Source organism: Salimicrobium halophilum (genome assembly GCF_900100295.1).
GTDB lineage: Bacteria > Bacillota > Bacilli > Bacillales > Halobacillaceae > Salimicrobium > Salimicrobium halophilum.
This window is the reverse complement of sequence record NZ_FNEV01000009.1, coordinates 1-57,671: the sequence shown is the minus strand read 5'-3', so window position 1 is coordinate 57,671 and position 57,671 is coordinate 1. Positions and strand designations below refer to the sequence as shown.

General features: G+C 46.7%; 58 protein-coding genes, 2 tRNA genes and 3 other annotated features (1 of these 63 running past the window's edge). Of the genes, 56 read left to right on the top strand and 4 right to left on the bottom strand.

What is annotated here, in order from left to right; translation table 11 throughout:
* The 26 genes from accD to BLQ44_RS13215 form a co-directional block, all read left to right on the top strand.
* Window positions 1–701, top strand: the 3' portion of a protein-coding gene (gene accD / locus BLQ44_RS13340) for an acetyl-CoA carboxylase, carboxyltransferase subunit beta (RefSeq protein WP_093194406.1). Its footprint begins 172 nt before the window's first position; the window shows 701 of its 873 coding nt (coding positions 173–873); its start codon lies beyond the left edge, outside the window; it ends in the stop codon at window positions 699–701.
* Window positions 685–1,647 carry an acetyl-CoA carboxylase carboxyl transferase subunit alpha gene (gene accA, locus BLQ44_RS13335; protein ID WP_093194405.1) on the top strand — a complete coding sequence of 321 codons (963 nt, stop codon included), beginning with the start codon at window positions 685–687 and terminating at the stop codon, window positions 1,645–1,647. Before accD ends, accA begins: the two co-directional genes overlap by 17 nt.
* Window positions 1,648–1,854: 207 nt before the next feature.
* Window positions 1,855–2,814, top strand: a complete 960-nt coding sequence (gene pfkA, locus BLQ44_RS13330) for a 6-phosphofructokinase (RefSeq protein ID WP_093194404.1) — start codon at window positions 1,855–1,857, stop codon at window positions 2,812–2,814.
* Window positions 2,815–2,850: 36 nt separating this feature from the next.
* Complete coding sequence (gene pyk / locus BLQ44_RS13325; protein ID WP_093194403.1) at window positions 2,851–4,614, top strand: pyruvate kinase; 1,764 nt, start codon at window positions 2,851–2,853, stop codon at window positions 4,612–4,614.
* Window positions 4,615–4,715: 101 nt separating this feature from the next.
* Window positions 4,716–5,108: an FxsA family protein gene (locus BLQ44_RS13320; protein ID WP_093194402.1), complete on the top strand. Its 393-nt coding sequence runs from the start codon at window positions 4,716–4,718 to the stop codon at window positions 5,106–5,108.
* A gap of 198 nt (window positions 5,109–5,306) precedes the next feature.
* On the top strand, window positions 5,307–6,425 hold the full coding sequence (citZ, locus tag BLQ44_RS13315; protein WP_093194401.1) for a citrate synthase: 1,119 nt from the start codon (window positions 5,307–5,309) through the stop codon (window positions 6,423–6,425).
* A gap of 70 nt (window positions 6,426–6,495) precedes the next feature.
* Complete coding sequence (icd, locus tag BLQ44_RS13310; protein WP_093194400.1) at window positions 6,496–7,770, top strand: NADP-dependent isocitrate dehydrogenase; 1,275 nt, start codon at window positions 6,496–6,498, stop codon at window positions 7,768–7,770.
* A gap of 21 nt (window positions 7,771–7,791) precedes the next feature.
* Window positions 7,792–8,730 (top strand): malate dehydrogenase, encoded by a 939-nt coding sequence (gene mdh, locus BLQ44_RS13305; protein WP_093194399.1) that lies wholly within the window; start codon window positions 7,792–7,794, stop codon window positions 8,728–8,730.
* Window positions 8,731–8,784: 54 nt separating this feature from the next.
* Window positions 8,785–9,261: a MaoC family dehydratase gene (locus tag BLQ44_RS13300; protein ID WP_093194398.1), complete on the top strand. Its 477-nt coding sequence runs from the start codon at window positions 8,785–8,787 to the stop codon at window positions 9,259–9,261.
* An 87-nt stretch (window positions 9,262–9,348) separates the two neighbouring features.
* Window positions 9,349–10,059, top strand: coding sequence for a response regulator transcription factor (locus BLQ44_RS13295; RefSeq protein WP_093194397.1), 711 nt, complete (start codon window positions 9,349–9,351; stop codon window positions 10,057–10,059).
* Complete coding sequence (pnpS, locus tag BLQ44_RS13290) at window positions 10,046–11,479, top strand: two-component system histidine kinase PnpS (RefSeq protein WP_093194396.1); 1,434 nt, start codon at window positions 10,046–10,048, stop codon at window positions 11,477–11,479. The genes BLQ44_RS13295 and pnpS overlap by 14 nt, the downstream gene beginning before the upstream one ends.
* A 186-nt stretch (window positions 11,480–11,665) precedes the next feature.
* Window positions 11,666–14,296: a DNA polymerase I gene (polA, locus tag BLQ44_RS13285; RefSeq protein ID WP_093194395.1), complete on the top strand. Its 2,631-nt coding sequence runs from the start codon at window positions 11,666–11,668 to the stop codon at window positions 14,294–14,296.
* 25 nt (window positions 14,297–14,321) lie between these two features.
* Window positions 14,322–15,146, top strand: a complete 825-nt coding sequence (mutM, locus tag BLQ44_RS13280; RefSeq protein WP_093194394.1) for a DNA-formamidopyrimidine glycosylase — start codon at window positions 14,322–14,324, stop codon at window positions 15,144–15,146.
* Window positions 15,125–15,742 carry a manganese efflux pump gene (locus BLQ44_RS13275; RefSeq protein WP_143004721.1) on the top strand — a complete coding sequence of 206 codons (618 nt, stop codon included), beginning with the start codon at window positions 15,125–15,127 and terminating at the stop codon, window positions 15,740–15,742. The genes mutM and BLQ44_RS13275 overlap by 22 nt, the downstream gene beginning before the upstream one ends.
* Window positions 15,743–15,753: 11 nt before the next feature.
* Complete coding sequence (gene coaE, locus BLQ44_RS13270; protein ID WP_093194392.1) at window positions 15,754–16,362, top strand: dephospho-CoA kinase; 609 nt, start codon at window positions 15,754–15,756, stop codon at window positions 16,360–16,362.
* A gap of 94 nt (window positions 16,363–16,456) precedes the next feature.
* Entirely contained in the window at window positions 16,457–17,491 is a 1,035-nt protein-coding gene (locus tag BLQ44_RS13265; RefSeq protein ID WP_093194391.1) for a glyceraldehyde-3-phosphate dehydrogenase, read from the top strand.
* An 85-nt stretch (window positions 17,492–17,576) separates the two neighbouring features.
* Window positions 17,577–17,945: an adenosylmethionine decarboxylase gene (speD, locus tag BLQ44_RS13260; RefSeq protein ID WP_093194390.1), complete on the top strand. Its 369-nt coding sequence runs from the start codon at window positions 17,577–17,579 to the stop codon at window positions 17,943–17,945.
* Between the two features lie 67 nt (window positions 17,946–18,012).
* Entirely contained in the window at window positions 18,013–18,387 is a 375-nt protein-coding gene (locus BLQ44_RS13255; protein WP_245688172.1) for a cytosolic protein, read from the top strand.
* Between the two features lie 37 nt (window positions 18,388–18,424).
* Window positions 18,425–18,889, top strand: a complete 465-nt coding sequence (nrdR, locus tag BLQ44_RS13250) for a transcriptional regulator NrdR (RefSeq protein WP_093194478.1) — start codon at window positions 18,425–18,427, stop codon at window positions 18,887–18,889.
* Between the two features lie 51 nt (window positions 18,890–18,940).
* Window positions 18,941–20,284, top strand: a complete 1,344-nt coding sequence (locus tag BLQ44_RS13245) for a replication initiation and membrane attachment family protein (RefSeq protein ID WP_093194388.1) — start codon at window positions 18,941–18,943, stop codon at window positions 20,282–20,284.
* Between the two features lie 5 nt (window positions 20,285–20,289).
* Window positions 20,290–21,228 carry a primosomal protein DnaI gene (gene dnaI / locus BLQ44_RS13240; protein WP_093194387.1) on the top strand — a complete coding sequence of 313 codons (939 nt, stop codon included), beginning with the start codon at window positions 20,290–20,292 and terminating at the stop codon, window positions 21,226–21,228.
* Window positions 21,229–21,280: 52 nt separating this feature from the next.
* Window positions 21,281–21,502, top strand: a binding site (T-box leader).
* A gap of 71 nt (window positions 21,503–21,573) precedes the next feature.
* Complete coding sequence (gene thrS, locus BLQ44_RS13235) at window positions 21,574–23,523, top strand: threonine--tRNA ligase (RefSeq protein ID WP_093194386.1); 1,950 nt, start codon at window positions 21,574–21,576, stop codon at window positions 23,521–23,523.
* A gap of 98 nt (window positions 23,524–23,621) precedes the next feature.
* Window positions 23,622–23,746: a sequence feature (ribosomal protein L20 leader region), on the top strand.
* Window positions 23,747–23,810: 64 nt separating this feature from the next.
* Complete coding sequence (gene infC / locus BLQ44_RS13230; RefSeq protein ID WP_093194385.1) at window positions 23,811–24,335, top strand: translation initiation factor IF-3; 525 nt, start codon at window positions 23,811–23,813, stop codon at window positions 24,333–24,335.
* 29 nt (window positions 24,336–24,364) lie between these two features.
* Window positions 24,365–24,562: a 50S ribosomal protein L35 gene (gene rpmI / locus BLQ44_RS13225; RefSeq protein WP_093194384.1), complete on the top strand. Its 198-nt coding sequence runs from the start codon at window positions 24,365–24,367 to the stop codon at window positions 24,560–24,562.
* Window positions 24,563–24,590: 28 nt separating this feature from the next.
* Window positions 24,591–24,947: a 50S ribosomal protein L20 gene (gene rplT / locus BLQ44_RS13220; protein WP_093194383.1), complete on the top strand. Its 357-nt coding sequence runs from the start codon at window positions 24,591–24,593 to the stop codon at window positions 24,945–24,947.
* Window positions 24,948–25,009: 62 nt separating this feature from the next.
* Entirely contained in the window at window positions 25,010–25,270 is a 261-nt protein-coding gene (locus BLQ44_RS13215) for a DUF1294 domain-containing protein (RefSeq protein WP_093194382.1), read from the top strand.
* Here the strand turns inward: BLQ44_RS13215 and BLQ44_RS13210 are convergent.
* Complete coding sequence (locus BLQ44_RS13210; RefSeq protein ID WP_093194381.1) at window positions 25,244–25,642, bottom strand: sigma-w pathway protein ysdB; 399 nt, start codon at window positions 25,640–25,642, stop codon at window positions 25,244–25,246. The genes BLQ44_RS13215 and BLQ44_RS13210 overlap by 27 nt on opposite strands.
* Window positions 25,643–25,754: 112 nt before the next feature.
* Between BLQ44_RS13210 and BLQ44_RS13205 the strand changes: the two genes are divergently transcribed.
* Entirely contained in the window at window positions 25,755–26,237 is a 483-nt protein-coding gene (locus BLQ44_RS13205) for a dUTP diphosphatase (RefSeq protein ID WP_093194380.1), read from the top strand.
* 67 nt (window positions 26,238–26,304) lie between these two features.
* Window positions 26,305–27,390: a M42 family metallopeptidase gene (locus BLQ44_RS13200; RefSeq protein ID WP_093194379.1), complete on the top strand. Its 1,086-nt coding sequence runs from the start codon at window positions 26,305–26,307 to the stop codon at window positions 27,388–27,390.
* Window positions 27,391–27,443: 53 nt separating this feature from the next.
* Here the strand turns inward: BLQ44_RS13200 and sspI are convergent, their stop codons facing one another.
* Window positions 27,444–27,656, bottom strand: a complete 213-nt coding sequence (gene sspI, locus BLQ44_RS13195; RefSeq protein ID WP_093194378.1) for a small acid-soluble spore protein SspI — start codon at window positions 27,654–27,656, stop codon at window positions 27,444–27,446.
* A gap of 92 nt (window positions 27,657–27,748) precedes the next feature.
* On the opposite strand from sspI, the gene BLQ44_RS13190 reads away from it, so the two are divergent.
* The 3 genes from BLQ44_RS13190 (at window position 27,749) to pheT (ending at window position 32,260) form a co-directional block, all read left to right on the top strand.
* Complete coding sequence (locus BLQ44_RS13190) at window positions 27,749–28,486, top strand: TrmH family RNA methyltransferase (RefSeq protein ID WP_093194477.1); 738 nt, start codon at window positions 27,749–27,751, stop codon at window positions 28,484–28,486.
* A gap of 47 nt (window positions 28,487–28,533) precedes the next feature.
* Window positions 28,534–28,745 (top strand) — a binding site (T-box leader).
* Between the two features lie 41 nt (window positions 28,746–28,786).
* The gene (gene pheS, locus BLQ44_RS13185; protein WP_093194377.1) at window positions 28,787–29,821 is read left to right on the top strand and encodes a phenylalanine--tRNA ligase subunit alpha; all 1,035 of its coding nucleotides are present in this window, start codon (window positions 28,787–28,789) and stop codon (window positions 29,819–29,821) included.
* A 12-nt stretch (window positions 29,822–29,833) separates the two neighbouring features.
* Complete coding sequence (pheT, locus tag BLQ44_RS13180) at window positions 29,834–32,260, top strand: phenylalanine--tRNA ligase subunit beta (RefSeq protein WP_093194376.1); 2,427 nt, start codon at window positions 29,834–29,836, stop codon at window positions 32,258–32,260.
* Between the two features lie 54 nt (window positions 32,261–32,314).
* Here the strand turns inward: pheT and rnhC are convergent, their stop codons facing one another.
* Window positions 32,315–33,247: a ribonuclease HIII gene (gene rnhC, locus BLQ44_RS13175; protein ID WP_093194375.1), complete on the bottom strand. Its 933-nt coding sequence runs from the start codon at window positions 33,245–33,247 to the stop codon at window positions 32,315–32,317.
* A gap of 131 nt (window positions 33,248–33,378) precedes the next feature.
* Here rnhC and zapA point away from each other — a divergent pair, with 131 nt between their 5' ends.
* The 12 genes from zapA (at window position 33,379) to uvrC (ending at window position 46,806) form a co-directional block, all read left to right on the top strand.
* Window positions 33,379–33,672, top strand: a complete 294-nt coding sequence (gene zapA / locus BLQ44_RS13170) for a cell division protein ZapA (RefSeq protein ID WP_093194374.1) — start codon at window positions 33,379–33,381, stop codon at window positions 33,670–33,672.
* Entirely contained in the window at window positions 33,665–34,216 is a 552-nt protein-coding gene (locus BLQ44_RS13165) for a CvpA family protein (protein WP_093194373.1), read from the top strand. Before zapA ends, BLQ44_RS13165 begins: the two co-directional genes overlap by 8 nt.
* A gap of 69 nt (window positions 34,217–34,285) precedes the next feature.
* Entirely contained in the window at window positions 34,286–36,010 is a 1,725-nt protein-coding gene (gene polX / locus BLQ44_RS13160) for a DNA polymerase/3'-5' exonuclease PolX (protein WP_093194372.1), read from the top strand.
* A 14-nt stretch (window positions 36,011–36,024) separates the two neighbouring features.
* Window positions 36,025–38,373: an endonuclease MutS2 gene (locus BLQ44_RS13155; RefSeq protein ID WP_093194371.1), complete on the top strand. Its 2,349-nt coding sequence runs from the start codon at window positions 36,025–36,027 to the stop codon at window positions 38,371–38,373.
* 22 nt (window positions 38,374–38,395) lie between these two features.
* Complete coding sequence (locus tag BLQ44_RS13150) at window positions 38,396–38,803, top strand: DUF350 domain-containing protein (protein ID WP_093194370.1); 408 nt, start codon at window positions 38,396–38,398, stop codon at window positions 38,801–38,803.
* Between the two features lie 486 nt (window positions 38,804–39,289).
* Window positions 39,290–40,984 carry a long-chain-fatty-acid--CoA ligase gene (locus BLQ44_RS13145; RefSeq protein ID WP_093194369.1) on the top strand — a complete coding sequence of 565 codons (1,695 nt, stop codon included), beginning with the start codon at window positions 39,290–39,292 and terminating at the stop codon, window positions 40,982–40,984.
* Window positions 40,985–41,059: 75 nt separating this feature from the next.
* Window positions 41,060–41,647, top strand: coding sequence for a TetR/AcrR family transcriptional regulator (locus tag BLQ44_RS13140; RefSeq protein WP_093194368.1), 588 nt, complete (start codon window positions 41,060–41,062; stop codon window positions 41,645–41,647).
* A 15-nt stretch (window positions 41,648–41,662) separates the two neighbouring features.
* Complete coding sequence (locus tag BLQ44_RS13135; protein ID WP_093194367.1) at window positions 41,663–42,430, top strand: enoyl-CoA hydratase; 768 nt, start codon at window positions 41,663–41,665, stop codon at window positions 42,428–42,430.
* Between the two features lie 19 nt (window positions 42,431–42,449).
* The gene (locus tag BLQ44_RS13130) at window positions 42,450–43,223 is read left to right on the top strand and encodes an electron transfer flavoprotein subunit beta/FixA family protein (protein ID WP_093194366.1); all 774 of its coding nucleotides are present in this window, start codon (window positions 42,450–42,452) and stop codon (window positions 43,221–43,223) included.
* A gap of 27 nt (window positions 43,224–43,250) precedes the next feature.
* Window positions 43,251–44,231 carry an electron transfer flavoprotein subunit alpha/FixB family protein gene (locus BLQ44_RS13125; protein ID WP_093194365.1) on the top strand — a complete coding sequence of 327 codons (981 nt, stop codon included), beginning with the start codon at window positions 43,251–43,253 and terminating at the stop codon, window positions 44,229–44,231.
* A 316-nt stretch (window positions 44,232–44,547) separates the two neighbouring features.
* Entirely contained in the window at window positions 44,548–44,862 is a 315-nt protein-coding gene (gene trxA, locus BLQ44_RS13120) for a thioredoxin (RefSeq protein WP_093194364.1), read from the top strand.
* A gap of 147 nt (window positions 44,863–45,009) precedes the next feature.
* Window positions 45,010–46,806, top strand: coding sequence for an excinuclease ABC subunit UvrC (uvrC, locus tag BLQ44_RS13115; RefSeq protein ID WP_093194363.1), 1,797 nt, complete (start codon window positions 45,010–45,012; stop codon window positions 46,804–46,806).
* Between the two features lie 30 nt (window positions 46,807–46,836).
* Here uvrC and BLQ44_RS13110 read toward each other — a convergent pair whose 3' ends face one another.
* A complete protein-coding gene (locus BLQ44_RS13110; protein ID WP_093194362.1) occupies window positions 46,837–47,271 on the bottom strand; it encodes a DUF2507 domain-containing protein in 435 nt (144 codons plus the stop codon).
* Between the two features lie 265 nt (window positions 47,272–47,536).
* On the opposite strand from BLQ44_RS13110, the gene BLQ44_RS13105 reads away from it, so the two are divergent.
* From BLQ44_RS13105 to BLQ44_RS13045, 13 genes are all read left to right on the top strand, one after another.
* The gene (locus tag BLQ44_RS13105) at window positions 47,537–48,157 is read left to right on the top strand and encodes a succinate dehydrogenase cytochrome b558 subunit (RefSeq protein ID WP_093194361.1); all 621 of its coding nucleotides are present in this window, start codon (window positions 47,537–47,539) and stop codon (window positions 48,155–48,157) included.
* Between the two features lie 40 nt (window positions 48,158–48,197).
* The gene (gene sdhA, locus BLQ44_RS13100) at window positions 48,198–49,949 is read left to right on the top strand and encodes a succinate dehydrogenase flavoprotein subunit (protein WP_093194360.1); all 1,752 of its coding nucleotides are present in this window, start codon (window positions 48,198–48,200) and stop codon (window positions 49,947–49,949) included.
* A 14-nt stretch (window positions 49,950–49,963) separates the two neighbouring features.
* Entirely contained in the window at window positions 49,964–50,722 is a 759-nt protein-coding gene (sdhB, locus tag BLQ44_RS13095) for a succinate dehydrogenase iron-sulfur subunit (RefSeq protein ID WP_093194359.1), read from the top strand.
* A gap of 80 nt (window positions 50,723–50,802) precedes the next feature.
* The gene (locus BLQ44_RS13090) at window positions 50,803–52,968 is read left to right on the top strand and encodes a sensor histidine kinase (protein WP_093194358.1); all 2,166 of its coding nucleotides are present in this window, start codon (window positions 50,803–50,805) and stop codon (window positions 52,966–52,968) included.
* On the top strand, window positions 52,943–53,599 hold the full coding sequence (locus BLQ44_RS13085; RefSeq protein WP_093194357.1) for a response regulator transcription factor: 657 nt from the start codon (window positions 52,943–52,945) through the stop codon (window positions 53,597–53,599). Before BLQ44_RS13090 ends, BLQ44_RS13085 begins: the two co-directional genes overlap by 26 nt.
* A gap of 90 nt (window positions 53,600–53,689) precedes the next feature.
* Complete coding sequence (locus BLQ44_RS13080; protein WP_093194356.1) at window positions 53,690–53,914, top strand: helix-turn-helix domain-containing protein; 225 nt, start codon at window positions 53,690–53,692, stop codon at window positions 53,912–53,914.
* 195 nt (window positions 53,915–54,109) lie between these two features.
* Complete coding sequence (locus BLQ44_RS13075; protein ID WP_245688171.1) at window positions 54,110–54,547, top strand: MarR family winged helix-turn-helix transcriptional regulator; 438 nt, start codon at window positions 54,110–54,112, stop codon at window positions 54,545–54,547.
* Between the two features lie 26 nt (window positions 54,548–54,573).
* On the top strand, window positions 54,574–55,389 hold the full coding sequence (gene racE / locus BLQ44_RS13070; protein WP_093194355.1) for a glutamate racemase: 816 nt from the start codon (window positions 54,574–54,576) through the stop codon (window positions 55,387–55,389).
* 108 nt (window positions 55,390–55,497) lie between these two features.
* A complete protein-coding gene (gene rph, locus BLQ44_RS13065; RefSeq protein ID WP_093194354.1) occupies window positions 55,498–56,262 on the top strand; it encodes a ribonuclease PH in 765 nt (254 codons plus the stop codon).
* Window positions 56,262–56,858, top strand: a complete 597-nt coding sequence (locus BLQ44_RS13060; protein WP_093194353.1) for an XTP/dITP diphosphatase — start codon at window positions 56,262–56,264, stop codon at window positions 56,856–56,858. Before rph ends, BLQ44_RS13060 begins: the two co-directional genes overlap by 1 nt.
* 3 nt (window positions 56,859–56,861) lie before the next feature.
* Window positions 56,862–57,392, top strand: coding sequence for a metallophosphoesterase (locus BLQ44_RS13055; protein ID WP_093194352.1), 531 nt, complete (start codon window positions 56,862–56,864; stop codon window positions 57,390–57,392).
* 83 nt (window positions 57,393–57,475) lie between these two features.
* Window positions 57,476–57,549: transfer RNA gene (locus BLQ44_RS13050), tRNA-Gly, on the top strand.
* A 2-nt stretch (window positions 57,550–57,551) separates the two neighbouring features.
* Window positions 57,552–57,625: transfer RNA gene (locus tag BLQ44_RS13045), tRNA-Arg, on the top strand.
* Window positions 57,626–57,671 lie beyond the last annotated feature (46 nt).

Sequence of the window (57,671 nt, the reverse complement as noted above, 5' to 3'; positions counted from 1 at the left end):
TCAATATCACTGCTTATGAACGTGTGGACCAATTAGCTGACAGTGATTCGTTTGAAGAGTGGGACCAGAATATAGAAACGACAAATATTCTTGATTTCCCCCATTATCAGGAAAAAGTCGAGAAAGATAAGGAAAAAACGAATTTGAAGGAAGCGATCATCACCGGAAAGGTCAGGATAGATGGTGAAGAAACAGCGATTGCCGTCATGGATTCGAGGTTTCGTATGGGAAGCATGGGGGCAGTCGTCGGCGAAAAAATAGCCAGGGCTGTAGAGGAAGCTAGGAAGCAGTCTCTTCCCTTCATCATTTTCACTGCATCCGGAGGAGCCAGGATGCAGGAGGGAGTAGTAAGCCTGATGCAGATGGGGAAAACATCGATTGCGCTTGAGCGTCACAACCGGGCGGGTCTCTTGTTCATCTCCGTCATGACACACCCTACAACCGGTGGGGTTTCGGCCAGCTTCGCTTCTCTTGGAGATTATAACTTCGCTGAACCGCGCGCACTGATCGGGTTTGCAGGAAGAAGGATCATTGAACAGACGATCAGGGAGAAGCTGCCGAAAGATTTTCAGACTTCAGAATTTCTTTTGGAACACGGACAGTTGGATCAGGTGATTCACCGACATGATCTGAGGAATGTCCTCGGCGCTGTACTGGATATTCATAGCACAGGAGGGGAAAGCGATGAAGCACGTACTTGATTTTGAGAGACCCGTTATCGACCTCCGTGAGAAGATAGCGGAATTGAAGAAGCTGACCGAAGAGAAAGATATAGATCTCTCTGAAGAAATACGTACATTGGAAGAACGACTCGAAAATCTGGAGCATGACGTATATACGAATCTGAAGCCATGGGACCGTGTGCAGATGGCTCGTCACCCTGAGCGTCCGACTACATTTGATTATATTAAATACATGTTTGAAGGCTTCATGGAGATGCATGGTGATAGGCTTTACGGAGATGACCCGGCAATCATCGGAGGGATAGCTAAGTTTGAAGGTCTTCCTGTCACAGTTATCGGACATCAGCGTGGGAAAGACACGAAAGATAACATATTCAGGAATTTCGGTATGCCTCATCCGGAAGGGTACAGGAAGGCACTTCGATTGATGAAACAGGCCGAGAAGTTCGGCAGACCAGTTATCACTTTCATCGATACGAAAGGGGCTTATCCGGGTAAAGCGGCGGAAGAACGTGGTCAGAGCGAAGCGATCGCAAGGAATCTCATGGAAATGGCCGGACTTGAAGTACCGATCATTTGCGTCGTTATAGGTGAAGGTGGAAGTGGAGGCGCGCTTGGTATCGGGATCGGTGATAAAATACTGATGCTCGAGAATGCCACCTATTCTGTCATTTCGCCGGAAGGGGCCGCCTCTATCCTTTGGAAAGATGCTGCTTATGCACAACAGGCAGCTGAATCGATGAAGATCACTTCCTATGATCTTCAGGAATTGAATATCATCGATGAACTCGTTCCGGAAATTATGGGGGGAGCACACAAAGATTTCTCACGCCAGGCCGAACTGTTGAAACCGTTTATTCGTGCCGAACTTGAAACGCTCCGCTCCCTGGATGTGGAAACGCGTTTGGAAAAACGGTATGAGAAATACAAAAATATTGGCGAATATGCAACAAGTGATATATAATGAAACCAGTTAAATCAGGAGTATATACTTCGTAAGTCGCACTTCAGATGTGCGACTTTTCCCATCTTTAGGGAATGGTAACGTTCTCATCGGCTTTATATATAGTGGTAAGGAGAAGCTTGTCCTTCTCCTTATTTGAATGGGACGTTGTTTTAAAATCCTGATGGAAGGATAAAGATATAGAAGTAATTAAATGAGGTGAGGGTTATGAAACGAATAGGAGTATTGACCAGCGGAGGAGACGCTCCGGGAATGAATGCAGCCATACGTGCTGTAGTGCGTAAAGCCATTTTTCATGATATGGAAGTCTATGGTGTGAACTATGGATTCCAGGGATTGATCAACGGAGATATCAAAAAAATGGAGCTTGGCTCTGTAGGGGATATCATACAGCGCGGAGGTACGATGCTTTATTCTGCCCGTTGTGAAGAATTCAAAACAGAAGAAGGACAGCAAAAAGGCATCGAATCTTTGAAGAAATTCGGGATAGAAGGTCTGGTTGTCATCGGTGGAGACGGTTCTTTCATGGGTGCCAAGAAATTGACAGAGAAAGGTTACCCTTGCATCGGAGTGCCTGGTACCATCGATAACGATATTCCTGGTACGGACTTCACTATCGGGTTCGATACGGCGCTTAACACAATCTCTGAAGCTATCGATAAAATCCGTGATACGGCTACTTCCCATGAGCGGACATACATTATCGAAGTGATGGGAAGAGATGCTGGAGACCTTGCTCTCTGGGCTGGTCTTGCCGACGGTGCGGAAAGTGTTCTCATTCCGGAAGCTGAAGATACAATCGAGGATGTTGTCGATCGTCTCAGACGAGGGCATGAGCGTGGAAAGCGTCATAGTATCATCATCGTTGCCGAGGGCGTCGGGAGCGGTGTCGATTTTGCTCGAGAAGTCGAAAAGAGAGCGGATCTTGAGACACGAGTAACTGTGCTCGGGCATACACAACGCGGAGGTTCACCATCTGCTTCTGACCGCGTACTGGGTAGTCGTCTCGGTGCTTCGGCGGTTGACTTATTGCTGAGCGGTTCAGCGGGAAGAATGGTAGGGATCGAGAAGAATGAAATCGTCAACCACGATATTCTTGAAGTGCTCGAACAGAAACATACCATTGACCTTGATATGTATCGCCTATCCAAAGAATTATCAATATAATAAGAAAAGCAGGTTTTCTTAGAGGAGGAATAGCAAATGCTCAGAAAAACGAAGATTGTCAGTACAATCGGTCCATCATCCGAAAACCCGGAAGTACTGAAAAAGTTGATTGATTCGGGTATGAACGTAGCTCGTCTTAACTTTTCACACGGGGATTTCGAAGAACATGGTGCCCGTATCCAGAATATCCGGAAAGCATCGGCAGAAGCGGATAAAACGGTAGCGATTCTGCTTGATACGAAAGGTCCGGAGATCCGTACTGGTGATATGAAAGAAAAAGAAGTTCACCTGGAGAAAGGATCCACTCTTTATGTATCTATGGACCCTGTAGAAGGCGATGAAACCCGTCTTTCCGTTACGTATCCCGGTCTGATCGACGACGTTCATCAGGGATCCAAGATTCTTCTCGATGACGGACTCATCGAACTGCTGGTAGAAGAAATAGACAAAGAGAACAACGAAATTAAAACAACGGTTCTCAACAGCGGACCTATCAAAAGTAAAAAAGGCGTCAATGTACCGAACGTAAGTGTGAATCTTCCAGGCATGACAGAAAAAGATGCAAAAGATATCGAGTTCGGCATAGAGCAGGGTGTCGATTTCATCGCTGCTTCTTTCGTGCGTCGTGCTTCCGACGTATTGGAAATCAAAGAATTGCTCGAGAAGAATAATGCTTCTGACATTCACATCATTCCAAAGATCGAAAACCAGGAAGGTGTGGACAACATCGACGCGATCCTTAAAGTGAGTGACGGTCTAATGGTCGCACGTGGAGATCTCGGTGTGGAAATACCTCCGGAGGATGTACCTCTCGTACAGAAGCAGCTTATCCGGAAGTGTAACCAGGCAGGAAAACCGGTTATCACTGCAACACAGATGCTGGATTCTATGCAGCATAATCCTCGTCCGACACGTGCGGAAGCATCGGATGTGGCGAATGCCATTTTTGATGGTACGGACGCGATCATGCTGTCCGGAGAAACGGCAGCCGGAGACTATCCTGTAGAGTCCGTCCAGACGATGGCGAACATCGCCAGCAAAACGGAAACAGGGCTCGATTATGCGTCGATTCTGAGTGAGCGTACGAAGCATACGGATATGACGATCACCGACGCTATCAGTCAATCCGTGACGCATACGGCTATCAATCTGGATGTAGATGCTATCTTCACACCTACGGAAAGTGGACACACGGCAAGAATGGTTTCTAAATACCGTTCGCAGTCCCCGATCCTTGCTGTAACTTCCAATGAGAAAGTGAATCGCAAGTTATCTCTCGTATGGGGTGTGCATGCAATTATGGGAGAACGCGCGACGTCCACGGATGAAATGCTCGAATCTGCAGTGGAACAAGGTCTTGAAGCCGGTCTTGTAGAGCACGGTGACCGTGTCATCATCACTGCCGGTGTCCCTGTCGGGGAGAGCGGAACGACAAACCTTATGAAAGTTCACGTTATCGGTAATGTTATGACTACCGGTCAGGGCATCGGTCAATCGAGTGCTTCCGGACGTGCCATCGTGGCCAAGAACACGGAAGATGCCATCAATCGTGTAGAAAATGGGGACATCCTCGTAACATTCGGCACGGAAAAAGAAATGATGCCCGCGATTGAAAAAGCGAAAGGGCTCGTTACTGTCGAAGGCGGACTTACTTCGCATGCTGCTGTCGTAGGATTGAGCCTTGGGATTCCTGTAATCGTCGGTACAGAGGAAGCGCTGGACAAAATCGAAGACGAATCCGTCATTACTATCGACGGTGCTCAAGGAAAGATTTACAAAGGTCATACAGGAATTTTATAAACGAAGAACGGGGGATCCCCCGTTCTTTTTGTTATTCAAAAAGGAGTAGGGGTGATAAAATATAAGGAGAAACGTAAGGTTTCCGGAAAGGATCGATATCGATGTTCAAATGGCTATTCTTGTTTATTCTGGTAGTGCCTGCCCTTGAAATCGGCCTTCTGATATGGAGCGGGAATCTGATCGGTCCGTTATGGGTCATTCTGCTGATTATCGCTACCGGGGCTCTCGGAGCCTGGCTTGCAAAGCGGCAGGGGCTTGAAACGATCAGGGACTTCCAGGATTCCCTTCAGATGGGACGACCTCCCCAGCATACGCTGCTTGACGGAGCTTGTATATTAGTCGGAGGCGCGGTTCTGTTAACACCAGGATTCATCACCGATGCTATAGGATTTCTTCTTTTGATACCGGCTACCAGAAGCCCTATCAAAAAAGGAGTTATGAAAGCGATAGAAAAGGGTATGGAAAAAGGTACCATCACTATTCATAGAAGATGACCCCTGCTAACCGGGGTTTTTTTCTGTGAAGCATAGATATATTTGACAAGAAATTAACCGGTTTCAATTCACATTCTTTTCGAAATAATTTATAATTGTTGATGGGGCAAAATCCAAAGTGAATTCAGACAAGATTTTGTAAAGCGTTTTCCAGACGAAATGAGCCAGATTTTTAATCTTCTAAAGGGGGAAAGTTCTATGACATCCACTAAAGGACTTGAAGGAATTACAGCTACAGAGTCATCAATCAGCTCTATCATTGATGATCGACTAACATATGCAGGGTATGATATCGATGATTTAGCCACAAACTCGAGCTTTGAAGAAGTGATCTATCTGCTTTGGAATCAGAAACTTCCGAATAAAGAGCAGCTGGATGAACTGAAAAAAGCTTTGGCAGAAGAAATGGAGATCCCTGATGAAGTCATCGAGCATTTGAAATCTTATGATTTGAAAACGGTTCATCCCATGGCAGCTCTTCGTTCCGCTGTTTCCATGCTAGGTCTGTTCGACGAAGAAGCAGATGAAATGGAAGAGGAAGCGAATAAGCGTAAAGCTGTTAAGATCCAGGCGAAAATCCCTACAGTTGTGACAGCATTCGGTCGCATCCGTAAAGGACAGGAGCCGGTGAAGCCTAAGAAGGATCTGAGTTTCGCTGCCAATTTCCTATACATGCTGAACGGTAAGGATCCTGAAGATCTTGAAGTGGAAGCATTCAATAAGGCACTTGTTCTTCACGCTGATCATGAACTGAACGCTTCTACGTTCACTGCACGTGTATGTGTGGCGACACTGAGTGATATCTACTCCGGTGTTACAGCAGCTATCAGCGCACTGAAAGGTCCACTCCATGGAGGGGCGAATGAACGAGTGATGGCTATGCTTACAGAAATCGGGGATGTAGATAATGCAATCCCTCATATTGAGAAGAAACTCGAAAACAAAGAAAAGATTATGGGAATGGGTCACCGTGTATATCAAAAGGGAGATCCCCGTGCGAAGCACCTGAAGGAGATGTCCCGAGAGCTCACAGGGTTGACTGGTCATTCCAAATATTATGATATGTCCGTGAAAATCGAAGAATACATCAAAGAGAATAAAGGACTTCCTGCGAACGTGGACTTCTATTCTGCGTCTGTCTACCACAGTCTCGGAATCGACCACGATCTCTTTACACCGATTTTCGCAGTGAGCCGTACATCCGGCTGGTTGGCTCATATTTTAGAGCAGTACAGCAATAACCGTCTGATCAGACCACGCGCTGAATATGTAGGACCTACCAATCAGACATATAAGCCGGTAGAAGAGCGTTCGTAATAGTAAAACTTTTTCTTTTATGCATTTTCACGTATGATTAGAAGTGAATTCTTTAACTGGAGGGAACATCATGTCAGAAGCGAAAAAAATCACAGTAGAACAAAACGGGGAATTGAATGTACCTAACCATGCAATCATCCCTTATATCGAAGGTGACGGAACAGGGCCTGATATCTGGGCATCTGCAAGCCGTGTAATCGAAGCTGCCGTAGAGAAAGCTTATAATGGTGAGAAAGCTATTGAGTGGAAAGAAGTGTATGCCGGCCAGAAATCCTACGACAGAACAGAAGAATGGCTGCCGGACGAAACGCTCGACACCATCCGTGACTATAAGATTGCAATCAAAGGACCTTTGACGACTCCGATCGGTGGCGGAATCCGTTCCCTGAACGTCGCACTTCGTCAGGAGCTTGATCTTTTCACATGTCTACGTCCGGTCCGTTACTTCACAGGAGTACCTTCTCCGGTCAAGCGTCCTGAAGACACAGACATGGTCATTTTCCGTGAGAATACGGAAGATATCTATGCGGGAATCGAATGGCAGAAAGGAACGCCGGAAGTGAAGAAAGTCATTGATTTCCTACAGAATGAAATGGGTGTACATAACATCCGCTTCCCGGAAACATCCGGAATCGGTGTGAAGCCAGTATCTGAAGAAGGTACGAAGCGTCTTGTACGTTCTGCGATCGATTACGCGTTCAATGAAGGACGTCGTAACGTTACGCTTGTACACAAAGGGAACATTATGAAGTTCACAGAAGGTTCCTTCAAAGCATGGGGCTATGAAGTTGCTGAAGAAGAGTACGGAGATAAGGTCTTCACTTGGGCGGAGTACGACCGTATTGTTGAGAAAGAAGGCAAAGAAGCTGCGAACAAAGCTGAAGAAGAAGCTGTAAAAGCAGGAAAAATGATTGTGAAAGACGCAATCGCGGACATTTTCCTTCAGCAGATTCTGACACGTCCTGCTGAATTCGATGTCGTAGCTACTATGAACCTGAACGGTGACTATATTTCTGACGCCCTTGCTGCGCAGGTAGGTGGAATCGGAATCGCTCCGGGAGCGAACATCAACTATGACACAGGTCATGCTATCTTTGAAGCGACTCATGGTACTGCTCCGAAGTATGCAGGCATGGACAAAGTGAACCCGTCTTCTGTGATTCTTTCCGGAGTTCTTATGCTTGAACACCTTGGCTGGAGAGAAGCTGCTGAGCTTATTTCCAAGTCTATGGACAAAACGATCGGAAGCAAAGTCGTCACGTATGACTTCGCTCGTATGATGGACGGAGCAACCGAAGTGAAATGTTCCCAGTTCGGGGATGAACTGATTAAGAACATGGACTGATAAGAAGGAGGATATGAGCATATGGGGATAAAGCGACCGAAAATATCTGTGATCGGTTCCGGTTTCACCGGTGCGACTACAGCTCTGATGACTGCTCAGAAAGAACTCGGTGATGTCGTACTCGTGGATATTCCGGACCAGGAAGATCCGACAAAAGGCAAAGCCCTGGATATGTATGAAGCGAGTCCTATCCAGGGGTTCGATGCCAAAGTGAAAGGCACGTCCGATTATAAAGAGACGAAGGGGTCGGATGTTGTAGTTATTACTGCCGGCATGGCCCGTAAACCGGGAATGAGCCGTGATGATCTCGTCAGCACGAATGCGAAGATTATGCAAAGTGTGACAAAAGAAGTCGTGAAATATTCCCCGGATTGCTATATCATCGTTTTGACAAACCCTGTCGACGCTATGACCTATAGTGTCTTCAAAGAATCCGGCTTTCCGAAGAACCGTGTCATCGGTCAGTCTGGTGTCCTCGATACGGGGAGGTTCCGAAGTTTCATTGCGGAAGAATTGAATGTTTCCGTGAAGGACGTAACGGGATTCGTACTCGGAGGACACGGGGACGATATGGTCCCATTGATACGTTACTCCAATGTCGGTGGGGTTCCGCTTGATAAGATGATCTCCGAAAGCAGACTGGAGGAGATCATTGAGCGGACCCGGAAAGGTGGCGGAGAAATTGTCGGGCTCCTCGGAAGTGGAAGCGCCTACTACGCACCTGCTGCTTCGATTGTCCAAATGGTGGAAGCTATCATCAAGGACCAGCGACGAGTTCTTCCTGCCATCGCTTATCTTGAAGGCGAGTACGGGTATGATGGGATATACCTTGGAGTGCCTACGATCCTCGGAGGAAACGGGATTGAAGAAGTGATTGAACTTGATCTTACTGATGACGAGAAGGGACAGCTCGATAAGTCTGCGGAGTCCGTGAAACATGTTCTTACTATTCTGGAATAAGTGAAAAGGTTCGGGGGATACCTCGAACCTTTTTTTAACAAGGAGGAAGAATAAATGTTAGGGAAAAAACGCAAACTCGGAAAGAAAATCGATGAACTGAACGTCGGTGACACTTATGAGACTTCCTGTGAAGTGAAAGACAAGGATCTTCTTATCTACCTCGGATTGACAGATGATGCCAATCCTCTCTACCTTCAACATGACTACGCTTCGAGAACTCCTTTTGAACGTCCGATCGTTCCTTCTATCATGCTTCAGGGAATGATCACCTCAGCCGTTTCGATGCATCTTCCCGGGCCCGGTAGCCATATCACTTACCAGGAAATCCAGTATCCTGTACCAGTCTATCACTACGAAACGCTCCATCTCCTTTTCAAGATCGAAGCGATTGATGAAGAGGAAAACCTGGTTCATCTGCAGGTGAAAGGAACCAACGCTTCCGATGAGGAAGTAATGTCCGGCAAACTTCACGTCATCGCCCCTTACGAACCCGATTCTCTCAATTCTATATCGCTTGAAAACTTTTATTAATAGTTTGTAAAGTTTTTGGCGAGACTACCTATAAATAGAGAAAAAACGTTACTATGGTAGTAAAGATACAGCAAAGGGGTCGTTGGGATGAGTGGGAGAATTTTGATTGTAGACGATGAAGAATCGATTGTGACACTTTTGAAATATAATATAGAACAGGCAGGATATGAGCCAGAAGTCGCTTATGACGGAAAGGAAGCGTTAGAGAAAGCTTCTGCTCAATCCTTCGATCTTATCGTCCTCGACGTCATGTTGCCGGAGATGGATGGTATGGAAGTGTGTAAGCACCTCAGACAGGAGCATATCGATACGCCGGTTCTTATGCTTACGGCGAAGGATGAAGAGTTTGATAAAGTTCTTGGACTGGAGCTGGGCGCGGATGATTACATGACGAAGCCTTTCAGCCCGAGAGAGGTAGTTGCGAGGATCAAAGCCATCCTCAGACGAATGGAAAAAGTCCAGGCTGGGGATAAGGATGAAGTGATTACCATCAAAGACTTGAAGATATACCCTAGTCAGTACGAAGCTACGATTGAAGGGGAAGCGCTGACGCTGACGCCGAAGGAGTTCGAGCTTCTGTTATATTTGTCGAGAAATCTCGGCAGAGTGCTCTCACGTGATCAACTGCTCCAATACGTATGGAACTATGATTTTGCCGGAGACACCAGGATTGTGGATGTTCATGTGAGTCATCTCCGTGAAAAGATCGAGCCGGTGACGAAGAAGCCATCATATATAAAGACGGTCCGTGGTCTTGGTTACAAAATGGAGGACCCTGCAAAGCATGAAGTTCAATGAGCGTATCCTGATCGTATATGTCATTGTTATTCTGGGTCTTATGCTTTCCTTCGGTATTGTACTGGCTCAGTATGCCCAACAGACCATCGGTGAAATACCAGGAATGGAAGGCAGTGAGCAGGCAGCGGAGGCGTCCAGGAATATCTGGGTTCTGACGCTGATCATGATTTCGGTCACCGCGGTGACGTTCTTCATTTTGAGTTATCAGATCTTCATCCGGTATGTCGAACCTGTACGTAAGGCAACCGATACAGCGGAGCAGTTGAAGCAGGGGAATTATCGCGCCCGCACGTATGACGTAGCTTTTGGTGATGCAGGAAGACTCGGGAGTACGATCAATGAATTGGCCAAACATCTGAAAGAGCTGACGAGTGCTCAAGGAATGCAGGAAACGCGGCTTAGAGCGGTCATCAATCATATGAGTAGTGGGCTTGTCCTCATCGATGAAAAGGGGTATATCCAACTCGTAAATGAAGCTTTTGTAGACACATTCCGTCACAATAAGAATCATTACCTTGATTGCTTGTATCACGAAGTCATCCCTTACCAGGAAGTACAAAGCGTCATAGAGAAGGTGTATATGTTCGAGTCGCCTTCCAGTCAGATGCTTACGATAGAGAAAGGCATCGAGAAAAAGTTCATCCAGGTAAACGGAGCACCGATTTTCAAACAAGATAAAAGATGGCAGGGAGTCGTCCTTGTATTCCATGACATCACAGGATTGAAAAGACTCGAACAGATGCGGAAGGATTTCGTAGCGAACGTCTCCCATGAACTACGGACGCCGATCACATCAATCAAAGGATTCTCTGAAACGTTACTGGATGGCGCACTGGAAGATCGCGACATGACCGAACAGTTTCTTGGCATCATGTTGAAGGAAAGTACTCGTCTTGAGACATTGATCCATGATTTGCTGGAATTATCGAAGATCGAACGGGAAGGCTTCCGATTATCGATAAGCGAATTGAATATGACGGATCTGGTGAACGATACTGTGACGCTGGTAGAAGAACAGGCAAAGAAGAAGGATATTGAAATTATCAGTGATCTGGAAACAGATGTCAGGTATACAGGGGATGCGACACGATTACGGCAGGTGTTTCTGAATCTTATCTCCAACGCCATCACCTATACACCCGAAAAGGGAAGCGTGGAAGTCAGACTTGAAGAACAGAAAGACGAGGTAAGGGTGGAAGTGATCGATACGGGGATAGGTATTCCGGAAGAAGAAATACCGCGTATTTTCGAACGGTTTTACAGGGTTGATCGAGCCCGGAGCAGAAATTCAGGGGGGACAGGTCTCGGTCTTGCTATTGTTAAACATATCATGGAGGCCCATGGCGGCTCGATTCAGGTGAAGAGTGAACCTGGAGAAGGATCAGTCATGACACTGATTTTTCATAAGGAAAGTTCCTGATAGCCTTTACAAAAGCTTTATCTTTTCTCAACAGAAAGTTCATAAAGTGTTGGTATCATTCAGGATGAAACCCTTTCATCCAAGGTGTTTTCTCTTGGCAGAAGCTTTATGCTTCTGTCTTTTTTTTGTGTCCGGGTCGGGACGTGGTAAAATGTAGATAGAATCGAACGGCTTAGGAGTGAAGATATGGGAAATAAATTAGTGTTGATTGATGGAAACAGTATCGCGTACCGGGCTTTCTTTGCATTGCCGCTTTTGAATAATGACAAAGGCGTCTATACGAACGCTGTATACGGGTTTACGACGATGTTATTGAAAATCCTCGAGGAGGAATCACCGGATCACATGCTGGTGGCCTTTGATGCCGGTAAGACGACCTTCCGTCATAAGACGTATGGAGAGTATAAAGGAGGCAGGCAGAAGACCCCGCCTGAGTTGAGTGAGCAGTTTCCGGTTCTCCAGGATCTCCTGGACGGATTCGGCATCAAACATTATCAACTTGAGCAATATGAGGCGGACGATATCATAGGGACTCTTGCAACCGAAGCGGAGAAACAGGGAGATGAAGTAACTGTCATTTCCGGAGATAAAGACCTCCTTCAGCTCGTTTCCGATCATACGACGGTAAGGTTGACGAAGAAGGGTATCACCAATGTGGATACATACACTCCTACTTCTCTTAAAGAGAAAATGGAGATTGGACCGGAGCAGGTGATCCACTTGAAAGCTCTGATGGGAGACAGCTCCGATAACATTCCTGGAGTACCGGGTGTGGGAGAGAAGACGGCTCTGAAACTGCTGAAGCAATTCGGGACGCTTGAGGGTGTTTATGAAGATTTTGATGCGGTGAGCGGGAAAAAACTGAAAGAGAAGCTTGAAACAAACAAAGAAGAAGCGTTCATGAGTAAGCAGCTTGTGACCATCGAAAAGGAAGTTCCATTAGAGATCACTCTCCAGGATACGACTTATAAAGGGTACGAAGCGGCTACAGTGAAAGAACAGTTCCAGAATCTCGGTTTTGAATCACTCCTGTCTCGAATTGACGGAGTAGTGGAAAGTGAAGCGGCGGAGATGATTTCTGTAGATGTGAAACAGGGAGCGGAGCTGACAAAAGAGATCCTTACAGAGGAAACGGCGCTTATCGTAGAGATTCTTGAAGATAATTATCATACGTCGCCGATCGAAGCTGTAGTGCTCTCCAATGACAAAGGGGTGTTCGCCTTTTCGATTGATGAAGTGAAAGAGTCGGACGCATTCAGAGCATGGGCGGCAGACGCTGACAAAGAAAAATGGGTGTTCGATGCGAAGCGGACGGTTGTAGCTTTTAAAAGGTATGGCATTCCACTCGAAGGTGTGACGTTCGATGTTCTTCTTGCCTCTTATCTTGTGAATCCGGCCGTGAATAACCACGACATACCTGCCATAAGTCATCGTCTTGGAGAGACGGGGATCCCATCGGATGAAGAAGTGTACGGGAAAGGAGCGAAGCGTGCCCGGCCGGAAGACAGTGTGTTATATGAACATGCGGGTCGGAAAGCGCTGATGCTCTACCGCTTGAAGTCGGATCTCGAAGAACAGCTTAAAAATAATAAGCAGGAAGACCTTTTCCACCATTTGGAGATGCCGCTTGCTATCATTCTCGGAGAAATGGAATATACAGGCGTGCAGGTCGATGTGAAGCGACTGAAAGAGATGGGAGAAGAACTTGAAGGAAGACTTAAGGAAATCAGACAGCGGATCTATGACCATGCCGGGGAAGAATTCAACATCAACTCACCGAAGCAGCTTGGCCCTATTCTTTTTGAAAAGTTGGGATTGCCTGTGCTGAAGAAAACGAAAACGGGATATTCTACGTCTGCAGATGTTCTTGAACAGTTGGCCCCGGAGCATGAAATCATCTCGGAGATCCTTCTGTTCCGTCAGTTGGGTAAGCTGCAGTCTACGTATATCGAAGGTCTTTTGAAAGTGGTGCATGAAGACACGCATAAAGTGCATACAAGGTTCAATCAGGCTCTCACACAAACTGGAAGATTAAGTTCCACAGAGCCGAACCTTCAGAACATCCCGATCCGTCTGGAAGAAGGAAGGAAAATACGGCAGGCGTTCATTCCTTCTCGGGAAGGATGGGTCATGTTTGCCAGTGACTATTCCCAAATTGAACTTCGGGTTCTTGCTCACATGTCCGGCGATGAGAAGCTTATCCAGTCTTTCAAAGAAGGAGAAGACGTGCATACGAAAACGGCCAGTGAAGTATTCAACGTTTCACCTGAAGACGTGACAGCTGATATGCGTCGGCAGGCGAAGGCTGTGAATTTCGGCATTGTCTATGGTATCAGCGATTATGGTTTGTCCCAGAGTCTCGGTGTTACACGTAAAGCTGCCCAAGCCTACATCGATGCTTACTTCAAGAGCTATCCGAAGGTGAAAGAATATATGGATGATACAGTGAGGCAGGCCAAAGAGGAAGGGTTTGTAGAGACACTGATGCACAGAAGAAGATACCTGCCTGATGTCAACAGCCGGAATTTCAATCGGAGAAACGCAGCGGAAAGAACGGCGATGAATACTCCGATTCAGGGAACGGCAGCCGATGTCATCAAGAAGGCGATGATCGATCTCTCCGCCCGTCTGAAAGAAGAGGAACTGGAAGCGACGATGATTCTTCAGGTTCATGACGAATTGATATTAGAAGCTCCGAAGGAAGAAGTGGAGCAGTTGACGGAAGTAGTCAAGGAAGTGATGGAAGAAACTGTCGATCTGGTTGTGCCGCTTCAGGTGGATCATTCTTACGGGGATACCTGGTTCGACGCTAAATAAAAAATAGAGGAAGGGAGAGGGGAACATGCCTGAGTTACCGGAAGTGGATGCAGTAAAAGAATCTTTAAAGAAACAAATTCTGAACAAAACAATCCGACAGGTTGATGTTACCTGGCCATCGATGGTGAAGCATCCGGAGGATCGAAAAAGATTTGAGCAGATGCTTGTTCATCAGACCATTCAGGACATCGACAGAAAAGGGAAGTTCCTTATCTTCAGATTAGATGACTACGCCCTCGTTTCTCATTTGCGGATGGAAGGGAAATATTTCGTGTATACGGAAGAAGAACCGAAGGATAAGCATACGCATGTTATCTTCAGATTCAATGATGGAAGTAGTCTCCATTACAATGATGTCAGGAAATTCGGAACGATGCATTTGTTCGATAATGGGAGGGAGCACGAGGAGAAACCTTTGTCCCAGCTTGGTCCCGATCCGGTTGAAGAACATTTTACCGGGGAGTATATGCAGAAAAGACTCCAAAAGACGACGAGGCGGATCAAACCCGTTCTTCTAGATCAGTCTGTAGTAGCCGGGTTCGGCAACATTTATGTTGATGAAACGCTATATAGAGCAAAGATTCATCCCGAGAGACTGTCCCCTTCGCTTTCTGAAGAAGAAGTGGAGCGGATTGTAGCTGAGGGGAAGAAAGTGATCCGGGAAGCGATGGAGGCCGGAGGGTCCACAATCCGTTCTTATGCCAGAAGTGACGGGGCGCAGGGTGAATTCCAGACCAGGCTTTTCGTTTACGGGAAAGAAGGAGAGCCATGTCCCGGGTGTAAGCGGCCGATCATGAAAACGAAAGTCGGTGGCAGGGGTACACACCTTTGCTATTACTGCCAGGAGTAGCACAGAATAGAAATGCTTTCATACACTGGTGGCAAGAGGTGACCGGTATGGAAGCGTTTCTCTTATCTTTTTTGTTCATCATTGCAGTAGCAGTGGATAGTTTTATCTCAGGCTGTGCGTTGGCCTTGCAGAATATCAGTATCTCCTGGATCAATCGTCTGAAAGTGGCGTTCGCATCCTCTGCCGCCTTTTTATTCACGGGAAAACTCGGTGAAGTGGTGCTTGCTGTAGTTCCCGCAGTCTGGTTGGAAAGTCTGGGGGCATTTTTTTTCATCGGGCTCGGCATCTTTATCTTCGCCGGTCATTTTCGTAAAAGCGCAGAGCAGATGGATGAGGATGATTCGGGGCATATAAGCGGGAGGGAAGTGTGGTGCTTAAGTGGAATTTTAGCCCTGGATGCAGGTGTTGCGGGTTTTGGAGGAGTCGTGCTCCCTTATTCCCTTTGGACGGTCGCACTTCTTTTATGTATAACTACGTTCCTGCTGCTTACTGCCGGTCACCTTTTGGGTCGCCGGGTGCATCGATCATCGACAGGGGCAGTCCGGATGCTTTCGGGTGTATTGCTAGTTATGGTGGGTGTTTGGAAATTATTGTGAGGAGGGATAAGATGACGGTAGTGATCGGATTGACCGGAAGTATCGCCACGGGAAAAAGCACCGTATCTGATATGTTCAGAGAATGGGAGATTCCAGTCATTGATGCCGATAAACTTTCGCGGGAAGTTGTAGAACCGGGAGAGGACGCATACAATCAGATTGTCGATGTATTCGGCAGCGATGTGTTGCTACATACAGAAGAAATCGACAGGAAGAAACTCGGGAAAATCATCTTCAGTGACGAAGAGAAGCGTGAGCAGCTGAACAGTATCGTTCATCCTCAGGTCAGAAAGCGGATGATCGAGAAAAGGGAAGCCTATAGGGAGCAAGGGGCATCTGCTGTTGTCCTGGATATTCCCCTCCTATTTGAAAGCGGACTGACGGGTTACGTCGACAAAACGATGGTCGTCTATGTGGATGAGAGTGTACAATTGCAGCGCCTGGTGGAGAGGGATGAATCGAGTGAAGCGGATGCATTGGAGCGGATCCGCTCGCAAATACCGATCAGTGAAAAAGCTAAGTTGGCTGATGCGGTAATCAATAATAATGGTAGTATAGAGGAAACACGGAAGCAGCTTATGGAACAACTGGGAGAATGGGGAATAACTAAAAAATCCTGAAAATGTGTCAGGATTTTTTAAATTCCCTCTAACAAAAGCGCTACCAATATGATATACTACTTTTAAAATATGATGACACAATGGAGGGTTACTTATGGAAAAGGCGAAAGTGGCAATCAATGGACTCGGCAGAATCGGCCGTATGGTCCTCAGGCAACTCATCGAGGATGAAACGGTGGACCTTGTAGCGGTGAATGCCAGTTATCCGCCGGAGACGCTTGCCCACATGATCACCTATGACAGTGTCCATGGGAAATGGAATAAAGAGATCGAAGTAGCTGAAGATATGTTATACATTGATGATAAACCTGTAAGTTTGTGCCAGGAACGTGATCCGGAACAGCTCCCGTGGAGAGAGCTGGGGGTAGACATAGTAATCGAAGCTACAGGCAAGTTCCGTGAACGGGAGGATGCGGCCAAACATATTACTGCCGGTGCTAAGAAGGTGATCATCACCGCACCCGGGAAACAGGCGGATGCAACGATTGTAATGGGAGTGAATGATGAGGCGTATGATTCCGAGAACCACGATGTGATTTCGAACGCTTCGTGCACAACGAACTGTTTGGCTCCTGTCGTCAAAATTCTGGATGAAGAGTTCGGGATTGAGAATGGATTAATGACCACCGTCCACTCTTTCACGAATGATCAGAAGAACCTGGATAACCCCCATAAAGACCTGCGGCGTGCACGTGGGTGTACACAGTCGATCATCCCTACGTCCACCGGTGCAGCAAAAGCGATTTCCGAAGTGCTGCCACACCTAAACGGAAAACTTGATGGCATGGCGCTTCGTGTACCTACGCCCAACGTTTCCCTCGTCGACCTTGTCGTTGATGTGAAGGGCGAAGTGACGAAAGAAGCTGTGAATGAAGCTTTCCGAAAAGCCGGGGAAGGGGAACTCAAAGACATTATTTCTTACTCGGAAGAGCCCCTCGTGTCCATTGATTACACGACTTCTCCTTTCTCTTCGATTGTCGATGGTCTGACTACCCAGGTGATTGGGGAGAAGAAAGTGAAAGTTCTTGCCTGGTATGATAATGAGTGGGGGTACTCCGCCCGTACTGTCGACTTGACGAAAATGGTAGCCACCCAATTGATGAATACGCGTCACCAGAAGGTATCCTGACCTCAAAGCCGAAGCTTTGAGGTTTCCTTTTTTTTCGTTTGAATGTTACGCTTTGAAGAGATGAAGAGAGAAGAAGGGGATTACCATGGAAACGTTTGGACATCATGTACTTGGCGAGTTGTGGAACTGTGATCGGAAGCTTCTCGAAGATATAAAATATATAGAGCGTCTTTTTGTGAACGCGGCTCTTCAGGCCGGTGCAGAAGTACGGGAAGTAGCGTTCCATCAGTTTGCGCCTCAAGGAGTGAGCGGGGTGGTGTTGATTTCCGAGTCCCACCTTACCATCCACAGCTTCCCGGAACACAATTACGCGAGTATCGATATTTATACGTGCGGGGAGCACTTGCGACCGGGCATAGCTTTTGAGAAGATCGCCCGTGGTCTTGGAAGTTCGCAATACGAAAAAAAGGAGATCACACGCGGTCTTCCGAACCCTGCGGAGAACAACAGGTAGTTTCCGTCTGATGCGAATCATGTTAGAATGAAGGGTACATTATAACTGTCAGATGGGAGACGACTACGTGAAACAGTTCATAGCTAAATATTTCTCAAACCATACAGAGACAAAAGAAGACCATCCGGAATCCGATTTGCAGACGAGATACTATAAAGCGAATAAAGATCAGGTGTTTGACTCCGTCCAGAATCTTTTTGATGAGCCTTCTAAAGTCGTAGGTCTCTCTAAAGAGCGGGGAGAATTATCCGTCAATTACAGAGAAGGGAAGAAAGCCTTTGTAGTAGCGACGATCATCATGGTCCGTCCTTATCGAACTGCTGTCGATTTTTCAGTGACGACAGAGACTGGACTGCCCGTTGATTTCGGAAATAGTCGTAAACTTATCCGCTCTTTTTATCAGCGCCTGGATAAGGAGCTTCCTGTCGTCGATCAACCGTAACGATTACATATATTTCGATTAGTGGAGATGATGAATGGTGAAATGCCCGAACTGCGGCGATAGAAATACAAGAGTATTGGATTCCCGGCCGATAGAAGACGGACATGCCATCAGGCGTCGAAGAGAATGCGATAAGTGCGACTTTCGTTATACGACGTTTGAGCGCGTGGAAGAAGTTCCGTTGATAGTTGTCAAAAAGGAAGGTACACGTGAAGAATTCAGTCGTGAAAAGCTGATGAGAGGATTGATCCGTGCCTGTGAGAAGCGACCTGTCGCTGTAGAAGATCTGGAGTCTGTAACTCACGATATTGAGAAGGAGCTTCGCAACAGGGGAGTTTCTGAAGTGGACAGCAAGGAAATCGGGGAAAAAGTGATGGAACAATTATCTAAGATTGACGAAGTGGCGTATGTCCGTTTCGCTTCGGTGTATCGTCAGTTCAAAGATATCAATGTTTTCATCGATGAATTGAAAGATTTAATCAAGCATGAAGAAAAAGAATGAGCCTGAAGCGGGCTCATTCTTTTTAACAGCACCCTGAAAGAAGTGAGCAATATGAAAGAAAGAATAGGAAAACTGACACCGAAAGACTGCTATATCCCCATAAGGTCCTCTTCCCTGGAGGATGAAGGGGTAGTGTTATCACACCTCTACCAGCCGATCGTCGGAAGGGATGCGGTTACGCTGTTTCTCTTTTTGGAAGGGGAAGCGCGTCTTTCAAGCAAAGAAAAGACGCATCATACGATTATGAGTTACTTGAAGCTTCCTCTGGATAAGGTGTATGAAGCCAGGGTCCAGCTCGAAGCTATCGGCTTACTTAAAGCATTCAAAAAGGTGGAGAAGGATAGAAACGTATTCATGTATCGACTGGTTCCACCGTTTTCAGCTTATCAATTCTTCAATGATCACATGCTTTCGTTGTTATTGATGCATGAGGTCGGCGAGGAGAAGTTCTTAAAGCTTAAGGAGAGCTTCGATTTCACTTCTGTGGATGCTTCGGAGTATGAGGAAGTCACAGCATCTTTCGAAGATGTATTCAGACCTGTAGCTTCCATGCCACAACAAATGAGCGATGAGGGAGAAACGATTACCCAACAGGGGGTGGCATCAGGAGAGTCCCATCTTGACTTCGAATGGCTCATGCAGTCCTTGCGGGAACATATGCTACCAGCAAGTAAGATTCTCGGGAAAGAAAACAGTAAACTTATAGAACAATTGGCGGTCCTGTATCAGATAACAACTGCAGATATGGAGAAAGCGATCCTCTGGTCTTTGTCGGATGAGAACGAACTGGACCCTGAGGAATTGAAAGCTTCCTGCCATGATCTTGCACAGGCGACGCCGGTTTCGAATAGCAAACCTGCTGTGGAAGAGAAGAAAGAGAAGGTGGAAACGAACAAAGAACCTGCTTCGAAGAATGAGAAGTTCATTCAGATGCTTGAAGACATCACTCCGCGCGAACTTCTTGAAGATGTGGCTAATGGTCAGAAGGCGGCTGACCAGGATGTGAAACTGATCAGGGACGTAATGACAGAGCAGGGTCTTCCTAAGGGAGTCATGAATGTACTCGTCCATTATGTGCTGTTGAAGACGGATATGAAACTCTCGAAGCCGTACCTTGAGAAAATAGCGAGTCACTGGGCCAGGAAGAATGTGAAGACTGTAGAACAGGCGATGAATATGGCGCGGGCTGAACACAAGAAGTACCAGCAGTGGGGTCAGGAAAAGCGTAAAGCCCGTTCGAACGAAGTGTTGCCGGATTGGTATAAAAAACAGAAGCATCAGGAAAGTTCTGTTTCCAAAAAGCCGGAGAACAAAGAAAAGACAGAGAAATCGGCATCAGAAGATGAAATAGCTGAGCGGATTCAGCGAATCACTCAGAAACGAAAAGGCAGGTGACGAGAGTGGAACCGATTCAGGAATCTCTGAAAAAATGGATGAAGAATAATGAATCCTTCCGCAAACGGATGAATCAGGCCAGGCGACAGGTGCTTGAATCTCCTGAAGTGAAACGGCTGATCGAAGAAAAGGAAGGCCTGACAACGACAATCGCTGAAAAGAATCTGATCAAATTGCATGAATATGACACGCAATCGAAGGCGTGTGAGAAATGTCCTTCCCGCGAAGCCTGCATCAATATTCTTCCGGGTTATGTACCGCGAGTGGAACTTGAGGGGGAAGAAGTGCGACTCGCTTATGATAAATGCCCCCGTCAGATGAAAAAAGAAAAAGAACAGAAGCAACGGGATCTCGTCAAAAGTCTATATATGCCGAAAGAGCTGCATGAAGCGACGGTGGAGCGACTGGATTACAGTGGAACGGACGAGAGAAACGAAGCCGTGATGAAGACACTTGCCTATATAGATAAGCTTGGGGAAGAACTTCCCCAGAAAGGGTTGTATTTCCATGGTCTCTTCGGGGTAGGGAAAACCTATTTTCTAGGAGCGATTGCCAACGAACTCAGCAACCATGATGTGGAAACGATGGTCATTTATATGCCTGAACTCGTCAGGGAAATGAAAGCCTCCATCAAAGATGATTCGTTGACAAGCAAAGTGGACGCTTTCAAAAGAGTGCCTGTCCTCATGTTGGATGATATAGGTGCAGAATCCCAATCCGCCTGGTTCCGTGATGAAATACTCGGCTCCATTCTCCAGCACCGGATGATGGAAGGACTTCCCGTCTTTTTCACGTCCAATTACTCGCTCAAGGAACTTGAACAGGTGATGGGGCATACAAATAAAGGAGAAGTCGGGGCGCTCAAAGCATCACGGATTATAGAGAGGATCCGTCAATTGAGCGAACCTGTTGAAGTCCAGGGACCGAACAGGAGAAATCAGTGAGAATACTTGATTTAACTTACTCCAAAGGCTATAATAGCAAAAGAATATCATGCATAAGGCTATGATGAGGACAAGATGGATAAGGAATCAAAGGTGAAGAGAGGGAAGCCACCGGCTGAAAGCTTCCTCCTGTTGACTTATCGATTACCACCTCTGAGCTCTGCCGTGAACAAAGAGTAGCGGTCAGCGTAAATCCTGCGTTAAAGATGAAAGAAGCCGTCCATCAGTGACGGGAAATCCGGGTGGAACCGCGAGTACAGAACTCGCCCCTTTTGCGTATGCAATTGTGGGCGGGTTTTTTCTTTTTTCAGCAGGAATACTTAAACTACAAAAGGAGTGTCATGAATGGCTGAAGCGATCAATATCACATTTCCGGATGGAAATAAAAAAGAATTCGAACAGGGAGTCACTGGCGAAGAAATTGCTCATTCCATCTCCCCGGGATTGAAGAAACAGGCATTGGCTATAAAGTTGAACGGGGAGCTATACGATTTACGTCGTCCTATCGAAAATGATGGTTCTATAGAAATCGTCACGTATAAGAACCCGGAAGGTATCGAAGTGTTGCGTCACTCCACGGCTCACCTTATGGCTCAGGCAGTGAAGCGTCTGTTCGGGGAAGACGTCAAGCTCGGGGTAGGTCCGGTCATCGAAGACGGCTTCTATTATGATATGGATCTGGACACGTCGATTACACCGGAAGATCTTCCGAAAATCGAGAAAGAAATGCAGAAAATCGTCGATGAGAACCTCGAGATCAAGCGTTTCGAACTTAGCCGTGAAGAAGCGAAGGAAAAGTATGAAAAGCTCGGGGACGATCTTAAAGTGGAACTGATCGAAGATATTCCGGAAGGGGAAACGATCAGCTTCTATCAACAGGGAGAGTTCGTTGACCTTTGCCGCGGGGTGCACGTTCCTCAGACAAGTAAAATCAAGATCTTCAAGCTGCTCAACATATCCGGAGCCTACTGGCGCGGAGACAGTAACAATAAGATGCTGCAACGTATTTACGGGACAGCGTTTGAAAAACAGGACCAGCTCGATGAATACCTTCGCTTGAGAGAAGAGGCGAAAGAGCGGGACCACCGTAAACTCGGAAAAGAACTTGGCATTTTCACCGTCAGTCAGGAAGTAGGCCAGGGACTTCCTCTATGGCTTCCGAATGGTGCGACGATCCGTCGTACGATTGAACGCTATATCGTGGATCTCGAAGAACGTCTTGGATACAACCACGTGTATACGCCAGTTCTCGGCAGCGTCGACTTGTATAAGAAGAGTGGGCACTGGGACCATTATCAGGATGATATGTTCCCGAGGATGGAAATGGATAACGAAGATCTCGTCCTCCGTCCGATGAACTGCCCTCACCATATGATGGTGTACAAAAATGAATATTACAGCTACCGTAACTTGCCGGTACGTATCGCAGAACTCGGAACGATGCACCGTCACGAAATGTCCGGAGCGCTTGCAGGGCTTCAACGTGTCCGTGCCATGACATTGAATGACGCTCATATCTTTGCGCGTCCCGATCAGCTGAAAGACGAATTCAAGCGTGTCGTACGCCTTGTAAGGGAAGTGTACCGTGATTTCGGACTGAACGACTATTATTTCCGACTGTCCTACAGGGACCCTGAGGACAAAGAGAAATATGTAGATAATGATGAAATGTGGAACAAATCCCAGGCTATGCTGAAAGAAACGATGGATGAGCTCGATCTTGAATACGTCGAAGCGGAAGGCGAAGCTGCTTTCTACGGGCCGAAGCTTGATGTCCAGGTGAAGACGGCTCTCGGGAAAGATGAAACTCTGTCTACGGTTCAACTCGACTTCCATCTCCCGGAACGCTTCGATCTGACATATGTCGGTGAAGACGGAAAAGACCATCGTCCGGTCGTCATCCACCGCGGTGTCGTCTCTACAATGGAACGTTTCGTGGCTTTCCTTATTGAAGAGTACAAAGGAGCCTTCCCGACGTGGCTCGCTCCAGAGCAGGCGAGAATCATCCCTGTTTCTGCAGAGGTGCATCTCGATTATGCCAAGCAGCTAGAAGACCGTCTTCGTGAAGCGGGTGTACGTGTAACGGTCGATGAACGTAATGAGAAGATCGGATATAAGATACGTGAAGCCCAGACAGGGAAAATCCCTTACCAGCTCGTCGTCGGAGATAAAGAGATCGATGGGGATGCCGTCAACGTGAGACGTTACGGTGCCCAGGACTCCGAAACGAAAGCTGTTGACAAGTTCATCGAAGAAATCAAAAATGAAATCGAACAGAAACTTCTGAGAAAATGATGACAGAGCACGGGAGGGAGGTCCCGTGCTCCAATATTTCTGTTTGACATCCTTCAGAAGCAATGATAATATGAGTTAGGTAAATGAATGAACGGATCTGAGACAAGAAGAAGCACCCGCTTCTCACCTGATCGACGCCAGACTGGCAGTTGGCAGGTTCAATTTCCCTATTACTCGTGGGGAGAAGTGTGGGTGCAGTATGTACCGACACTTTTTTTATGCAATCAAACTTGTCGATGACAGATCTACTAATGAGTTTTCCGAAATAAAGTTGGAGGTGGCTAGATATTAGCAAAAACGATAAGACGTTAATTAATGAGAAAATTCGTGCCAAAGAAGTACGCCTCATCGATGTGAACGGCGAACAGCTTGGAGTCAAATCTCGTAATGAAGCGTTGGACATTGCTGCGAATGCAGAATTGGACCTCGTTATGGTAGCTCCGAATGCGAAGCCTCCGGTATGCCGGATCATGGACTACGGGAAGTATCGCTTTGAGCAACAGAAGAAAGAGAAAGAAGCCCGTAAGAAACAGACGACGATCAAGATCAAAGAAGTTCGTCTCAGCCCGGGTATCGAAGACCATGACTTCAACACGAAATTGCGTAATGCACGCAAGTTCCTCTCCAAAGGGGATAAAGTGAAAGCTTCCATCCGTTTCCGCGGACGTGCGATTACTCACAAAGAGCTCGGTCAGGAAGTGCTTGACCGTATGGCTGATGAGTGCAAAGATATCGCTCAGCTCGAAACGAAGCCGAAGATGGAAGGCAGAAACATGTTTATGATGCTTGCTCCTCTTAAAGAGAAACAGTAAGCGAAATCTAGTTAAAGGAGGAAACGGATATGCCAAAAATGAAGACTCATAAAGGCTCCCAGAAACGTTTTAAGAAGACAGGTAACGGAAAGGTGAAGCGCTCCCACGCGTTCACAAGCCACCTGTTCGCTAACAAGTCTCAAAAACAGAAGCGTAAACTTCGTAAAGATGCGCTTGTTTCCAACGGAGACTACCGTCGTATTAAGAACATGCTTCCGAAAAAATAATTAAGAATTACTACCAGGAGGGATTATTATGCCACGCGTTAAAGGTGGAACAGTGACACGTCAGCGTCGTAAACGTGTCCTAAAGCTAGCTAAAGGTTATTATGGTTCAAAACATTCTCTATTCAAAACTGCAAAACAACAGGTAATGAAATCCGGTCAGTATGCTTACCGTGACCGTCGTCAGCGTAAACGCGACTTCCGTAAGCTATGGATCGCGCGTATCAACGCAGCGGCACGCATGAACGACATTTCTTACAGCCGTCTTATGCACGGTCTTAAGCTTGCGGGTGTAGAAGTGAACCGTAAGATGCTTGCTGATCTTGCTGTCAACGATGAGAAAGCATTCACGTCTCTAGTTGACCAGGCAAAAACAGCTCTTAAATAAGTAAAACAAATAGAGCCACCTCCTAAAGCAGGAGGTGGCTTTTTACATAAGGAGAAGTGGATATGGGCTGGCTGATACTAAGTATAATGAGCACCCTTACGTTTATCGTCATGGGCTTGGATAAATGGAAGGCACGTCGTGGAAAGTACCGGATTCCGGAGAATAAACTGTTCACTATGGCCGTTTTCGGAGGAGCCCCGGGGGGAGTCGCCGGAATGGCTGCATTCCGGCATAAGACAAAGAAGAAAAAATTTCTATTCCTGTTTCCGTTCTTGATGATTCTTGAAATAGGCCTGTTATTCTTTCTCGAATGGCCGCTGTAAAAGTGTCTTCATCGGGTGCTTCCATTCAATGGCAGCATGGGGATACTGAATAAGGATTTCTTTTTCCAGGAAATAAAGGTCTTCACGGTCGAGTCCCGTCAATTTCTCTGGTTCCTTGGCTGATATGATAATAGAGACGACTTCAAATGCTTCTTCCGTTGCGCCCACATATTTCTCTCCTTCAAAAACAGCACCTTTGTAGGTAAGGAAAAAGTTCTGCTTCGGGTTTTCTTTGTTATCCTGAAAGAAGAAGGTACGGTTTTCCACTGCCGAATTGAACTGACGCCTTGGATCTTTCGCGATCTGGATCATTGTATATATCAAGAATAAAATGGCGGCCAGCAGAAGTATTCGGAATAATATGACCATCATAGGTATCGACCCCTTGTATGCTTATAGTACATGTACGGTAGAATGACAGAAAAGGTTTCAACTTTTATATTTATTTTATTTTCAAGCGTAAGAGGAAAAAAGGAGGCGGATTATGGAGTGGCAGAAGCTTTATGACTATCAAAGACAGTTGGATGCTTATATTGAAGAAAAGAACAACGTAGACAGAGGAAATATCATCGATCAGAAGACGTTGGCTTTCTACGTAGAACTCGGGGAATTGGCCAATGAAACGAGATGCTTCAAGTTCTGGAGCGGGAAACCTTCGAGCGATCACGAAACGATCAAAGAAGAATATGTGGACGGTCTGCACTTCCTGCTATCCCTTGGAATAGAGACGGATACGTATGTACAATCTGTGCAAACGAACCCATCCGGTTCCATGACAGAGGCCTTTCTGACTGTTTACCAACTTCTCGAGAAGTGGAAACATGAAAAAGGCGAAACGGCGTACCAGAAATTGTTCGATGCCTATATTTCTCTTGCAGAAACGCTCGGAATCACAGAACAGGAAATGAAAGAGGCGTATCTCGGGAAGCATGAGGAGAACTATAACCGTCAGGAGCGCGGGTACTGATAATTTTTGTTATTTTCAGGGCTACCGTTTATAATAGAAGAGAATGATTCTTCAAGGAGGTTTTATAATGGCAAAGAAAGATGAAACGCTTACAATGCTGAAAGACCTTACGGACGCAAGAGGCGTTCCCGGAAATGAAAGAGAAGCTCGCGAGGTTATGGAACAGTACATAAAACCGTATGCAGACAACGTATACACAGATAACCTCGGAAGCCTGATCGCAGAGAAAAGCGGAAATAAAAAGGGGCCGAAGATCATGGTCGCAGGGCACCTGGACGAAGTAGGGTTCATGGTTACCCGTGTCGATGACAAAGGCTTCGTCTATTTCCAGACGGTCGGTGGCTGGTGGAGCCAGGTTATGCTCGCGCAGCGTGTCACCATCATGACAGGGAAAGGGGACGTAACAGGGGTGATCGGTTCTAAACCGCCGCACATCCTCAGTCCGGAACAGCGCAAGAAGCCGGTGGATATCAAAGATATGTTCATCGATATCGGGGCGAGCTCCAAAGAAGAAGCGGCTGAATTCGGAGTGAAGCCGGGAGACTCCGTCGTACCATATTTCGAATTCACGCAGATGAATAACGAGAAGATGCTTCTCGCAAAAGCTTGGGATAACCGCATCGGTTGTGCCATTGCGATTGAAGTTCTGAAGCGTCTGAAGAAAGAGAAGCACCCGAACGTCGTCTACGGTGTAGGTACCGTTCAGGAAGAAGTGGGCTTAAGAGGGGCGAAGACCTCCGCTAATCTGATCCAGCCGGATATCGCATTCGGAGTGGACGTAGGTATTGCCGGAGACACTCCTGGTGTCACGGACAAAGATGCTCAAGCTTCCATGGGTGAAGGCCCTCAGATTCTTTTGTATGATGCATCTATGATTTCACACAAAGGCTTGCGCGATTTCGTTACGGATACGGCCGATGAACACAATATCCCTTATCAATTCGATGCCATGCCTGCAGGAGGGACGGATTCCGGGTCTATCCACTTGAGTCATGACGGGGTTCCAGCTTTGTCGATCACGGTTCCGACAAGGTATATCCACTCTCACGCGGCTATGCTTCACCGTGATGATTTTGAGAATGCTGTGAACATCATTGTAGAAGTCATCAAGAATCTCGATAGCAAAACAGTAGAGAACATCACATTCAACTAAGTGGCTTTATGTAAGACAGGACCTGCTCCCGTTTGATACGGGATAAGGTCCTGTTATTTTCGTGCGAGGCTTTCTTCGAGTGTTTCAAGCATCAACGTCCGGTCATTCTCATCCGCTTCCTGCCAAAGCATTTCGAATAACACACCGAGCCCGGGGAGCATCTTCTCTTCCCTGGATTCAAGCGCATCTTCGATCGTAGCCTGAAGCTGATTTTTATTATGATTCTCTACATTATCAAGAATCGCCTGTCGCAAATTGAGTCCCATCCGTATCCCTCCTTCACGATTAGTTTGACCCTCCATGATGGAAATATGTATGATAGGGAAAGATGAGTGAAGTGAATAGTGAGGGATCCGGAATGATAACATCGGTAAAGAATCAAAAGGTGAAAGAATGGAAAAAGCTTCATAAAAAGAAATACAGAGACCAGGCAGGAACGTTTCTCGTAGAGGGTCATCACCTTGTGGAAGAAGTGCTTACGAGCGACTGGAACATCAGGGAGCTGATCCTACTGGAAGACAAAGAAGCTCCGTCTTCTTATCATGGACAGAAAGAATGGGTCAATGATCAGGTGATGAAAGAGATTTCACAAACCGAAACGCCGCAGGGAATTGTGGCTGTCGTAGACAAAAAAGAACGCGTATGGGAAGAAGGTACCCGTCTTCTCCTTCTGGACACTATACAGGACCCGGGGAATCTCGGTACGTTGATCCGCACTGCGGACGCTGCCGGTTTTGATGCTGTCCTCGTAGGAAAAGGAAGCGTGGACCTTTTTAACGACAAAGTGTTGCGAGCCACCCAGGGCTCGATATTCCATGATATGAAGGTCGTTGAGGTCTCTCTGGAAGAAGAAATGTCCAGGTTGAAGGATGCCGGTTTCAGCATTTGGGGGACGGCGCTTGAAGGAGCGAAAATTTATAAGGAGCTTGAGGTTCCGGAACGTGTGGCTCTGCTCGTAGGAAACGAAGGCAACGGCGTTCAGGAAACACTTCTTGCCGAGGCTACAGAAAAAGTCTCGATTCCCATGTATGGAAAGGCGGAATCGCTGAACGTCGCTGTCGCTGCAGGAATTTTGATGTATGCGCTCAAAGAATAGTTGCATTCAGCAATGAGTTTTCTTATAATAAGTTATTAGTTATAAAGGTAAAGGCTTTGATAGAGCAAAGTAAATCGTTGTAAGATCGGCAAAGGGAGGAGACGCCTTGGACTGGAAGCGTTTCTGCCGTGGCAACGATTGAAATTTCACTCCTTGAGCTGACACGTAGGGTGTCCGGATGACGATCCGTTATCTACACAAGGTGGGCACACGTGTGTCAACAAGGGTGGTACCGCGAATGATGAACCTCGTCCCTTTTCAGGGGACGGGGTTTTTTGTATTTATAAGGAGGAATGAATGATGAAGGAGCGCTTGCAGGAGCTTGAGACAGAAGCTCTAGGGAAAGTGGAGAAATCAGGAACGATTGATGAATTGAAACAGGTGCGCGTCGAGTACTTAGGTAAGAAAGGACCGATTACTGAGGTGCTGCGCGGCATGGGGAAATTATCGAAAGAAGAACGCCCGGTCATCGGACAGCTTGCTAACGACGTCCGCGAGAAGATTTCGGATGCAATCGATGAAAAGCAGACGAAGCTTGAAGATGAGGCGCTCGAAGAACAGCTGAAAGAAGAGAGCATCGACGTAACGCTTCCCGGACGTCCGGTCCAGGTCGGTGGTCCTCACCTGCTGACGAGTATCATCGAAGAAATCGAGGACCTCTTCCTCGGCATGGGTTTCGAAATCAAAGAAGGTCCTGAAGTCGAAACAGATTATTACAACTTCGAGGCACTGAACCTTCCGAAAGGTCACCCGGCACGTGATATGCAGGATACGTTCTATATTACGGAAGAATTGCTGATGCGTACCCACACGTCCCCTGTACAGGCACGGACGATGGGCCAGAAGAATGGTACGGAACCTGTGAAGATGATCTGTCCTGGGAAAGTGTACCGCAGAGACACGGATGATGCGACGCACTCGCACCAGTTCACGCAGATCGAAGGATTGCTCGTAGACGAAAATGTGCGCATGAGCGATTTGAAAGGCGTACTTCAGACCTTCGCCCAGAAAATGTTCGGTGCGGAGCGGGAGATTCGTCTGCGCCCAAGCTTCTTCCCTTTCACGGAACCATCTGTCGAAATGGACATTTCCTGCAAAATGTGCGGAGGAGAGGGATGCTCTGTCTGTAAAGGGACTGGCTGGATCGAAATCTTAGGAGCCGGAATGGTGCACCCGAACGTTCTTGAAATGGCAGGGTACGATTCCGAGAAATATTCAGGTTTCGCATTCGGTATGGGGCCTGAGAGAATTGCAATGTTGAAACATGGTATTGACGACATCCGTCATTTCTACACGAATGATGTTCGATTCTTGAGTCAATACCACAAAGCGTAAGGAGGAACAGACATGCTTATTTCATTGAATTGGTTAAAAGAACTGGTTGATATCAGCGGACTTACTACAAACGAACTCGCTGAAATCATAACGAAAACGGGAATTGAAGTGGATGGCGTCTACGAACCGGAAGACCTTCCGAAAAATGTCGTCGTCGGAAACGTGTTGAGCTGTGAACAGCACCCGAATGCGGACAAACTATCCCTTTGTCAGGTGGATGTCGGTGAGGAAACGCTGCAGATTGTATGTGGCGCTCCTAACATCAGAGCAGGTCAGAAGGTTGCAGTCGCTGTGCCGGGAGCAGTCCTTCCGGGCGGTTTCAAAATCAAGAAAACGAAGCTGCGCGGGGAAGAATCGAGTGGTATGGTTTGCTCCCTTCAAGAACTCGGCGTGAAAGAAGAGGACGTTCCGGAAGCATTCGTCGATGGCATTTTCGTGTTCCCAGAGGAAACGGAAGTCGGAGCGGATGCCGTTCAACTACTGAACCTCGATGATTCCATCATTGAACTCGACGTTACCCCGAACCGTGCGGACGCACTCAGTATGGCTGGTGTCGCTTATGAGACGGCAGCTGCTCTTGACCGAAGCTATGAACTCGAAACGCCGTCCTATGAAGAGGTGAAAGAAAAAGCGACCGACCATGTTTCTGTGAAAATCGAAGACGCAGAAGCGAACCCTTATTACGGTGCTTTCGTCATCAAAGATGTGGAAGTGAAAGAGTCTCCACTTTGGTTGAAGAATCGCCTGATGGCTGCCGGGACGAGACCGATCAACAACGTCGTCGATATTACGAACTATGTGCTTCTCGAGTACGGTCAACCGCTTCACGCATTCGACCTGGACCGCTTCGGTAGCGATAAAGTCGTAACAAGGTTCGCGGAAGAAGGGGAAGAAATCCGTACGCTGGATGATAAAGTACGAACGCTTTCTTCCAACCACTTGGTGATCACTAACGGAGAGAAGGCGCATGCGATCGCCGGTGTTATGGGCGGAGCGGATTCCGAAGTCCAGGAAGACACGACGACGATCCTGTTAGAAGCTGCCTATTTCTCTCCACGCGTCGTCCGAGAGGGAGCGAAGGATCATGAATTGCGCAGTGAAGCGAGTGTACGTTTCGAAAAAGGACTGGACGTAAACCGGGTAGCTCAGGCGGGAGAACGGGCTTGTGAACTATTCGAGAATTATGCCGGTGCGACGATCCTTAAAGGAGTGGCAGAAGAAGACCACCTCGACCGCGAGGAAAAAGAAGTGCGTATGGAAACGGAGCAGTTGAACAACCGTCTCGGTACGGATATGTCTACGGATGAAGTTAAAGATATCCTTCGTCGTCTGCAGTTCGGATACGAAGAGAAGAAAGACGTATTCGATGTCCAGGTGCCGACCCGTCGCTTCGATATTACGATTTTCGAGGATATGCTTGAAGAAGTGGCACGTATTTATGGTTACGATCGCCTCCCTTATACGCTGCCGAACAGCTCGCAGCAGGCAGGCGGCCTTACACAGGCACAGCACCTGAAACGCGAAGTGAAGACGTACCTTGAAGGGGCCGGATTGAGTGAAACGATCACCTATTCCCTGACGGATAAGACAGCGGCTGAACAGATGATCAGTCCTGAGCTGAAAGGGGAAGCGAATGGTGCGATCCGTCTTGCTATGCCGATGAGTGAAGACCACAGTCACCTTCGTCTCAGTATGCTTCCGGAACTACTGCGTACCCATCGTTATAATACGGCTCGTCAGCAGCAGAATCTGGCCTATTATGAACTGGGGAAAGTATTCATCAGTGAAGATGAGGCTCATCAGGAACAGCCGAAAGAAGTGGTTCGTGCAGCAGGAGCCGTGTCCGGAAACTGGGTGTCTCATTTATGGCAGCAGGAGAAGAAAGAGGTCGATTTTTACGTAGTGAAGGGAATCGTCGAAGGTCTTGCTGAACGGATGGGGCTTACCTTCACTTATGTGAAAGGGGAAGTGAACGGCATGCACCCTGGACGTACGGCCATCGTTCATTGCGAAGGTGAGACGGTCGGTTTTATGGGGCAGGTCCACCCACGCTATCAGAAAGACTGGGATCTTAAAGAAACGTATGTATTCGATCTGAACATGGATCTTCTGCTCGAGCTATATGAAAAAGAAGAAACGTTTGCGAAAATCCCTAAATATCCATCCGTCTCAAGAGATATCGCTCTTGTCGTAGAGGAAGAGGTATCGGCTGGAGATATCGAAGCGACGATCCGGGAAGCCGGAGCACCTCTGATCAAGCAGGTGAAAGTGTTCGATGTGTACCAGGGAGAACACATGGAAAGTGGTAAGAAATCATTGGCGTTCAATCTGCTCTACCTCGATCCGGAGCGCACATTGAAGGATAAAGAAGTGGAAGAAGCGCATAAATCCATTCTGGAGGCAGTCGCTTCCAAGCATGGAGCAAGTCTAAGAGAATAGATGATGCATAAAAACTCCGAACAGAATCCCTGAAGATTCGTTCGGAGTTTTTCGTTATTGATCGTGTGCTATTTTTTTAGCTTTTTGTGTATTGGCGAAATGCCACTTGACGGCATTTCTCAGCTCTTCTTCACCGTGACTTCTCAGAATATCCGCGGCAGTCCGATCAACTTTCGGAGAAGCCCCTTTCGGAATCGTGGTGTTGAACTGTTTCGATAACCTATTCATTTCCTTTACGAATAGAGAGCGCGCCAGAATAGATGCCGCAGCAACGGCAATGGAGTAGCTTTCTGCTTTCGTCATGAAATACGTATTTTCGGGCAGTTTCCATCCTTCCGAGCGCAGGTGCTTTTTATAGATATCGGGTTTGGCGAATTCATCGACCAGGATACCTTCCGGTTTCACCGGTGCGATATCTTCAAGTAACTTGGAAATGGCCTGATGGTGAAGGACGGCTTTCATTTTCCCCTGGGACCATCCTTTCTTCTGCCAGGTGTTATACTTTTTATTAGGTAGCCTTAACAGACGATAAGGGATGTTCAGGTCGACGATTTGCCGGGCGATAACCGTAATCTTGTCGTCCGTCAGATGCTTCGAGTCTCTGACGCCGATGGCCTTCAGTTTTTGGATTTCTTCTTTATCTGCATATAAAGCGCATACCGTGATCGGTCCGAAATAGTCGCCCGTGCCGGCTTCATCTGAGCCGATATGACTGGAGGTGAAAAGGGAGTCCTCCGGGTGATAGGCGTGTTTCTGTTTCGCCGGTTTTTCTTTCTTCTCCTGGACGTCCCCCTCCCATTGGTTCGCTTCCTGCTCAGGTGTCTTCCCCTGGAACACGACTTTTCCGGAAGAGTAAGCAGTGATAGAGGCGAGAGGTGTCTTCGCCTGGAATTCCGCATATTGTGGGGGATTTTGTAAATAAGACTTGTAGTATTCTTTCATTTCTTTTCGTTTTTTGGCGTCCACTTTCAATACAATTGAGGGCATAACAAGTTCCTTTCTCTTTATAAACGTATGTCTTCCATTATAGCAGACAGAGCGAGAAATACAGGGATTTCGCTTTCCTATTTGTTTCCCTTCATGTTAAGATATAGTCTAGGATTGATAATCAGGAGGGAATGGATGTGTCCCAATCAGACCAGCAAAAGAATAAAACGACTGTTGAAATATATAACCGTTCCTATACGGTGATAGGGCAGGAAGACCCTCATCACGTCCGGATGGTAGCGAGTCTTGTCGATCAGACGATGAGAGACATCAACGAAGCGAATCCCAGCCTGGACACAGCCAAACTGGCCGTCTTGACTGCTGTGAACACGATGAATGATTATTTGAAACTGAAAGAAGAGTGCGGAGATTTAATGGATTACATCGAAAAGCTGGAGAAAGAGGATAAAAACGGACATGATTGATTTACTTATACTATTCATATTATTCATAGGCATCATCAAAGGGATGAAACGCGGTTTCGTCCTGCAACTATTCCATATCGTCGGATTTATTGCTGCTTTCATTACAGCGGTTTTGTACTACGATAATTTGGCTTCTAAATTGACATTATGGGTACCTTACCCAGAATTCCCGGAAGGCGAGGGCTGGGCTATTTTTATGGGCAACCTGCCGCTCGAGCAGGCTTTTTATAATGCAGTAGCCTTCCTGATCATTTTCATAGCGGTAAAGATCGTTATCGGAATCATCGCTTCCATGCTTGACTTCGTAGCCGATTTACCGGTGTTGAATTCACTGAATCATTTGCTTGGTGGTGTACTAGGGTTTGTTGAGAATTATATTGTTTTATTCATTTTCTTATACATAGCCGCTTTGACACCGCTCGTATTTTTGCAGAACAGTCTGGACAACTCGTTCCTGGCACCTTTAATCATTGAATATACGCCTATCATCTCCGGACAGATCAAATCGCTCTGGATGGAACAGGTAGCAGGGTTTTTCATATAAGAACCTGGGGGAGAGCCGCTGTGATAGTAACCATCATGGCGGTTTTTTCTGTATAAAGGAGGAAGAATAATGAGTGAAATCAATAAAAAGAACGTCATTCAGCTATTGGAAAGGATTGCGGTCTATTTGGAATTGAAGGGGGAGAACCCTTTTAAGATATCGGCATATACAAAAGCGGCCCAGGCGCTTGAACGGGACGATCGCTCTTTATCGGAGATCGAGGATTTCACGAAGATCAAAGGGATCGGGAAAGGAACTGCGTCGGTCATCGAAGAATATGTCGAGTACGGCGAGTCCGGAACGTTGAAAGAATTGGAAGAAGAAGTACCTGCAGGCCTTATTCCTTTACTTGAACTACCGGGTCTTGGAGGAAAGAAACTCGCTAAGCTGTATGACCAGCTCGGCGTCGTGGATAAACAGACCCTCCAGGCTGCCCTTGAGGAAGGGAAAGTGGAAGAACTGGATGGGTTCGGAAAGAAGTCGGCGGAAAAAATGCTTCAGGCCCTTACAGACCATGGTTCTCGTCCAGAGCGTCTGCCTATCGCTTTCATGTTGCCGCTATCCGAAAAGGTGGATGAATACCTCGCTTCTTTGGAGTCTGTGAACCGTTATTCGCTGGCTGGCAGTATGCGCAGAGTAAGAGAAACCATCAAGGACCTCGACTACATCATCTCTTCCGACAATCCTGAAAAAACCAGGGACGATCTTCTGGAACTACCGGGAATCAAAGAAGTGATCGCTTCCGGAGAGACGAAAGTTTCCGTGACGGTAGAGGAGAAGTGGGACGTCAATATCGACTTTCGTATCGTGAAAGACGAGGAATTCGCTACGACGCTTCATCATTTTACCGGCTCGAAAGATCATAATGTCCTGATGAGGCAGCTCGCGAAGAGTCAGGGAGAAAAGATCAGTGAATACGGTGTCGAAGATGTAGAGACTGGAAAAATGCAGACATTTGATACTGAAGAAGAATTTTACGGACATTTCGGACTCTCTTATATACCACCGGAAGTAAGGGAAGGCACAGAGGAAACGGAACTATTCAAGGAGACTGTGCCGTTGATCCGGATAGAAGATATAAAAGCCGATCTTCACATGCACACGACCTGGAGTGATGGCGCTCATTCTGTCCAGGAGATGGCGGAGCGCTGTAAAGCGAAAGGATATGAGTATATCGTCATCACCGATCACTCGAAGTATTTGAGGGTAGCGAACGGTCTCAATGAAACGAGGCTCAGAAAGCAACGGGAAGAAATTCGGAAAGTGAACGAAATCATGGATGACTTCCATATATTCAGCGGGGTGGAAATGGATATCCTGCCGGACGCGAGTCTTGATTTCGACGACGATTTCCTTGAAGAAATGGACGTAGTGATTGCATCGATCCATTCAAGTTTCTCTCAGGCCGAGAGTGAGATTATGAAGCGGTTGAATGCAGCGCTTGAAAATCCTCACGTTGATATCATCGCTCACCCGACCGGGCGTCTGATCGGGAAACGGGAAGGGTATCCGGTAGATATCCCTGCCCTCATCCAAAAAGCCAAAGAGACAGGGACAGCTCTTGAATTGAACGCGAACCCGAATCGTCTCGATCTGAATGCAGAGTACTTGAAAATGGCCCAGGAAGAAGGAGTCATGATTTCGATTGATACGGATGCCCACAATTTTCCGATGCTCGAAGATATGAAGACCGGAGTAGGAACGGCCCGCAAAGGCTACGTAAGAAAAGAAAATGTACTGAACACGAAAACGCGTGAAGAATTTCAGGCATGGCTTGCCAACAACTCACAATAAAGGAGCAGTACTACATGAACGAACGTATTTTGAATGTCCTGGAATATGGAAAAATAATTGAACAACTGACTTCTTTCGCTGAGACGTCTCTCGGGAAGGAAGCAGCTCAAAAACTGAAACCTTCTTCAGATCTCGAAGAAGTGATCAGCTGGCAGCATGAGACAGATGAAGCCCAGCAAGTGTTGAGATTGAAGGGGCATATTCCTTTGGGCGGAATCACGAATATCAAACCTCACTTGAAACGTACGTCCATAGGCGGGGTTCTGTCTGCCGTGGAGTGTCTGGACGTGGCTACGACCATTTATGGAGGAAAAGAGCTCAAGAAGTTCATCCAGGATATGGAGGAGCCCGAGCTTCCGATCATCAGAGAGATGACCGATCGCATCCACCCGCTTCCGCTACTCGAGAGACAAATCAAGAATTGTATCGATGATAACGGGGTCGTGATGGATGGAGCTTCCGATGCTCTCCGCTCGATTCGAAGTAAAATCCATACGCTCGAGAGCAGACTGAGGGACAAGATGGAAAGTTATACAAAGCAGCAGTCGGAAAAGTTATCCGATGCGATTGTAACGATCAGGAATGAGCGATATGTACTTCCGGTGAAACAGGAATACCGCGGGGCGATCAAAGGGATTGTCCATGATCAGTCTTCCTCTGGTGCCACTCTGTTCATCGAACCTCAGGCAGTCGTTGACATAAACAACGACCTACAGGAAGCGCGTGTCCAGGAGAAGCGGGAGATTGATAAGATTCTGGCTGAACTTTCCGATGCGATAGAGGAAGACCGGCCGATTCTTTCAGAGAATGTAGAAGTTCTAGCCGGAATCGACTTTATTTTCTCAAGAGCGAAGCTTGGGAGAAGCATGAAAGCCGCAATGCCTTCCATGAATGCAGAGGGACGAATTGTTATGAAAGACGCACGTCACCCCCTCCTTCCTCCCGATGAGGTGGTCGCCAACGATATCGAATTAGGAACGGACTTTACATCCATCATCATCACGGGACCGAACACCGGAGGTAAGACGGTAACGCTGAAGCTTGTCGGTTTATGCACGCTTATGGCTCAGTCCGGTCTGCAAGTGCCTGCGATGGACGGGTGTGAAATGGCGGTATTCACGAACGTATATGCCGATATCGGAGACGAACAGTCTATTGAACAAAGTCTTTCCACTTTCTCTTCCCACATGACGAACATCGTGGATATTCTGGAAAAAGTCGACGATACGACACTCGTTCTTTTCGATGAACTCGGAGCTGGTACCGATCCGCAGGAAGGCGCAGCGCTTGCTATGGCGATCCTGGACGAAGTGGTCGAAAAAGATGCTAGGGTCATCGCGACGACGCACTATCCGGAGTTGAAAGCCTACGGCTACAATAAAGAGAACGTGACCAATGCTTCTGTAGAATTCAATATCGATACCTTGCAACCGACCTACAGGCTTTTGATCGGAGTGCCGGGTCGCAGTAACGCATTCGAGATTTCCAGACGTCTTGGTCTCAGAGAGCATGTAATCAGCTCTGCGAAAGAAAGAGTGGGTGTGGAATCGGAGAGTGTGGAATCCATGATCGCTTCTCTTGATGAAGCGAGAAGAGAAGCGGAAGCGGACTATGAGAAAGCGGAAGAGATCCGACAGGAAGCGGAGAAGGTGTATAAGGACCTTCAGGAACAATGGAAGAAATACGAAGAGAAAAAAGACAAATTATACAGACGGGCCGAAGAAAAAGCTCAGCAGGCCGTAGAGAAAGCCAAAGAGGAAGCGGAAACGATCGTGGGAGAGCTGAGAGGAATGAAGAACTCGGCCGAGCTCAAGGAACACGAATGGATCGAAGCGAGAAAGATGCTTGATGAAGCGAATCCTGAACTAGTAGATAAGAAACCGCAGCAACCCTCAGAGCGACAGACATCGGACACGAAAGATCTGGATGTGGGAGATGAAGTAAGACTTCTTTCGTTGAATCAACAGGGAGTCATCGCAGAGAAGGTGAGCGATAAAGAATACCAGGTACAAGTTGGCTCGATGAAAGTGAAAGCCAAGCGGAAGAATCTCGAGTTCCTGAAAACACCGAAAAAAGAGAAGGAAAAACCTCTAGCAACTGTAAAAGGGAGAGCTTCTCACGTAAAACCTGAACTCGATCTGCGCGGGGAGCGCTATGAAGACGCCCTTCATCGACTGGAAAAATATCTGGATGATGCACTTCTTGCCGGGTATCCTCAAGTCTCCATCATCCACGGAAAAGGAACGGGAGCCCTGCGTCAAGGGGTTCAGGCACTCGCCAAAAGGCATTCCAAGATCGCTGCAGCCCGTGCCGGTGGCATGAAAGAAGGCGGAAGCGGCGTTACGGTTCTTGAGTTGAAGTAAGGATACGGAAAAGGGGTAAATTATGAACGGATTCTGGGAAATTGCCATCGTAGATACAGCGGCGAGATTCAGCGTCGTCATTTTATGTATGATCGTGTTTCTTACCATATTCGAGATGGTGACGAAGTATAATAACTGGCTCGAAATCAAAAACGGGAACATGGCGGTTGCTATGGCTACCGGGGGGAAGATATTCGGGATATCCAATATATTCCGATTCTCCATCGAGCATAACGATACCCTCTTTCAGACGATTGGTTGGGGTGTGTTCGGATTTGTATTATTGCTGACCGGCTATTTCATTTTCGAATTTTTGACCCCTTCTTTCCGTATTGATGAAGAAATCGCGGAGGATAACCGGGCGATCGGGTTCTTGTCCCTGGTCATCTCTGTCGGGTTGTCTTACGTGATCGGTGCAACTATTATTTAAGGGGAGCGGACGATGAAGACTTTAGCTATTGTACTTATTGTGGTGTCTGTCGTTTTCTTTATTGCAGGTATCATATTTCTTTCAGTGTTATGAGTCGGGACTGGGTCCCGGCTTTTTTGTTGTTTTGAGAAATTGGCGGATTTTTCTGTTTGCGGACTTACTGGGGGTTTTTACGGACCTTGCTAGCATTTTTGCGGACTTTCGACGATATTCGACGGTCATTTGAGGACCTCCAGATGATTTCTGCGGACCGGGCCAGGGTTTCTAAACGGAAATTTCCACTTTTTACACGTAATCTAGCTGTGCCATTCAGAAGCCCGAAATATAAGTGGGCCATCCTGGCTTCAGATGATCTTTTCTGAAACGGGATGGCCCACTTATATTTCGGGCTTCTAAACGAATGGCTCCGCTTTTTTTCTTAATATTATTCATTTTTCTGTCAATTGCCGTTATAATAAAAGTAACCTGTTCAAAGGAGGGGAATGAATGACCCAGGCACAAAAGCTCTGGCATCAGCATTATCCAGAAGAAATCGAAATCGAGAAAGAGTACGATGAGCAACCTTTGCACTATTTCCTCGAAGAAAGTGCTCGTGTTTACGAAAAAAAGAAAGCGCTTTATTTTTTGGGGAAAGAAATGACTTATAAGGAAGTGTATGAAGAGGCCTGTCACCTGGCGGGTTACCTGCAGCAACACGGTCTGAATAAAGGGGATCGTGTATCCATCATGCTGCCGAATACACCTCAATCGGTCATAAGCTATTACGCAGTACTTATGGCAGGGGGGATTGTAGTACAGACGAACCCTCTGTACACAGAACGAGAGCTTCAGTATCAACTGAAGGATGCAGGGGCGAAAATGATCATTTGTCTGGATGTCCTGTATCCGAAAGCGGCTTCTGTAAAAGCGGATACGGATCTGGAGCATATCGTGGTGACCGGCATCAAGGACTATCTTCCGTTTCCGAAGAGTACCCTGTACCCTTTTGTCCAGAAAAAAGAGTACAAGATGGTGGTGAAGCCGGAACATAGCGTGGATACTCATCTATGGAGAAAGATATTCAAATCCGAGGTGCCCGCGGTCCAGGAGGTTCCGATCAATCCGAAAGAAGACTTGGCACTCCTGCAGTATACGGGTGGGACTACCGGTTATCCGAAAGGCGTCATGCTCACTCACTATAATCTCGTAGCCAATACGCAAATGTCGGTGGACTGGTTGTATAAGTGTAAAAAAGGAGAAGAAGTGACCCTTGGTATGTTGCCTTTCTTCCATGTGTACGGAATGACTTCGGTCATGAACTTATCGATCATGATGGGCTTCAAAATCATTCTTATCCCCAAATTCGAGGTGGAAGATGTTCTGAAGACCATTGATAAACAGAGACCGACCTTGTTCCCGGGAGCTCCTACCATTTATATTGGTCTGTTGAATCATCCGAAGATCCACAAGTATGACCTTTCTTCCATTGAAGCTTGTATCAGCGGCTCTGCACCGTTACCAGTCGAAGTCATCGAACAGTTTGAGGAAGTGACAGGAGGAAAGCTCGTCGAAGGGTATGGGTTGACTGAAACTTCTCCCGTGACCCACTCGAATCTGGTATGGGGTAAGAGGGTACCTGGAAGTATAGGAGTCCCATGGCCGAACACAGATGCGAAGATTCTCGATCTTTCCGGAGAGAAAGATGCAGAAACCGGAGAAGTAGGAGAAATCGTCGTCAAAGGTCCTCAGGTAATGAAAGGGTATTGGAATAAGCCTGAAGAGACAGCAGAGGTTCTGAGTGAAGATGGCTGGTTCCGTACGGGAGATATCGGTTACATGGATGAAGACGGATATTTCTATATCGTCGACCGGAAGAAAGATATGATCATTGCCGGTGGTTATAACATCTATCCGAGAGAAGTCGAAGAGATCCTCTATGAACACAGTGAAATCCAGGAAGCTGTTGTCGTAGGTGTGCCTGATCCTTACCGTGGAGAAACGGTGAAAGCCTTTGTCGTCCGAAAAGAAGGAAGTACTCTCACTGAAGAAGAGCTGGATGCTTTCTGCAAGAAGAATATAGCAATCTATAAAGTTCCGAAACTGTATGAATTCAGAGATGAACTGCCGAAGACGGCCGTAGGTAAAATTCTAAGAAGAAATCTGGTAGAAGAAGAAAAGAAAAAGCTGAGCACGCATAGTTGACAGAATGATACTTCATAAGTAGAATGAGAGATGAATGATGATTCATTCACTATTTCTAAAGGCAGGAGAACACACATGAAACAATCCAAACCGAAATACAAACAAATCATCGATGCAGCTGTCGAAGTGATTGCTGAAAATGGATATCATTCATCTCAAGTTTCTAAAATCGCTAAACGAGCAGGTGTAGCGGACGGTACCATCTATCTTTATTTCAAAAATAAAGAAGATATTCTCGTTTCTCTTTTTCAGGAAAAGATGGGGCAATTCATCGAAAAGATCCAGGGAGAAACAACTGCCAGACAGACACCTTCCGAGAAACTTTATATATTGATCGAGACCCATTTCGATCTATTATCAAAGGATTATCATCTGGCTGTAGTTACTCAGCTCGAGCTTCGTCAATCCAACAAAGATCTGCGTCTGAAAATCAATTCTGTACTGAAAAAATACTTAGATGTCATCGACGGCATTGTCGAAGAGGGGATCAGGGAAGAGGTCTTTCGAGAAAACATAAACAGAAAACTTGTGCGGCAAATGATCTTTGGAACCATTGATGAAGTCGTGACCAACTGGGTAATGAAAGAACAGCATTATGACATTAATAAACAAGCGGAAGATGTTCATGAATTGATCATAGAAGGATTACTTAAGAAAAAGTAAGTAGGGGGGAAGCTTATGGATACATTGACATATGAAGTGAAGGACCATATTGCTGAAATTACGATTCAGAGCCCGCCGGCGAATGCTCTTTCCAGTACGATTCTTCAGGAATTGAATGAGATCCTGAATGAACTAGAAGCGGAAAAGTCGTTGAAAGCCGTCATCCTCAAAGGAGAAGGTAAATTCTTTTCTGCCGGAGCAGATATCAAAGAGTTCACCGAGTTCCAGGGAGGGAAGGAAAACATGGCTTTTAAAGGCCAGGCGGTTTTCGATCGGATCGAGCAATTCCACGCACCTTTCATCGCTGCCATTCATGGAGCAGCACTCGGGGGAGGTCTGGAGCTGGCTTTATCCTGCCATATGAGATTCGTGACGAAGAGCGCGAAGATCGGCCTTCCGGAACTGAGCCTGGGTATCATACCAGGATTCGGAGGTACGCAGCGACTTCCGAGGTATGTGGGGGATGCCAAAGCTTACGAGATGATTCTTACGGCAGAACCTGTAAGCGGTGAGGAAGCAGTGGCTATGGGACTTGCCAACCGGGCGTTTGAAGAAGAAGAACTTATGGACGCCGTAAGGAAAATCGCTGCTTCGATTGCATCGAAAAGTAAGCCATCTATTGAACATGTACTGAAGCTTGTGCCGAATGTATATGAGTCGACCTTGAACCACGGGTTGAAAGATGAAGCAAGCCGCTTCGAAGAGGTGTTCCGCACAGAAGATGCCTCTGAAGGTGTGAAAGCCTTTATCGAGAAGAGAAAACCTGTATTTCAGGATAAATAAATATAGGAGGGAATCCAGGATGAACATTTATGTATTGCTTAAAAGAACATTTGATACCGAAGAGAAAATATCGATCAGCGGTGGAAAAATAGAAGACGATGGTGCAGAGTACATCATCAACCCTTACGATGAATACGCGGTAGAGGAAGCTATCAATATCAGAGATGCACACGGCGGTGAGGTTACGGTCGTGACAATCGGCGAAGAGGATGCGGAGAAGCAACTTCGCACAGCTCTTGCGATGGGAGCAGATAAAAGCGTACTGATCAATACCGAAGACGATCTTGATGAAGGGGATCAGTTTACGACCGTAAGAATTCTCGAAGCCTATTTCAAAGAGAACGAGCCTGATATCATTCTTGCAGGAAACGTCGCTATCGATGAAGCGAGCGGTCAGGTGGGACCAAGACTGGCGGAGCGTCTTGACATTCCGTTTGTCACGACGATTACGGACATCTCCATCGAAGGCGACACAGTATCGATTGAGAGGGACGTAGAAGGAGATGTAGAGAAAGTGGAGACTAGTCTTCCACTTCTTGTAACTTGTCAGCAGGGGCTGAACGAGCCGAGGTACCCTTCCCTTCCAGGAATCATGAAAGCGAAAAAGAAACCTCTGGAAGAGATCGAAATCGATGATCTGGACCTTGATGAAGATGATGTGGAACCGAAGACGAAAACCCTTGAAATCTTCCTACCTCCTGAGAAACAGGCAGGAAAGGTATTAGAAGGAGAAGCGGATGAGCAGGTGAAAGAACTCGTAAGTCTTCTGAAAAACGAATCGAAAGTACTGTAAATAAAGTAACGGAAAGGAGAAGAGATCATGAGTAAAAATATAGTAGTGATTGCAGAAGCGAAAGACGGGGAGCTCAGAAACGTCTCCTTTGAAGCAGTAGCCTTAGGGAAGAAACTCAGTGAAGGGGGAGAAGTCGTAGCTGCTCTGTGTGGAGATGGAAACCTGGAAGAGATGGCTAATGAGTTGATTCAGTACGGAGCCGATCGTACTGTCACCGTTTCGAACCCTGAATTGAAAACGTATACACCTGACGGCTTCGCGCAAGCGTACAAAGCGGTTATCGATCAGGAAAATCCGGACGGTATCGTTATGGGGCACACATCCATCGGGAAGGATGTCACTCCGAAATTAGCCAGCCAATTGGAAACAGGTCTGATTTCTGATGTGACGGAAGTCGAAGAGGGAGACGACGGTTTTGTCTTCACACGACCTATTTACTCCGGGAAAGCTTTTGAGAAAAAGGTCATCACTGAAGGGCTTACATTCGTCACGATCCGTCCGAATAACATTGCTGCTCTTGAAAAGGATGAAAGTCGTTCAGGCGATGTATCTTCGCTTGACGTGGATGTGCAGAACATCCGTACCATCATCAAAGAAGTGATCCGTAAAACATCGGAAGGCGTGGATCTCTCCGAAGCGAAAGTTATCGTAGCCGGTGGTCGCGCCGTCAAAGGTGCCGAAGGGTTCGAACCTCTTCAGGAGCTTGCGGACGAGCTCGGAGGAGCTGTAGGAGCTTCCCGTGCAGCCTGTGACGCCGGATACTGTGATTATTCCCTGCAGATCGGTCAGACAGGGAAAGTCGTAACTCCCGACCTTTACATCGCCTGCGGAATCTCAGGAGCTATCCAGCACCTTGCCGGGATGTCGAACTCCAAAGTGATCGTAGCCATCAACAAAGATCCTGAAGCGAATATTTTCAACATTGCTGATTACGGTCTCGTCGGAGATATTTTCGAAATCGTACCGAAACTCACCGAAGAGATCAGAAATATGAAAGTGAATGCATAACCACTATTCGTCTGAATCGGTCCGGACCTTGAGTTCGTGGCCGATTCTTTTTTGAGCTTAATTTTGGCGTCATGCGATCGAAACATGTAGGATAATAATAGCCATCCAGTATTTTTACCAGGAAGGGCGAAGAGAGCAGTCTTATATATCCATGATTCGGCAACGATTTTATGGCTCATGGAAAATAAAGTGGACCCTAAATGGCAAGGATGGATAGGATAAGGGAATCTTCATACGAAGATAAACAAATTATTAGTCACGTACCGGTCGTAATGATATACTCGGTACAAACACAAGTTGTTAGGAGGAATTATGTATGGCAATTGTAACAGCAAGTGATCAAAACTTTGAACAAGAAACAAATGATGGTCTGGCATTGGTGGACTTCTGGGCTCCTTGGTGTGGACCATGTAAAATGATAGCTCCAGTTCTTGAGGAAATCGATGAAGAAATGAACGATGATGTAAAAATCGTAAAACTCAACGTTGATGAGAACCAGGAAACAGCAAGCAAATTCGGTGTCATGAGCATCCCGACGCTTCTTCTTTTCAAGAATGGAGAAGTTGTAGACCAGGTTGTCGGTTTCCAACCGAAAGAGCAGCTGACAGAAGTAATCAAGAAACACGCATAAATCATATAAGCCGTGCTGTATTTCACAGCATGGCTTTTTTTGAAAGCAAATGTACAGGTGGAAAATAGAGGAACATCTCCTGTTTTTTCAGTATCCATAGAGGGAATGTCCTGTACATAGGTAGTATCTATAATGGAGTGAACAACAATGAACCATGCGATCAAAGAAAAGCTTGCTGTCCTCCCCGATCAGCCTGGTTGTTACCTCATGAAGGATCGTCAGGGCACGATCATCTATGTAGGTAAATCCAAAGTACTGAAGAATCGCGTGCGATCTTATTTTACAGGCGCACACGATGGGAAAACACAGCGGCTCGTCAGTGAGATTACAGATTTCGAATATATCGTCACCACTTCTGAAATCGAAGCCCTGATTTTAGAAATGAACCTGATCAAGAAGCACGACCCGAAATATAATGTGCTACTGAAAGATGATAAGACCTACCCTTATCTAAAAGTGACAGCGGAAGAGCACCCGCGTCTTATCGTGACGAGGAAATTGAAAAAGGACAAAGGAAAGTATTTCGGTCCTTACCCGAACGTCATAGCCGCAAGAGAGACGAAGAAACTTCTCGATCGCCTGTACCCTTTAAGGAAATGTAATAAGATGCCCGACCGGGTCTGTCTGTATTACCATATGCATCAATGTCTCGGTCCTTGTGAATTCCCGGTTTCGAAAGAGAAGAATCAGCAAATCGTCCAGGAACTCACTTCATTTTTGAATGGAGGACACGGAACCATTAAAAAGGACATCGAGAGAAGGATGTATGAGGCTTCCGAAAATATGGACTTCGAACGAGCCAAAGAATTGAGGGATCAGATCACGCATATCGAATCGGTCATGGAACAACAGAAGATGACCATGAGTGATCAGGTGAACCGTGATGTGTTCGGTTACTCATACGATAAAGGCTGGATGTGCGTACAGGTGTTTTTCGTGAGGCAAGGAAAACTTATCGAAAGGGATGTTTCGATCTTCCCGTTCTTTGATGACCCAGAGGAGACTTTCCTGTCTTCGATTGCAAGCTTCTACCTTCACCAGAATCACCTTTATCCCAAACAGGTACTCGTTCCACTTGGAACCGATACGAAGGTGCTGGAAGGAGCACTTGATACGGATGTGAATATTCCGATGAGAGGCAGGAAGAAAGAGCTTGTAGAGCTGGCGGAGAAGAATGCGGAGATCGCACTTGAAGAGAAATTCGCTCTTATCGAAAGAGATGAAGAGAGGACTGTCAAGGCTGTAGACGCTCTTGGAGAAGCTATGAACATTGAAGCACCCCTCCGTATCGAAGCCTTCGATAACTCTAACATCCAGGGCGCCGATCCGGTTTCAGCAATGGTCACGTTCATCGATGGAAAGCCGAGCAAGAAAGATTACCGTAAATTCAAAGTCAAAGAAGTGACCGGTCCGGATGATTATAAAACCATGCGTGAAGTCATCAAACGTCGTTATTCTCGTGTGTTGAAAGAAGACAAACCGCTGCCGGACCTCATCATCGTGGACGGTGCGAAGGGTCAGATGTCAGCAGCCAGAGATGTTCTCGAGAATGAACTGGGGCTCGACATACCACTCGGAGGTCTGGCCAAGGATGACAAACACAAAACGAGTGAACTGCTTTACGGGGATCCGCCTTCGCCTGTGAATCTGGATAGGCAATCTCAGGCTTTTTATCTGGTGCAGCGTATCCAGGATGAAGTTCACCGCTTCGCTATCTCTTTCCACCGTCAGTTGCGCGGGAAAGGTGCTTTACAGTCTGAGCTCGATGACATCCCGGGAGTTGGAGAGAAAAGAAGGAAATTATTGTTGAGGCATTTTAAATCTATCGAAGCGATCAAGAACGCGGAAATAGAGGAAATGATGAAACTGGGTGTGCCTGAGCCGGTAGCTCGTACGATTAATATTCACCTGAATGAAAATCAAGAAGAACCAGTCGAGGAATAAAGGACCGGTTCTTCCCAAATTTATGCCGCTTCAAAGGTGATAGATGGTCAGCAGGATCCGCTGGTTCTTTTTGTCCGTTTCTTCGCGGCATTCGAATAATTCGTCTTCAAGACGTGTGAAGCATTCAGCGAGGAACCCTGCTTCTAATTTCATATTGATATCCAGGACATCCTGGCTCAACCTCTTTTCAATCACGTGTCCGGAAAGGGAGAATGTCCGCTCTTTTTTGGACGCTTTCATTTCTGTCAGTTCTCCCCATCCAAAATATTGGACGAAGTGGACGATATCTTCCGGAGAATGGATATCGGTGTGTCTTGCGATGTTTCTTCCCATTATGTATAGAATATGCTCAGCGTCTTCTCCGAGCAGTTCAGGGAGGGTGAAATAACGCAGTATATCGAAACCGGCTCCGGTCGTTACCATCGTTTCGATGTTCTCTGTGGTGAACTTAGGTGTGTTCTGCAAGATGAATCCTTCCTTTCTTTGTTTTATTATTACTTGAAAAAAGAGTTTGTGCAATAGGAGAACGTGGAAACAATTACCTGAAGAAGGAAGTTGCCTTCTTGACGGTATTGTTCTATCGAAGTACAATAAGTGTGTCACAAATTGTACGTTTTCAGATAAAAGGAGAAAGTTATCTCCTTTCTTCTTTTGGACGAGTGTAAAGCGCTTTAATATCTGAAAATATGTACATAAAATCCATCAGGTACAGGAATTGAGGGGGGTAAATATGGCAGGTTCACGAGGCTATGTAAACAGGAGATTGCATTCACTATTAGGGGTTATACCTCTCGGAGTATTTTTATTTCAGCATTTAACGACAAACTATTTCGCAACGAGGGGTCCAGAAGCATTCAATGCGGCTGCTCATTTGATAGAAGCTTTGCCGTATCGTTATGTTCTGGAAATTTTTATTATCTTTTTACCGCTGCTGTTTCACGGGATTTATGGAGTGTATATTGCGTTCCAATCCAATTTCAATGTAAACAGACAGGGATACTTCCGTAACTGGATGTTCGTATTCCAGCGAATCACGGGTATTCTGACGTTGATATTCATCGCCTGGCACGTATGGGAGACGAGAGTAGCTGTCGGTTTCGGCTGGGAAGAGCTCAACTATCAGCTCATGGAAGATATCTTAACGCAACCATTCTTTTTCTGGTTTTACATAGTTGGGGTATTGTCTGTGACATTCCACTTCGCTAACGGACTGTGGTCGTTCTTCGTCAGCTGGGGAATTACAGTTACACCGAGATCCCAGCGTATTATGACTTATGTATCACTGGTCGTATTTTTAGCACTGGCTTATATCGGCGTCCGTACATTGATTCAGTTCGCTTACGGCATATAAACAAAGGATAGAGTAGTGATCAAGGGAGTGAGCATCAAAAATGTCAAATAAAAATATCGTTGTTGTCGGGGGAGGCTTAGCAGGCCTTATGGCAACAATCAAAGCAGCAGAAGAAGGCGTACATGTGGATCTATTGTCCCTTGTACCCGTCAAACGTTCCCACTCCGTATGTGCTCAGGGCGGTATTAACGGAGCAGTGAATACCAAAGGGGAAGGGGATTCTCCCTGGGAGCATTTCGATGACACCGTTTATGGAGGAGACTTCCTCGCTAACCAGCCGCCGGTTAAGGCAATGTGTGATGCCGCACCGGGAATTATCCACCTGCTTGACCGTATGGGAGTAATGTTCAACCGTACTCCTGAAGGGCTTCTTGATTTCCGTCGTTTCGGTGGTACACAGCACCACCGTACAGCTTATGCGGGTGCTACCACAGGGCAGCAGTTGCTTTATGCCCTGGATGAGCAGGTACGAAGACATGAAGTGAACGGTCTTGTTACGAAATATGAAGGTTGGGAATTCCTTTCTGCTATCGTCGATGATAAAGGCGTCGGCCGTGGTGTCGTTGCTCAGAACATAAATAGTCATGAAATCAAAGATTTCCCTGCAGATGCAGTGATTATGGCGACAGGTGGACCTGGAATCATCTTCGGTAAATCGACGAACTCGATCATCAACACAGGCTCCGCTGCAGCTTCTCTTTACCTGCAGGGAGTGAAGTACGCAAACGGAGAATTCATTCAGATCCACCCTACCGCAATCCCTGGTGACGATAAGCTTCGACTGATGAGTGAGTCGGCTCGCGGGGAAGGTGGTCGAGTATGGACATACAAAGATGGAGAGCCCTGGTATTTCCTTGAAGAGAAGTATCCGGCATACGGAAACCTTGTGCCCAGGGACATCGCCACTCGTGAAATCTTCGACGTATGTGTGAACCAGAAGCTCGGGATCAACGGAGAGAACATGGTATATCTCGATCTTTCCCATAAAGATTCCAAAGAGCTTGATGTCAAACTCGGTGGAATCATCGAAATCTACGAGAAATTCGTCGGCGAAGACCCTCGTAAAGTTCCGATGAAAATCTTCCCGGCTGTTCACTATTCCATGGGCGGTATGTGGGTCGATTTCGACCAGATGACGAACATTCCAGGAATCTTTGCAGCCGGAGAATGTGACTACACCCAGCACGGTGCGAACCGTCTAGGTGCCAACTCGCTCCTATCCTCTATCTATGGAGGAATGGTTGCAGGACCTAACGCCGTGAAGTATACGGAAGGTCTCGAGGAGCACGTGGAAGATATGGAAAGAGACGTTTTCCAGAATCATCTGCAGGCTGAGCAGGACCGCTTCGAAGAAATCATGAAGATGGACGGAGACGAGAACGCTTATCAGATTCATAAAGAGCTTGGAGAATGGATGACAGACTACGTAACCGTTGTACGTGATAATGATAACCTTCTGAAAACGGACGAAAAGATCCAGGAGCTTATGGAGCGCTACAAGCGTATCAATATCAATGATACATCCCGCTGGAGTAACCAGGGAGCTATGTTCACCCGTCAGTTGGAAAACATGCTGCAATTGGCACGCGTCGTAACTCTTGGTGCCTATAACCGTAACGAAAGTCGTGGTGCCCACTACAAGCCGGAATTCCCGGATCGTAATGATGAAGATTTTCTGAAAACGACGATCGCAACGTACGACAAAGAGAACAATGAACCTGTCATCAGCTATGAAGCAGTAGATACTTCTTTGATTGAACCGCGTAAGCGTGACTATTCGAAGAGTAAATAAGGAGGTCCTTCATCGTGAGTGAAGAGAAGAATATTACGCTGGTCATCACCAGACAGGATGATCCTGAAAGCGAACCGTATAAAGAAACGTTCAGCGTACCGTACCGACAGAATATGAACATCATTTCCGCTTTGATGGAAATCAGAAGGAATCCCGTCAATGCAGACGGAGAGGCTACGACTCCGGTCTTCTGGGAAATGGGATGTCTCGAGGAAGTATGTGGGGCCTGCTCCATGGTCATCAATGGAGAACCTCAGCAATCGTGTACATCTCTTGTGGATCAGCTGGAGCAGCCGATCCATCTGGAGCCGATGACGACGTTCCCGGTTGTTCGTGACCTGGCCGTAGATAGAAGTCGCATGTTCGACTCCCTGAAGAAAGTGAAAGCCTGGATTCCCATCGACGGGACGTACGATCTCGGTCCAGGACCGCGTGTTGCAGAAACGAAGCGTCAGTGGGCATACGAGTTGTCCAAGTGCATGACGTGCGGTGTTTGCCTTGAAGCGTGCCCGAATGTGAACAGCAAGTCCGACTTCATCGGACCAGCCCCACTTTCCCAAGTCCGACTGTTCAACTCTCATCCTACGGGAGAAATGAACAGCAGTGAACGTCTTCAGTCCATCATGGACGAAGAAGGGATCATGGGTTGCGGAAATGCGCAGAACTGTGTTCAGGTTTGCCCGAAAGGTATTCCGCTTACGACGTCTCTGGCTGCTCTGTATCGTGATACAGCAGTCGAGTCATTCAAGAGTTTCTTCGGAAGCGATAAATGATCAAGTTTCAGAAAAAGCTGTGTCCATAGTGGACACAGCTTTTTTTACTATTTAGTATAGAGAAGGGAGGATTGAAGATCATGAACAAATGGTTCTACTATTGTATAAGCATCACCATCGTATTGGGGATATTTCTGATTACGAACTCCTATTCGGAAGAGGTGGCTCATCTTTTTGATGGTGATCGTCATTCTCGGTTCAGTATGCACTGGAATTTGACGCCTTTTGCTTTCTACTTGATATTTTTTATTATTATTCCGCTTACATATTTTGTGATTACACTGTTCATCAGTACGTTTATTCATAAACGTATGCCGAATACTCACTCGATTCGCCTGATGATTCTGTTCTTTCATGTTCTTGCTCTTGGGTATGTCAGTACCGGGGGGGCTATACAGCAGATCAGTTTCAATATTTTTGCGAATTCCGTTGCTTTTATCGGAGCTCCGGTGCTTTTCATCCACTTTTTGTACGTCTACTTTGAAGAGGTGGAAACCTACTTCTTCAGTAAATGGGTCTACCAATCGGCGTACGTACTTTTCGCGCTTTCCGTATTTTTCGATGTGTACGGGCTGATTAATGGGGAAACTCTGGCCTGGATGAATCAGGTACAATACGTCATTCTTCTTTTTTTCTATGCGCTTATGTTCAGCGTCGTATATGCGGGGATGGTTACGCTTCGTCATACGGTCTACCGTTCATTTTTCAAATATATAAGCATTGGAGTGACGGTGACGTTTGCTCCTTATGTATTCTTGTACCTCATCCCGAAGTTGCTGACCGGTATGCCGGTGATCGGAATCGAGTACGCCGCTTTCTGTCTGATTGCGCTGCCGATCACTTTTCTGTACCTTTTATCGAAGCAGCAGTTCATCGATATCAATTTTCTACTGCAACGATTGCGCTATCATGCATTGATCTCTTTAGTGCCGAGTATCCTTATCGCTTTCATGGCTAACCTGATCATCGACTGGTCCCTATCTTTTGAGATGTACATGCAACTATTATTTTCGAGCTTTCTCGTTTTGACATTGGTATTGACGATTGTGGAGGTGGTGAATTTCCGTCTTCAGCGCGTGTTGTTCTCCGATCGCACGAACTTCCAGGAGAGCTTGCATAAAGTGACGAGTAACTTCAAGGATCAGTATAGTGCTGTCGATCTCATGGATGAGATCTGTAGTGAAATAACTGATACGCTCGTGCTGACCACGACGCACGCCTATTCTTACCACACGAAACGTCATATGTTCTGTGTGAATGATCCGTTACCGGAGGATTTGCTTCCGCATCTCCAGAAAACGTTTCATAACAGGGATTTTGAAGTGGGAGAGATCATCGAGACAGAGAAAGGGTTCGGTATCGTCGTGTCGGAGTCCCTGGATAAAATCACAGTGATTTTCAGCAGAGGGAAGCAGGATTTTACGACATTGAATAGGGAAGAGAAGAAATATCTGCAGATCATTTCCATGAATGCGAATATTGCTATCGAGAATATGAGTCTGATTGAAGATTTGATGAAACAGCTACAGACATTGAAGAGTGATAAAACGAACCAGTATCCTGCCTGGCTCTCGAGACTTCTTTTCAAAATATCCGAAGAACAGCGGGAGCAGCTGTCGATTGATATTCATGATACGGTTCTTCAGGAACTTCTTTATCTGTACCGTCGTATGGATGAACTTCATACGAACAGGGAAGAACTGCCGCTTTCGCTTCGCTCCGAATTATCTATGTACAAGGAGCAGCTGCTGGACAGTATTCATCTGACCAGAGAAACGTGTAGTGAGCTGCGCCCTACCTTTCTGAAGGAAGTGGGGCTTGTGCAGTCCCTTGATAATCTCATTCAGCAATATCAGCTTCGCTCCAACTTTACGGTCTACCTTTACGCAAAGCACTTTCATACAGAGTTAGACCAGGAAATGATGCTGACCATCTATAGAATTGTTCAGGAGCTGCTCACGAATACAATGAAGCATAGTGGTGCCAAGCATGTGCATTTACGTCTATTCGGGGACAGGGATGAAGTGAAAATCACTTATGAAGATGACGGAGAAGGCATGGATAAAAGTTATAAGTGGGACGCGTTCACTCACATAGGTCTCTCCGGTATTGAACATCGGGTGAACGGTCTGAAAGGAACGCTGAATATCGACACAGCAAAAGGGGAAGGGTTCAGAGCGGAAATCATTTTCCCGCTTCATCAGAAAGGAAGAGAGAGACATGACGAAAATATTGATCGTGGATGACCACCCCGCCGTGGGAACAGGAACGAAAGCGATGATCGAACAGAATAGTGAGATGGAAGTCGATGTGGTGGAAGAAGCGACAGAAGTCGAGGCCATGGTGAAAAGAGGAGAGTATGACGTCCTTCTAATCGATTTATACATGCCCGGAGTAAACGGAATTGAATTATCGAAACGCTTGAAGAAAGAGTGGCCTGAGATTACGACACTTATTTACACAGGATTCGACCTTAGTACACATTTCAATATGCTTGTAGAAGCGGAAATCGACGGGTTCGTCAGTAAGACAGCTTCGCAGGAACAACTGCTTACTGCGATCAGGTGTGCGGAGAGGGATGAAGTGGTCATTCCTCTCCATCTCTTCAAACAGCTTCGCAGAACCGAGGCAAGTGCCACATCAATCCGGATGAACTGGACGAAAGAAGAAGAGGCCCTGTCTTTGAATGAGAAAGAACAGGCGATTCTGAAAGAGGTATCGAATGGTCTTACCAACAAGGCGATTGCCAGCGCCCTCCACATGTCCCAGAGAAGTGTCGAATACACTCTAACAGGCATCTTCAACAAGCTTGATGTAAGATCTCGGACAGAAGCATTGTACAAAGCTCAGGAATTAGGGCTCATATCTAAGGTTTAAGGCTACACAGACCTCGTGGTGTAAACATAGAATAAGGTGACTAAATAATTCCCTCCGTGTCACTTCGCTGAAAAAAGGAGGGGGAGGTCTGTGAAAGACGGAGACTACCGACCAGCAAACATACTAACGAAACGGGAGAGAGAAGTATTCGAGCTGCTCATTCAGGATAAAACAACGAAAGAGATCGCCGATGAATTATTCATTTCAGAAAAAACGGTGCGAAATCATATTTCAAATACGATGCAGAAGCTCGGAGTAAAAGGACGCTCCCAGGCTGTACTCGAGCTTATCAAGCTCGGAGAACTGGATCTTTGAATCGTGGGAGCTTCTGGATGTGGTACCTGAACCTATTACATTCAGAACCGTATGTTTCATCTTTTCGAATTTTCAGGTATGGACTTCAACCATGCCTGAAAATTTGAATTATTCTCACGTTTTTCTTGATATTCTATCCGTAAACAGAGAGAATATATTCTAAAGACTTCAACGGAAGACAGGAGTGAGGCGCCCGTGGCAGATGAATGGATAGAGAAAATGGAGATCGATTTACGTTATGTCTCAGCCGGTGTCAAAGATAAAGGCCGGGAGATTCTCGAGGATTATGACATATCCCCTCCACAATTCGTGGCTCTTCAATGGGTGTCTGATCAAAGGGAAATTACTATCGGTAGGATAGCCAAGCATATGCACTTGGCACACAGCACAACGACTGATATGATAGATCGGTTGGAAGCTCTCGGTTTTGTCGAAAGAAAAAAAGACGAAAAAGACCGACGAGTGGTTCGTGTTTACATAAAGCGTTCCGGGGAACGAGTCATTCAGGAAGTGATCGAGAAACGAAGGACTTATCTGGAAGAGTTGCTGGAAGGTTTGTCGAACGAAGAGAAGCAGCAATTCGGAGTCCTGCTCGGACATATGCATGAAAAAATGATGCAACTAACAAACTAAAGACATACAGAAGAAGAGGGATCAGAATGGTTCGACCAATTGGAGTCATCGACTCGGGTGTCGGAGGGATGACGGTAGCGAAAGAATTGATGAGGCAGTTGCCTAAAGAATCCATCGTTTATATCGGAGATACGAAACGGTGTCCTTACGGGCCGCGCACAGAAGAAGAAGTTCGCACATTTACGTGGGAAATGGTAGAGCACTTGAAGAAACACGATATTAAAATGCTCGTCATCGCCTGTAATACAGCAACTGCATTTACACTAAACGAGTTGAAGCGGAAGCTTGAAATTCCAGTGCTCGGAGTCATCGAACCTGGGGCCAGAGCCGCCATCACTTTCAGTGAAAATAAGCGGATCGGTGTTATCGGAACTGAAGGTACCGTGCGAAGCCAAGCTTATCCGGAAGCGCTCAAAAGCATTGATGAGTCGATCCACGTAAACAGTCAGGCCTGCCCCCCTTTCGTCCCACTGGTGGAAAGAGGAGTACTAGAGGGGCCGGAAGCGGAGGAAGTGGTGAAAACGACGCTGAAGCCGTTGAAAGACAAGAACGGCATCGACACACTCATACTTGGATGCACCCACTATCCGTTGATCAGAGACGTCATCCAGAACGAAATGGGGGCTTCTATCAACGTTATCAGCTCCGGAGAAGAAACGGCAAGGGAAGCAAGTCTGATCCTTTCCTACAATCATCTTCAGGAAAAAGGGAATCTTCCTCCTATTTATAAATTTTATACGACGGGAGACTTCCATAAATTCAAGAAAATAGCGGATGAATGGTTCGAAGGCCCGCTCGATACCTTCGAGGTCATTGAACTCGATCCTGTCGAAATCTTTTGAGTCACCTGTCAAAGCCACTGTAATGGTGGCTTTTTGTATGAGTGAGAACCGAGATGATTTGTGTTATGATTAGGCAGGAAGCAATGGAAATCGGAGGAGGAATTCGCGTTGAGAACAGATGAGCGAAAAGTGAAAGAATTGAGAGCGATCAAAATAGAGACAGATTATATCAAACACCCTGAGGGGTCTGTTCTTATAGAATTCGGAGATACGAAAGTGATTTGTAATGCAAGTGTCGAAGACCGGGTGCCACCATTCCTGCGCGGGCAGGGCAAAGGCTGGATCACAGCGGAATATGCCATGCTGCCGCGTGCGACGGAGACGAGGAACATCCGTGAATCATCCAAAGGGAAAGTGTCCGGAAGAACGATGGAGATACAGCGCCTCATCGGCAGATCGCTTCGTTCCGTCATCGATCTTGAAGCAATCGGTGAACGTACAATCTGGGTGGATTGCGACGTCATCCAGGCAGACGGTGGTACGAGAACGGCATCCATCACAGGGGCATATATTGCCGTCGTTCATGCGCTCGGAACATTGGTGGATAAAGGGAAAATCAAAGAACTACCCGTACAGGACTACCTTGCTGCCATCTCCGTAGGTGTCGTCGACGGTGAAGAGATTGTCGACCTTTGCTATGAAGAAGACAGTAAAGCTGATGTTGACATGAATATCGTCATGACCGGAGAAGGCGAATTTGTAGAAGTCCAGGGCACAGGAGAAGAAGCCACTTTCTCCATGAAGCAGCTGAATACAATGCTTGAATTATCATCAGAAGCCATTTCGGAACTGATGCTTCGTCAGAAAGAAGCGATCGGCACGTGGGCGAGCGCAATCAAGAACTACAAAGACCGCCAAGAGGAGAGTTCGTAATGAAAGAGATCGTGATAGCTACGAACAATAAAGGAAAAGTGAAAGAGTTTGAACAGATGTTTTCGGCTCTTGGTACGAGGGTAAAGTCCCTTCAGGATTTTGAAGAGGACATTGACGTAGAAGAGACCGGAGAAACGTTCGAAGAGAATGCTCTATTGAAGGCGGAAACGATTTCCCGGAAATGGAATATCCCTGTCATCGCTGATGATTCAGGTATTGTCGTGGACGCCCTGGATGGACGCCCTGGTGTTTATTCAGCGAGATATGCCGGGGAAGAGAAGAACGACAAAAAGAACTTGGAAAAAGTACTCAACGAACTCGGGAGTACGTCAGTGAAAGACAGAACGGCGCGTTTCGTCTGTGTCATTGCGGTGGCGATTCCGGGAGAGGAATCTTTCACAAAGCGCGGAACGTGTGAAGGGGCGATCGCTCTTCAACCAAGAGGGGAGCACGGATTCGGATATGATCCGATTTTCATTCCGAACGGGTACAAGCGGACGATGGCAGAACTGACAGCAGAAGAGAAAAACAGTATCAGCCACCGACGAAACGCCCTGAAGAAATTAGAAGGCTGGCTTAGAGAGAAAGGGGAATAACTAATGCCGAAAGTGTTAGTGATCAGCGACAGTCACGGACTGACAGATGAACTGATGCAAGTGAAACAGCGCCACGAGCAGGAAGTGAATGCGATGATCCACTGCGGAGATTCGGAGCTCGCTGCAGATTCCGAAGAACTGAAAGGCTTCTATTACGCCAAAGGAAACTGCGACTTCGAGCCTGACATGGAAGAAGAGCAGGTCGTCGACGTCGAAGGGCTTCGCTTCTTTGTAGGCCACGGACACTTGCTCCAGGTGAAACAGACGCTGATGCCGATCTTTTACAGAGCGGAAGAAACCGGGGCGGACGTCGCCTGCTTTGGTCATTCCCATATGCTTGGAGTAGAAAAAGTCGGAGACAAGCTGGTAATGAATCCGGGCAGCTGCCGACTGCCAAGAGACCGCGAAGAACCGACGTATGCATTAGTGGAGTGGACCAAGGGAGAAAGAGTACTGACGGTCACTTACCATCACATGAATGGATTGAAAATGGATAACCTGGAAGTGGAAATGGACCTCGGAGAGAAAAAATGATTTTTTCTCTCCGGTTCCATTGACTTTTTCATCTATTCGTCGTATACTTTTCTTTGTCGTCGCATTACATAACAAACCGAGATGCGGGTGTAGTTTAGTGGTAAAACCTCAGCCTTCCAAGCTGATGTCGGGAGTTCGATTCTCCTCACCCGCTCCATTGTCCCAATAGCTCAGCTGGATAGAGCAACAGCCTTCTAAGCTGTAGGTCGTAGGTTCGAATCCTACTTGGGACGCTGCTGAAAAGCCTTGTGAACACTACGTTCATAAGGTTTTTTATTT

Coding starts and splice junctions, on each gene's coding strand:
- mdh (WP_093194399.1), top strand. CDS start 7,792: ATGGGGATAAAGCGACCGAAAATATCTGTGATCGGTTCCGGTTTCACC.
- BLQ44_RS13295 (WP_093194397.1), top strand. CDS start 9,349: ATGAGTGGGAGAATTTTGATTGTAGACGATGAAGAATCGATTGTGACA.
- rnhC (WP_093194375.1), bottom strand. CDS start 33,247: ATGCCCTCAATTGTATTGAAAGTGGACGCCAAAAAACGAAAAGAAATG.
- accA (WP_093194405.1), top strand. CDS start 685: ATGAAGCACGTACTTGATTTTGAGAGACCCGTTATCGACCTCCGTGAG.
- pheT (WP_093194376.1), top strand. CDS start 29,834: ATGCTTATTTCATTGAATTGGTTAAAAGAACTGGTTGATATCAGCGGA.
- polA (WP_093194395.1), top strand. CDS start 11,666: ATGGGAAATAAATTAGTGTTGATTGATGGAAACAGTATCGCGTACCGG.
- thrS (WP_093194386.1), top strand. CDS start 21,574: ATGGCTGAAGCGATCAATATCACATTTCCGGATGGAAATAAAAAAGAA.
- trxA (WP_093194364.1), top strand. CDS start 44,548: ATGGCAATTGTAACAGCAAGTGATCAAAACTTTGAACAAGAAACAAAT.
- BLQ44_RS13085 (WP_093194357.1), top strand. CDS start 52,943: ATGACGAAAATATTGATCGTGGATGACCACCCCGCCGTGGGAACAGGA.
- BLQ44_RS13200 (WP_093194379.1), top strand. CDS start 26,305: ATGGCAAAGAAAGATGAAACGCTTACAATGCTGAAAGACCTTACGGAC.
- BLQ44_RS13140 (WP_093194368.1), top strand. CDS start 41,060: ATGAAACAATCCAAACCGAAATACAAACAAATCATCGATGCAGCTGTC.
- BLQ44_RS13060 (WP_093194353.1), top strand. CDS start 56,262: ATGAAAGAGATCGTGATAGCTACGAACAATAAAGGAAAAGTGAAAGAG.
- BLQ44_RS13055 (WP_093194352.1), top strand. CDS start 56,862: ATGCCGAAAGTGTTAGTGATCAGCGACAGTCACGGACTGACAGATGAA.
- coaE (WP_093194392.1), top strand. CDS start 15,754: ATGACGGTAGTGATCGGATTGACCGGAAGTATCGCCACGGGAAAAAGC.
- BLQ44_RS13190 (WP_093194477.1), top strand. CDS start 27,749: ATGATAACATCGGTAAAGAATCAAAAGGTGAAAGAATGGAAAAAGCTT.
- pfkA (WP_093194404.1), top strand. CDS start 1,855: ATGAAACGAATAGGAGTATTGACCAGCGGAGGAGACGCTCCGGGAATG.
- sspI (WP_093194378.1), bottom strand. CDS start 27,656: ATGGGACTCAATTTGCGACAGGCGATTCTTGATAATGTAGAGAATCAT.
- BLQ44_RS13265 (WP_093194391.1), top strand. CDS start 16,457: ATGGAAAAGGCGAAAGTGGCAATCAATGGACTCGGCAGAATCGGCCGT.
- BLQ44_RS13105 (WP_093194361.1), top strand. CDS start 47,537: ATGGCAGGTTCACGAGGCTATGTAAACAGGAGATTGCATTCACTATTA.
- zapA (WP_093194374.1), top strand. CDS start 33,379: ATGGATGTGTCCCAATCAGACCAGCAAAAGAATAAAACGACTGTTGAA.
- icd (WP_093194400.1), top strand. CDS start 6,496: ATGTCAGAAGCGAAAAAAATCACAGTAGAACAAAACGGGGAATTGAAT.
- pheS (WP_093194377.1), top strand. CDS start 28,787: ATGAAGGAGCGCTTGCAGGAGCTTGAGACAGAAGCTCTAGGGAAAGTG.
- BLQ44_RS13245 (WP_093194388.1), top strand. CDS start 18,941: ATGAAAGAAAGAATAGGAAAACTGACACCGAAAGACTGCTATATCCCC.
- pyk (WP_093194403.1), top strand. CDS start 2,851: ATGCTCAGAAAAACGAAGATTGTCAGTACAATCGGTCCATCATCCGAA.
- BLQ44_RS13090 (WP_093194358.1), top strand. CDS start 50,803: ATGAACAAATGGTTCTACTATTGTATAAGCATCACCATCGTATTGGGG.
- BLQ44_RS13205 (WP_093194380.1), top strand. CDS start 25,755: ATGGAGTGGCAGAAGCTTTATGACTATCAAAGACAGTTGGATGCTTAT.
- BLQ44_RS13210 (WP_093194381.1), bottom strand. CDS start 25,642: ATGATGGTCATATTATTCCGAATACTTCTGCTGGCCGCCATTTTATTC.
- speD (WP_093194390.1), top strand. CDS start 17,577: ATGGAAACGTTTGGACATCATGTACTTGGCGAGTTGTGGAACTGTGAT.
- BLQ44_RS13155 (WP_093194371.1), top strand. CDS start 36,025: ATGAACGAACGTATTTTGAATGTCCTGGAATATGGAAAAATAATTGAA.
- BLQ44_RS13145 (WP_093194369.1), top strand. CDS start 39,290: ATGACCCAGGCACAAAAGCTCTGGCATCAGCATTATCCAGAAGAAATC.
- mutM (WP_093194394.1), top strand. CDS start 14,322: ATGCCTGAGTTACCGGAAGTGGATGCAGTAAAAGAATCTTTAAAGAAA.
- BLQ44_RS13135 (WP_093194367.1), top strand. CDS start 41,663: ATGGATACATTGACATATGAAGTGAAGGACCATATTGCTGAAATTACG.
- racE (WP_093194355.1), top strand. CDS start 54,574: ATGGTTCGACCAATTGGAGTCATCGACTCGGGTGTCGGAGGGATGACG.
- BLQ44_RS13320 (WP_093194402.1), top strand. CDS start 4,716: ATGTTCAAATGGCTATTCTTGTTTATTCTGGTAGTGCCTGCCCTTGAA.
- citZ (WP_093194401.1), top strand. CDS start 5,307: ATGACATCCACTAAAGGACTTGAAGGAATTACAGCTACAGAGTCATCA.
- pnpS (WP_093194396.1), top strand. CDS start 10,046: ATGAAGTTCAATGAGCGTATCCTGATCGTATATGTCATTGTTATTCTG.
- BLQ44_RS13150 (WP_093194370.1), top strand. CDS start 38,396: ATGAACGGATTCTGGGAAATTGCCATCGTAGATACAGCGGCGAGATTC.
- BLQ44_RS13130 (WP_093194366.1), top strand. CDS start 42,450: ATGAACATTTATGTATTGCTTAAAAGAACATTTGATACCGAAGAGAAA.
- BLQ44_RS13165 (WP_093194373.1), top strand. CDS start 33,665: ATGATTGATTTACTTATACTATTCATATTATTCATAGGCATCATCAAA.
- BLQ44_RS13215 (WP_093194382.1), top strand. CDS start 25,010: ATGGGCTGGCTGATACTAAGTATAATGAGCACCCTTACGTTTATCGTC.
- uvrC (WP_093194363.1), top strand. CDS start 45,010: ATGAACCATGCGATCAAAGAAAAGCTTGCTGTCCTCCCCGATCAGCCT.
- sdhA (WP_093194360.1), top strand. CDS start 48,198: ATGTCAAATAAAAATATCGTTGTTGTCGGGGGAGGCTTAGCAGGCCTT.
- rplT (WP_093194383.1), top strand. CDS start 24,591: ATGCCACGCGTTAAAGGTGGAACAGTGACACGTCAGCGTCGTAAACGT.
- BLQ44_RS13300 (WP_093194398.1), top strand. CDS start 8,785: ATGTTAGGGAAAAAACGCAAACTCGGAAAGAAAATCGATGAACTGAAC.
- polX (WP_093194372.1), top strand. CDS start 34,286: ATGAGTGAAATCAATAAAAAGAACGTCATTCAGCTATTGGAAAGGATT.
- rpmI (WP_093194384.1), top strand. CDS start 24,365: ATGCCAAAAATGAAGACTCATAAAGGCTCCCAGAAACGTTTTAAGAAG.
- BLQ44_RS13125 (WP_093194365.1), top strand. CDS start 43,251: ATGAGTAAAAATATAGTAGTGATTGCAGAAGCGAAAGACGGGGAGCTC.